Annotated in this window: 56 protein-coding genes and 1 pseudogene (1 of these 57 cut by a window edge); 25 read left to right on the top strand and 32 right to left on the bottom strand. The window is 69.6% G+C overall.

What is annotated here, in order from left to right; translation table 11 throughout:
* Positions 1–686 (bottom strand): hypothetical protein (locus AB0L53_RS54990; RefSeq protein WP_364013690.1); only part of this gene is annotated, 686 nt, incomplete at its 3' end.
* A gap of 554 nt (positions 687–1,240) precedes the next feature.
* Between AB0L53_RS54990 and AB0L53_RS54995 the strand changes: the two genes are divergently transcribed.
* Entirely contained in the window at positions 1,241–1,603 is a 363-nt protein-coding gene (locus tag AB0L53_RS54995) for a hypothetical protein (protein ID WP_364013693.1), read from the top strand.
* Between the two features lie 5 nt (positions 1,604–1,608).
* On the top strand, positions 1,609–6,546 hold the full coding sequence (locus AB0L53_RS55000) for a hypothetical protein (protein ID WP_364013696.1): 4,938 nt from the start codon (positions 1,609–1,611) through the stop codon (positions 6,544–6,546).
* 154 nt (positions 6,547–6,700) lie between these two features.
* On the opposite strand, the gene AB0L53_RS55005 is transcribed toward AB0L53_RS55000, so the two are convergent.
* Together AB0L53_RS55005 and AB0L53_RS55010 are read right to left on the bottom strand one after the other, a co-directional pair.
* Positions 6,701–7,885: an MFS transporter gene (locus tag AB0L53_RS55005; protein WP_364013699.1), complete on the bottom strand. Its 1,185-nt coding sequence runs from the start codon at positions 7,883–7,885 to the stop codon at positions 6,701–6,703.
* A gap of 56 nt (positions 7,886–7,941) precedes the next feature.
* Positions 7,942–8,913, bottom strand: coding sequence for a DUF5937 family protein (locus tag AB0L53_RS55010; protein WP_364013702.1), 972 nt, complete (start codon positions 8,911–8,913; stop codon positions 7,942–7,944).
* A gap of 288 nt (positions 8,914–9,201) precedes the next feature.
* Between AB0L53_RS55010 and AB0L53_RS55015 the strand changes: the two genes are divergently transcribed.
* The 6 genes from AB0L53_RS55015 to AB0L53_RS55040 are packed head-to-tail and all read left to right on the top strand — an operon-like array spanning position 9,202 to position 17,144.
* Complete coding sequence (locus AB0L53_RS55015; RefSeq protein WP_364013704.1) at positions 9,202–10,143, top strand: sugar ABC transporter permease; 942 nt, start codon at positions 9,202–9,204, stop codon at positions 10,141–10,143.
* Entirely contained in the window at positions 10,143–10,964 is an 822-nt protein-coding gene (locus AB0L53_RS55020) for a carbohydrate ABC transporter permease (RefSeq protein WP_364013707.1), read from the top strand. The genes AB0L53_RS55015 and AB0L53_RS55020 overlap by 1 nt, the downstream gene beginning before the upstream one ends.
* Positions 10,961–13,684: a family 78 glycoside hydrolase catalytic domain gene (locus tag AB0L53_RS55025; RefSeq protein WP_364013710.1), complete on the top strand. Its 2,724-nt coding sequence runs from the start codon at positions 10,961–10,963 to the stop codon at positions 13,682–13,684. Before AB0L53_RS55020 ends, AB0L53_RS55025 begins: the two co-directional genes overlap by 4 nt.
* 31 nt (positions 13,685–13,715) lie before the next feature.
* Complete coding sequence (locus AB0L53_RS55030; protein ID WP_364013713.1) at positions 13,716–14,969, top strand: extracellular solute-binding protein; 1,254 nt, start codon at positions 13,716–13,718, stop codon at positions 14,967–14,969.
* 53 nt (positions 14,970–15,022) lie between these two features.
* Entirely contained in the window at positions 15,023–15,898 is an 876-nt protein-coding gene (locus AB0L53_RS55035) for a dihydrodipicolinate synthase family protein (protein ID WP_364013715.1), read from the top strand.
* A gap of 40 nt (positions 15,899–15,938) precedes the next feature.
* Entirely contained in the window at positions 15,939–17,144 is a 1,206-nt protein-coding gene (locus AB0L53_RS55040; protein ID WP_364013718.1) for a sialidase family protein, read from the top strand.
* Between the two features lie 45 nt (positions 17,145–17,189).
* On the opposite strand, the gene AB0L53_RS55045 is transcribed toward AB0L53_RS55040, so the two are convergent.
* From AB0L53_RS55045 to trpB, 5 genes are all read right to left on the bottom strand, one after another.
* Complete coding sequence (locus tag AB0L53_RS55045) at positions 17,190–17,501, bottom strand: type II toxin-antitoxin system PemK/MazF family toxin (protein WP_357955136.1); 312 nt, start codon at positions 17,499–17,501, stop codon at positions 17,190–17,192.
* Complete coding sequence (locus tag AB0L53_RS55050) at positions 17,498–17,749, bottom strand: hypothetical protein (protein WP_358548269.1); 252 nt, start codon at positions 17,747–17,749, stop codon at positions 17,498–17,500. The genes AB0L53_RS55045 and AB0L53_RS55050 overlap by 4 nt, the downstream gene beginning before the upstream one ends.
* A gap of 81 nt (positions 17,750–17,830) precedes the next feature.
* Positions 17,831–18,586 (bottom strand): GntR family transcriptional regulator, encoded by a 756-nt coding sequence (locus tag AB0L53_RS55055; protein ID WP_364013722.1) that lies wholly within the window; start codon positions 18,584–18,586, stop codon positions 17,831–17,833.
* Positions 18,587–18,595: 9 nt separating this feature from the next.
* Positions 18,596–19,390 (bottom strand): tryptophan synthase subunit alpha, encoded by a 795-nt coding sequence (gene trpA, locus AB0L53_RS55060; protein ID WP_364013725.1) that lies wholly within the window; start codon positions 19,388–19,390, stop codon positions 18,596–18,598.
* Entirely contained in the window at positions 19,387–20,592 is a 1,206-nt protein-coding gene (gene trpB / locus AB0L53_RS55065) for a tryptophan synthase subunit beta (protein WP_364013728.1), read from the bottom strand. Before trpB ends, trpA begins: the two co-directional genes overlap by 4 nt.
* A 124-nt stretch (positions 20,593–20,716) precedes the next feature.
* Here trpB and AB0L53_RS55070 point away from each other — a divergent pair, with 124 nt between their 5' ends.
* Positions 20,717–21,049 (top strand): helix-turn-helix transcriptional regulator, encoded by a 333-nt coding sequence (locus AB0L53_RS55070; RefSeq protein WP_364013732.1) that lies wholly within the window; start codon positions 20,717–20,719, stop codon positions 21,047–21,049.
* Entirely contained in the window at positions 21,046–21,993 is a 948-nt protein-coding gene (locus AB0L53_RS55075) for a hypothetical protein (RefSeq protein WP_364013735.1), read from the top strand. Before AB0L53_RS55070 ends, AB0L53_RS55075 begins: the two co-directional genes overlap by 4 nt.
* Here AB0L53_RS55075 and AB0L53_RS55080 read toward each other — a convergent pair.
* Positions 21,941–22,639 (bottom strand): class I SAM-dependent methyltransferase, encoded by a 699-nt coding sequence (locus AB0L53_RS55080; RefSeq protein ID WP_364013738.1) that lies wholly within the window; start codon positions 22,637–22,639, stop codon positions 21,941–21,943. The genes AB0L53_RS55075 and AB0L53_RS55080 overlap by 53 nt on opposite strands.
* 45 nt (positions 22,640–22,684) lie before the next feature.
* Positions 22,685–23,254, bottom strand: a complete 570-nt coding sequence (locus tag AB0L53_RS55085; RefSeq protein WP_364013740.1) for a TetR-like C-terminal domain-containing protein — start codon at positions 23,252–23,254, stop codon at positions 22,685–22,687.
* A gap of 75 nt (positions 23,255–23,329) precedes the next feature.
* On the opposite strand from AB0L53_RS55085, the gene AB0L53_RS55090 reads away from it, so the two are divergent.
* Positions 23,330–23,833 (top strand): FBP domain-containing protein, encoded by a 504-nt coding sequence (locus tag AB0L53_RS55090; protein WP_364013743.1) that lies wholly within the window; start codon positions 23,330–23,332, stop codon positions 23,831–23,833.
* A 21-nt stretch (positions 23,834–23,854) separates the two neighbouring features.
* On the opposite strand, the gene AB0L53_RS55095 is transcribed toward AB0L53_RS55090, so the two are convergent.
* The 3 genes from AB0L53_RS55095 to AB0L53_RS55105 all read right to left on the bottom strand — a co-directional run bounded on the left by AB0L53_RS55095 (position 23,855) and on the right by AB0L53_RS55105 (position 25,806).
* The gene (locus tag AB0L53_RS55095; RefSeq protein ID WP_364013746.1) at positions 23,855–24,253 is read right to left on the bottom strand and encodes a DUF1048 domain-containing protein; all 399 of its coding nucleotides are present in this window, start codon (positions 24,251–24,253) and stop codon (positions 23,855–23,857) included.
* Entirely contained in the window at positions 24,250–24,585 is a 336-nt protein-coding gene (locus AB0L53_RS55100; RefSeq protein WP_364013749.1) for a PadR family transcriptional regulator, read from the bottom strand. Before AB0L53_RS55100 ends, AB0L53_RS55095 begins: the two co-directional genes overlap by 4 nt.
* 75 nt (positions 24,586–24,660) lie before the next feature.
* The gene (locus tag AB0L53_RS55105; RefSeq protein ID WP_364013752.1) at positions 24,661–25,806 is read right to left on the bottom strand and encodes an ROK family protein; all 1,146 of its coding nucleotides are present in this window, start codon (positions 25,804–25,806) and stop codon (positions 24,661–24,663) included.
* A gap of 97 nt (positions 25,807–25,903) precedes the next feature.
* On the opposite strand from AB0L53_RS55105, the gene AB0L53_RS55110 reads away from it, so the two are divergent.
* The 4 genes from AB0L53_RS55110 to AB0L53_RS55125 are packed head-to-tail and all read left to right on the top strand — an operon-like array spanning position 25,904 to position 30,234.
* A complete protein-coding gene (locus AB0L53_RS55110; protein WP_364013755.1) occupies positions 25,904–27,178 on the top strand; it encodes a sugar ABC transporter substrate-binding protein in 1,275 nt (424 codons plus the stop codon).
* An 8-nt stretch (positions 27,179–27,186) separates the two neighbouring features.
* Positions 27,187–28,113, top strand: a complete 927-nt coding sequence (locus AB0L53_RS55115; RefSeq protein WP_364013758.1) for a sugar ABC transporter permease — start codon at positions 27,187–27,189, stop codon at positions 28,111–28,113.
* Complete coding sequence (locus tag AB0L53_RS55120) at positions 28,106–28,945, top strand: carbohydrate ABC transporter permease (RefSeq protein ID WP_364013761.1); 840 nt, start codon at positions 28,106–28,108, stop codon at positions 28,943–28,945. Before AB0L53_RS55115 ends, AB0L53_RS55120 begins: the two co-directional genes overlap by 8 nt.
* 23 nt (positions 28,946–28,968) lie before the next feature.
* Complete coding sequence (locus tag AB0L53_RS55125) at positions 28,969–30,234, top strand: alpha-L-fucosidase (RefSeq protein WP_364013764.1); 1,266 nt, start codon at positions 28,969–28,971, stop codon at positions 30,232–30,234.
* A 63-nt stretch (positions 30,235–30,297) separates the two neighbouring features.
* On the opposite strand, the gene AB0L53_RS55130 is transcribed toward AB0L53_RS55125, so the two are convergent.
* A complete protein-coding gene (locus AB0L53_RS55130; protein ID WP_364013767.1) occupies positions 30,298–30,678 on the bottom strand; it encodes a hypothetical protein in 381 nt (126 codons plus the stop codon).
* On the opposite strand from AB0L53_RS55130, the gene AB0L53_RS55135 reads away from it, so the two are divergent.
* On the top strand, positions 30,641–30,871 hold the full coding sequence (locus AB0L53_RS55135; RefSeq protein ID WP_364013884.1) for an SDR family oxidoreductase: 231 nt from the start codon (positions 30,641–30,643) through the stop codon (positions 30,869–30,871). The two genes, AB0L53_RS55130 and AB0L53_RS55135, sit on opposite strands and share 38 nt — an antisense overlap.
* Before the next feature lie 99 nt (positions 30,872–30,970).
* Here the strand turns inward: AB0L53_RS55135 and AB0L53_RS55140 are convergent, their stop codons facing one another.
* The 4 genes from AB0L53_RS55140 to AB0L53_RS55155 form a co-directional block, all read right to left on the bottom strand.
* Complete coding sequence (locus AB0L53_RS55140) at positions 30,971–33,052, bottom strand: S8 family serine peptidase (protein ID WP_364013770.1); 2,082 nt, start codon at positions 33,050–33,052, stop codon at positions 30,971–30,973.
* 144 nt (positions 33,053–33,196) lie between these two features.
* Complete coding sequence (locus AB0L53_RS55145; RefSeq protein ID WP_364013773.1) at positions 33,197–34,828, bottom strand: phospholipase A2; 1,632 nt, start codon at positions 34,826–34,828, stop codon at positions 33,197–33,199.
* A gap of 318 nt (positions 34,829–35,146) precedes the next feature.
* The gene (locus tag AB0L53_RS55150) at positions 35,147–35,788 is read right to left on the bottom strand and encodes a hypothetical protein (RefSeq protein WP_364013775.1); all 642 of its coding nucleotides are present in this window, start codon (positions 35,786–35,788) and stop codon (positions 35,147–35,149) included.
* 47 nt (positions 35,789–35,835) lie between these two features.
* Positions 35,836–36,156, bottom strand: coding sequence for an LLM class flavin-dependent oxidoreductase (locus AB0L53_RS55155; protein ID WP_364013778.1), 321 nt, complete (start codon positions 36,154–36,156; stop codon positions 35,836–35,838).
* A gap of 111 nt (positions 36,157–36,267) precedes the next feature.
* Here AB0L53_RS55155 and AB0L53_RS55160 point away from each other — a divergent pair, with 111 nt between their 5' ends.
* On the top strand, positions 36,268–36,852 hold the full coding sequence (locus AB0L53_RS55160; protein ID WP_364013781.1) for a TetR family transcriptional regulator: 585 nt from the start codon (positions 36,268–36,270) through the stop codon (positions 36,850–36,852).
* Positions 36,853–37,014: 162 nt separating this feature from the next.
* Complete coding sequence (locus tag AB0L53_RS55165; protein WP_364013784.1) at positions 37,015–37,554, top strand: DUF1062 domain-containing protein; 540 nt, start codon at positions 37,015–37,017, stop codon at positions 37,552–37,554.
* 726 nt (positions 37,555–38,280) lie between these two features.
* Here AB0L53_RS55165 and AB0L53_RS55170 read toward each other — a convergent pair.
* Positions 38,281–39,168, bottom strand: coding sequence for a LysR family transcriptional regulator (locus tag AB0L53_RS55170; protein WP_364013787.1), 888 nt, complete (start codon positions 39,166–39,168; stop codon positions 38,281–38,283).
* Positions 39,169–39,297: 129 nt separating this feature from the next.
* On the opposite strand from AB0L53_RS55170, the gene AB0L53_RS55175 reads away from it, so the two are divergent.
* The gene (locus tag AB0L53_RS55175; protein ID WP_364013887.1) at positions 39,298–39,522 is read left to right on the top strand and encodes an alcohol dehydrogenase catalytic domain-containing protein; all 225 of its coding nucleotides are present in this window, start codon (positions 39,298–39,300) and stop codon (positions 39,520–39,522) included.
* Between the two features lie 60 nt (positions 39,523–39,582).
* Here the strand turns inward: AB0L53_RS55175 and AB0L53_RS55180 are convergent, their stop codons facing one another.
* The gene (locus AB0L53_RS55180) at positions 39,583–41,112 is read right to left on the bottom strand and encodes an FAD-dependent monooxygenase (protein WP_364013790.1); all 1,530 of its coding nucleotides are present in this window, start codon (positions 41,110–41,112) and stop codon (positions 39,583–39,585) included.
* Between the two features lie 70 nt (positions 41,113–41,182).
* On the opposite strand from AB0L53_RS55180, the gene AB0L53_RS55185 reads away from it, so the two are divergent.
* Positions 41,183–41,935 (top strand): TetR/AcrR family transcriptional regulator, encoded by a 753-nt coding sequence (locus tag AB0L53_RS55185; RefSeq protein WP_364013793.1) that lies wholly within the window; start codon positions 41,183–41,185, stop codon positions 41,933–41,935.
* Positions 41,936–42,017: 82 nt separating this feature from the next.
* Here AB0L53_RS55185 and AB0L53_RS55190 read toward each other — a convergent pair whose 3' ends face one another.
* Positions 42,018–42,593, bottom strand: coding sequence for a TetR/AcrR family transcriptional regulator (locus tag AB0L53_RS55190; RefSeq protein WP_364013796.1), 576 nt, complete (start codon positions 42,591–42,593; stop codon positions 42,018–42,020).
* A 63-nt stretch (positions 42,594–42,656) separates the two neighbouring features.
* Here AB0L53_RS55190 and AB0L53_RS55195 point away from each other — a divergent pair, with 63 nt between their 5' ends.
* Entirely contained in the window at positions 42,657–43,628 is a 972-nt protein-coding gene (locus AB0L53_RS55195) for an SDR family NAD(P)-dependent oxidoreductase (protein ID WP_364013799.1), read from the top strand.
* Between the two features lie 156 nt (positions 43,629–43,784).
* On the opposite strand, the gene AB0L53_RS55200 is transcribed toward AB0L53_RS55195, so the two are convergent.
* The 3 genes and pseudogenes from AB0L53_RS55200 to AB0L53_RS55210 form a co-directional block, all read right to left on the bottom strand.
* On the bottom strand, positions 43,785–45,056 hold the full coding sequence (locus AB0L53_RS55200) for an MFS transporter (protein ID WP_364013802.1): 1,272 nt from the start codon (positions 45,054–45,056) through the stop codon (positions 43,785–43,787).
* A gap of 158 nt (positions 45,057–45,214) precedes the next feature.
* Positions 45,215–45,349, bottom strand: a pseudogene (locus AB0L53_RS55205) (VOC family protein); the annotation flags it as partial.
* Positions 45,350–45,461: 112 nt separating this feature from the next.
* Positions 45,462–45,791, bottom strand: coding sequence for a DUF4253 domain-containing protein (locus AB0L53_RS55210; protein ID WP_364013805.1), 330 nt, complete (start codon positions 45,789–45,791; stop codon positions 45,462–45,464).
* Positions 45,792–46,109: 318 nt separating this feature from the next.
* Between AB0L53_RS55210 and AB0L53_RS55215 the strand changes: the two genes are divergently transcribed.
* Together AB0L53_RS55215 and AB0L53_RS55220 are read left to right on the top strand one after the other, a co-directional pair.
* Positions 46,110–46,835: an ABC transporter ATP-binding protein gene (locus tag AB0L53_RS55215; protein ID WP_364013808.1), complete on the top strand. Its 726-nt coding sequence runs from the start codon at positions 46,110–46,112 to the stop codon at positions 46,833–46,835.
* A complete protein-coding gene (locus AB0L53_RS55220; RefSeq protein WP_364013811.1) occupies positions 46,832–48,145 on the top strand; it encodes an ABC transporter permease in 1,314 nt (437 codons plus the stop codon). The genes AB0L53_RS55215 and AB0L53_RS55220 overlap by 4 nt, the downstream gene beginning before the upstream one ends.
* Before the next feature lie 28 nt (positions 48,146–48,173).
* Here AB0L53_RS55220 and AB0L53_RS55225 read toward each other — a convergent pair whose 3' ends face one another.
* The 4 genes from AB0L53_RS55225 to AB0L53_RS55240 are packed head-to-tail and all read right to left on the bottom strand — an operon-like array spanning position 48,174 to position 50,756.
* Positions 48,174–48,716, bottom strand: coding sequence for an SMI1/KNR4 family protein (locus AB0L53_RS55225; protein ID WP_364013814.1), 543 nt, complete (start codon positions 48,714–48,716; stop codon positions 48,174–48,176).
* Between the two features lie 43 nt (positions 48,717–48,759).
* A complete protein-coding gene (locus tag AB0L53_RS55230; RefSeq protein WP_364013817.1) occupies positions 48,760–49,584 on the bottom strand; it encodes a class I SAM-dependent methyltransferase in 825 nt (274 codons plus the stop codon).
* A gap of 9 nt (positions 49,585–49,593) precedes the next feature.
* The gene (locus AB0L53_RS55235; protein WP_364013820.1) at positions 49,594–49,917 is read right to left on the bottom strand and encodes a hypothetical protein; all 324 of its coding nucleotides are present in this window, start codon (positions 49,915–49,917) and stop codon (positions 49,594–49,596) included.
* Between the two features lie 8 nt (positions 49,918–49,925).
* Positions 49,926–50,756 (bottom strand): helix-turn-helix transcriptional regulator, encoded by an 831-nt coding sequence (locus AB0L53_RS55240; protein ID WP_364013823.1) that lies wholly within the window; start codon positions 50,754–50,756, stop codon positions 49,926–49,928.
* A gap of 153 nt (positions 50,757–50,909) precedes the next feature.
* Here AB0L53_RS55240 and AB0L53_RS55245 point away from each other — a divergent pair, with 153 nt between their 5' ends.
* Positions 50,910–51,656: an NAD(P)-binding domain-containing protein gene (locus AB0L53_RS55245; RefSeq protein ID WP_364013826.1), complete on the top strand. Its 747-nt coding sequence runs from the start codon at positions 50,910–50,912 to the stop codon at positions 51,654–51,656.
* Between the two features lie 21 nt (positions 51,657–51,677).
* Here AB0L53_RS55245 and AB0L53_RS55250 read toward each other — a convergent pair whose 3' ends face one another.
* The 4 genes from AB0L53_RS55250 to AB0L53_RS55265 all read right to left on the bottom strand — a co-directional run bounded on the left by AB0L53_RS55250 (position 51,678) and on the right by AB0L53_RS55265 (position 55,472).
* Positions 51,678–52,688 (bottom strand): hypothetical protein, encoded by a 1,011-nt coding sequence (locus AB0L53_RS55250; RefSeq protein ID WP_364013829.1) that lies wholly within the window; start codon positions 52,686–52,688, stop codon positions 51,678–51,680.
* On the bottom strand, positions 52,685–53,905 hold the full coding sequence (locus AB0L53_RS55255; protein ID WP_364013832.1) for a cytochrome P450: 1,221 nt from the start codon (positions 53,903–53,905) through the stop codon (positions 52,685–52,687). The genes AB0L53_RS55250 and AB0L53_RS55255 overlap by 4 nt, the downstream gene beginning before the upstream one ends.
* 22 nt (positions 53,906–53,927) lie before the next feature.
* On the bottom strand, positions 53,928–54,617 hold the full coding sequence (locus AB0L53_RS55260) for a helix-turn-helix domain-containing protein (protein WP_364013835.1): 690 nt from the start codon (positions 54,615–54,617) through the stop codon (positions 53,928–53,930).
* Positions 54,618–54,827: 210 nt separating this feature from the next.
* Positions 54,828–55,472 carry a helix-turn-helix domain-containing protein gene (locus AB0L53_RS55265; protein ID WP_364013838.1) on the bottom strand — a complete coding sequence of 215 codons (645 nt, stop codon included), beginning with the start codon at positions 55,470–55,472 and terminating at the stop codon, positions 54,828–54,830.
* Positions 55,473–55,591: 119 nt separating this feature from the next.
* Between AB0L53_RS55265 and AB0L53_RS55270 the strand changes: the two genes are divergently transcribed.
* Positions 55,592–56,227, top strand: partial view of an FG-GAP-like repeat-containing protein gene (locus AB0L53_RS55270; protein ID WP_364013841.1) — the 5' portion only. Its footprint extends 222 nt past the window's final position; the window shows 636 of its 858 coding nt (coding positions 1–636); the start codon lies at positions 55,592–55,594; the stop codon falls past the right edge of the window.

Raw genomic sequence — 56,227 nt, forward strand, 5'->3', positions numbered from 1 at the left:
GCTCCAATTCGATCAGCCGAACGTGTCCTGGGAGCTCGACGGCAACCAGTCCCAGGCCCGCGCCGCGCGAGCGGCCCTCCTCGAACAACTGACCCAACCACACCACTTCGTAGCCGGCGCCCACCTCGACTCACCCGGCATCGCCCGCGTAACCCCCTCCGGCGACGGTTACGCGCTGGAATACCTCGCACCACCGATCGGCTGATCGAGCCTGTCGGCTCCGGGCCGCGCTCGCGATGGAAGCCGGTCGACTCGGGGTCGTCCTCGATCAGGCGGCGCAACAGGGTGATGACTTGCGTGATGTCGTTCAGCGCATCGCCTTCACGGCCGTAGTAGAAGCTCACCATCGCGGCCCGCAGACGGAGGCTGCATGCGAGGCCGATTCGATCGGCTTTCGAATCGGCCTCCTCGACCAGCTCGCGATAGCGTCCGACGGCCTCGTCCACGGCCTCCAGCGCGTCCGACGGCTGCGGAACCTTCTCGAGGTAGGTGGCCTGCCAGGAGAGCGCACTGGCGAGCTCATTGCGGAACGACCGCGAGCCGGACTCGACCAGGGCACGGAAGACGCCGACGATCTCGGCCAGAACGTCCGCGGCCTCCTCGTCCTCGTCGCGCAGCGGGTGAAAGCGGGCCTGCTTGTACAGGGCGAGCCCCGTCACATGATCTTCGAAAGAGAAACACGGCATCGGAATGAATGGTTCCGGCGCGTTGGATGGCCACCGCCAAATGGACCTGCCCTGAGGTCGATCTCGTCGTACGGTGAGCACGAGCACGACGGTGGGCGCTCCTGCGCGGCGCGTGCCAGCCGGCCGGCAGGCCAAGGGGCCAGAGCGTGACGGGCCCGAGAAGCGCCGGGACACCGGCGGTTCATGATCGGACGCACTTTCCTCTGCAGGATCAGGCGCCCGCTACGTGGCCGCGCGGTGAGGTACCGACGCATCTTTGACGTGGGAGTTGCTTCGGCGTACTCAGTGCTGAACGCGCACGGGTAGATCGGACGGCATGAGCAGACACACACCATGGGACAAGGAAGCCGACCCGAGCGGCGGCACGACAGGCCCTGGAGGAGTTCGAAGCCCGCCAGACCGCCGCTGACGCGGCCGACCGCGCCCCTGCCGCAGAGGTCACCGGGCAGGCATTGTCCGCTGCCTGAGGTACCAGGCGCTGGACAACGGTGGCCGACCAGCAGTTGGTCCTCCTGGCATTGTGCCGGGGGCGTTCGGTGGATGATGATGCCGCTGTGAACGCGCGACGGACGGTGATCGTGGTGACGGCCGCTGTGGTGGTCGTCGTGGCGGTGGTGCTGGCGGTGCTGCGGTGGGACGACGCCAACAAGCTGGCGAGCGCGCTGTCAGCCCTGGCAGGGCTGGCAGCGGTCGGGGTCGGGGTGTGGGCGGCGCTGCCGGGCTCCGCCCAGGGGCGGATCCGGGCGTCCCGTACCGGCAAGGCGGTGGCCGGTCGCGGCGGCTGGGCCAACACGGGCGTGTCGATCAAAGGCGCCCCGTCAATCAAAAGCACTGCGGCCGGTGATGTGCGGGCCGATCACACGGGCGACGCGGACGCCTCCGGTGGCGACGCCAACACCGGCGTCCGCCTGGACTGAAGCAGGTGGACGAATCGAAGCTGTCGGCGATCCGGACTGGTCAAGCCTATGCGGCTCCCGGGGGCATCGCCGTCAGCGGCATCGTGACCGGGACGCTGCGGCTTCCGGCGCGTTCGGCCTATCGGTACCAGGTGGAGCAGATCTTCCAGTGGGAGCTGGTCGGGCGGCAGGAGGAGCTGGCGGAGCTGGCGCGCTTCTGCACGTCCCACGACGGCCCGGCCTACGTGTGGTGGCAGGGTCCGGCCTGGGCGGGCAAGTCCGCGCTGATGGCGTGGTTCGTGCTGCATCCGCCGCCGGGCGTGCGACTGGTGTCGTTCTTCGTCACCGCCCGCTACCACAGCCAGAGCGACGGGAACGCGTTCCAGCACGTGGTGCTGGAGCAGTTGGCCGAGGTGGCCGGGCAGCCGATGCCGGACCTGCTGACCGAGTCCACGCGGCAGGCGCACCTCGCGCGGCTGCTGGCCGAGGCCGGGCAGGCCTGCGCCGGGGCGGGGGAGCGGCTGGTGCTGGTGGTGGACGGCCTGGACGAGGACCGCGGCGTCACCGCGGGCCCGCACGCGCACAGCATCGCCGCGCTGCTGCCCGAACGCCCCCCGGAGGGTATGAGGGTGATCGTCGCAGGGCGGCCCGACCCGCCCGTCCCCGCCGACGTGCCCCGCCGCCATCCGCTGCGCGATCCGGCGATCGTGCGGAGGGTGAGCGTCTCGCCGCACGCGCAGATCATCCGCGCCGACGCCGAACGTGAGCTGGAGGCGCTCCTGGACAGCGGCGGCCCCGAGCACCACCTGCTGGGGCTGGTGGCGAGCGCGGGCGGCGGGCTGAGCAGCGCCGACCTTGCCGAGCTGACGGAGCTGCCGGAACGCGTGGTGGTCCGCCATCTCCGGGCGGTGTCGGGCCGTACGTTCCGCAGCCGCGGATCGCCGGAGGCGAAGGTGTACGTGCTCGCGCACGAGGAGCTGCACGAGGCCGCGATCGAGAGCCTCGGCGAGGCCGAGGTGGCCGCCTACCGCGAGCGGCTGCACGCCTGGGCGGATGCCTACCGGCGGCACGGCTGGCCCGGCGGCACGCCCGATTATCTGTTACGCGGCTACGCCGGGCTCCTGTACGCCCTCCGCGACGCCTCCCGCCTGGTCGACTGCGCGACCGACCCGGCGAGGCTGGAGCGGCTGTTCGACGTCGCCGGCGGCGACGCGGCGGCCTTCACCGAGCTGGGCCTGGCCCAGGAGCTGATCGGCGAGCAGGAGTCGCCGGATCTGGCCGCGATGCTGGACGTGGTCGCCGCCCGGGCCTCGCTCATGCGACGCAGCGAGAACATCCCGGCCGGGCTCCCGGCGGCCTGGGCGCGGCTGGGCAACCCGGATCGCGCGGAGTCGTTGTACCACTCGCTCGTCGACTCCAGGTTGAGCAAGTCGCTCGTCGACGGCAGTCCGAACAGGAACAGCCTTCTCGAGGCGTCGGCGGACCTGGTGGAGGTGCTGGTCGGCGAGGGTGATCTGGAGCGCGCCGACACGCTGGTACGTCCCGCTCCGCACGCCCCGCTGGAGACCCTGACCGGCCTGACCGGCGCCTGGCTGGGCCGCGGGCGGCCGGACCGGGCCGAGAAGCTGGCGCGCGCCCTGGCCACGGACGTGCCCGGCCTGCTGCCCGCCCTGGTGGAGCAGCTCGCTGACGCGGGCGACGTGGACGGCGCGGAGCGGCTCCTGGAGACGGTCGATCGCGGGCTTCGGCTGAACCCGCTGCTCGCCCTGATCCGGGCCAGGGCCGCCGCGGGCGAGCCGGAACGTGCTCGCCTGCTGGCCCGGCGGGCGGAGAAGGCGGCCGACCTGGATTCCGGGGTTCCGGAGCACATCGTGGCGGTGCGGGCGCAGACGCTGACCACTTTGGCCAAGGCCCTGGTCGCGGCGGGCGAGCCGGACCGGGCCCGGTGCCTGGCCGACGAGGTCGAGCGGACGGCCCTCGCACTCCCGCTGGCGTCGAAGGTCCTGTTGCTGATCGCGGTCGCGACGGTCTGGGCCGCCGTGAACGAGCCGGACCGGGCCCAACAGGCGATGGATCGAGCCGAGGCCACGGCACACGCCCAGACACGCGTACCCATTGACGTGCCCTTGATCGTGGAGCACGCACTGGCGTTCGTGGAGGCGGAGGAGCCGGAGCGGGCCCGGCCGCTGGTGCACGAGGCGGAACGAGAGCTCGGGAGCTCGGCCCAGCACTACCCGGGGCAGTATCTGGCCGTGGTCCAAGGGCTGGCGGGCCTGCGGGAATGGGAGCGCGCCGAGGCCCTGGCCCGTTCGCTGGATGATCCCGACGACCGCGACGAGGGGCTGTTCCTGCTGGCGGCGGCCTGCGCCGGGGCCGCTGAGCCGGAGCTGTCCGCCCGCTACGCCGCCGACGTCACCGACGCCGCCCGGCAGGAGGCGCTGCGGTCCCAGCTCGTGGAAGCCCTGGCCGAGGCCGGCGACATGGCGGCGGCCGAGCACGTCGCCTGGTCGCTCGAAACCGCCGCCGCCCGGGTGCTGATGGTGTTCTGGCTGGCGTGGGTGGGGGCCGAGTTCGACCCAGAAGGGGCCCGCGAGGCGGCGGACGACGCCGAGAGCGCGGCCGAGGCCGTCACCGAGCCGTACTCCAGGGCATTGGTGCAGGCGCAGCGCGCCCAAGCGTGGGCCGACCTCGGCGAGCGCGACCGCGCCGCGCACGCGGTGGGGGAGGCGGAGCGGCTGGCCGCCACGCTCACCGACCCCGGCGAGCGGGCGGAGGTGCTCGCCGACCTGGCCGAGACGCTGGTCCGGACAGGCGATCCGGTACGAGGTGAGGAGATCGCCGCCGCGATCGAGGACGATCACCTGCGCGCGATCGCGTTCGCCCGCCTGGTGGAGATCGGCGGGGGCCGGACCCCCGCCTCGGCCGACCGGTCGGAGTCCGCGGCCCGTTCCATCACCGGCCCGGACGACCGGGTGGAGTGGCTGATCCGGATGGCCGAGATCTGGACGGCGGCCGGCGATCGCGGGCAGGGCGACGACTACGCGGAACGGGCGGAGAACGCCATCGACGCGCTCCCTGACGTCAATGCCCAGGCCAAGGCGCTGGCCGACCTGGCCGCCATCAGGGCCCGCCTGGGCCAGGCGGAGGAGGCGCGCCGGGTGGCCGAGCGGGCCGAGGCCGTCACCGCCACGGACGAGGGGCTGGGTTTCGGGTGGTGGCCGCTGTCCTCGGCGGTGAGAGCCTGGCTGGCGGCCGGTGACCCGGACCGGGCGCAGGCCGTGACCGCGGCCATGACGGACAGCATCGCCTGGACGTCCGTCCAACCGGACGGAATCAGATGGGCGGACCCGCGCACGCTGCTGATCACGGAACTGCTGGCGCTCGGCCTGCTCGACCGTGCCGAGGCAGTCCTGCCCGATCCGTCCACCGGCCTGGCGGACAGGGCCCTGATCGTCGAGCTCGTCCGGGCCCGGCTGGCCGCCGGTGACCTGGACCGGGCCGAGGACCTTCTGCGATGGCTGGCCGGGAAGGCCACGGGTACCGGGACGATCGCAGAGAAGGCGCTGAACGGGCTCGCCGCGGGCGCGTACGCGATGGCGGTCGCCGAGGTGGCGCGGGCCAGGACCGCCGCCGGTGACGCCGAGGGCGCGCGGCGGCTGGCCGAGGAGGTCGACGCCGTCGTCTCCTCGCGCCACGCGGCGGGCGATCCGTCCTCGCCGGCGGTGAACGGGGCGGTGGCGCTATGGGTGGCCGCGGGCGATCCGGAACGCGGCCGGCGGCTGGCGCGGCTCGTGGAGTCGTCCATGGAGGAGCTCGACGCCGAGCACCGGCGGGCGGAGACGCTCCTCCGGCTCACGCTCGCGCTGGCCCGCGCGGACGCCTTCGAGCAGGCGGAGAAGGTCACGCGGACACTCCCCGGACCGTTGTGGCTAGGCAAGGCGTTGCTCCCGATCGCGCTGCGCCGAGCCGAACAAGGCGACCTGGCGGCGGCGCGCCGCCTGGCCGACGAGGGGGAGGAGCTGATCGCCGGGCGCCGCGCGCACGACGACTTGTCACCGGTGCTGACGCTGGCGGGGACCCTCGCCGTCATGGGCGAGGCGGACCGGGCATGGGCGGTCGCGCGCAGCCTGGCCCATCCGTTCGAACGGATGGAGGCGGCCGGCGAAGTGACGCTACGGCTCACGAACCGGGACGACCTCCAGCGCGCGCGAGCCCACATCGACGACCTGGCCGGCGACTTCCACCAGTTGATTCTCGCGGTGCTGGCGCAGGCGCAGGCCGAAGCCGGCGACCTCACCGCCGCCGCTGCCCTCGTCGACACCCTGACCGACCCGTACGCGAAGGCGATGGCGTCGTGCGCCCTGGCCCTGGCCCGGCAACGGGCGGGCCAGCCGAAGCGGGCGCGTCGCCTGGCGGCTGCGGCCGAGGCCCTTGCCCCGGCGATCGTGGAATGGGCGGACAGAGGCCTGGTTCTGCGGCAGGCGCAGGCCGTATGGATCGCCGTGGGCGACCTGGAGCGGGCCGAGGCCGTCGCGACGTCCGTCGCCGAGCCGTTCTCGCGCCTGTGCGCGCTGGTGGAGCTGGCCGAGGCCCACGTCGGCGCGGGTGACGCGGATGGCGCGCGCCGGCACGCCCGGCAGGCCGAGACGCTGCTCGGCGCGGTCGACGGGCTCAGGGCTCCGATCGCGCCGGGCTGGGTCGTGCGGGGCTGGGCAGTGGTCGGCGACCTGGAGCGGGCCGAGGCCGTGGCTGGCTCGATCGACGACGGTGACCACCGCGCCGCCGCGCTCGCCCTGATCGCCAGGCACGCCGACCCGCCGTACGCTCGCCGCCTGATCATGATGGCGCTGGCCTGCGCGCGGGACCACCGCAGGATGCTGTCCGACGTCGCCACGACGGACCTCGCCGCCCTGAGCCTCGACCGCCCCGACCGGCTCGCCCGCTGGGGCCTGCAGCCAAGCTGACCGTTCGACCGCTGGTCGAGCGTGCACCGGCTGGATGCCGCCCGCCTGTACCGGCTGGCCCGTGAGGACATCCCCAAGACCACGCAAGGCGATGGACGCCACCGCGCAGATCCGCTGGCTGCGCGCCGTCGAGGACTGGCCCCGCCCGAGCCCCCTACGGCCTTTCCCGCCGTGCGACCGCGGGCATCAGGGTGAAGGCGAACACCACGCACACGACGCCCGTCGCGGCGCAGGCCCACCACAGCATCCCGGCCTGGAACAGTACGGCGCCGACGGCCGGTCCGGCGAAGCGGGCGATGGCGGTGGTCCAGCCGTACAGGGCCTGGTAGGTGCCGTGGGCGCCGTCCGGGGTGAGGTCGGCGATCAGCGCCGCCTCGAAGCCCGCCATGCCGATCTCGCCGATCGACCACAGCACCACCGTGACCACGTAGTGCCAGGGCTGGCTGGCCATGCCGGTCAGGGCCAGGCCGAGGCCGACCACGGTCATGGAGACGCCGAGGACCGGCAGCCGGGGCAGGCGCGACAGCCAGGTGATGAACAGCGGCTGGAAGATCACGACGATCGCGCCGTTGACGGTGATGAGCAGCCCGTACAGCGACGCCGGGAGTCCGTCGGCGGCCAGGGCCAGGGGCAGCGCGTACGAGGCCTGTGCGTACAGGATCAGGCCGAGCAGAAGGAAGACCAGCGCGGCCAGCAGCACCCGGTCGCGGGCCGCGATCGCGTAGCCGTTGCGCGCGGGTCTGGCGGCGGCCTTGTCGTGGCCACGAGGGATGCCGATGGCCACGATCACGGCGAAGGCGACGCTGGTGGTCACGTCCAGGATGACCAGGAGCCAGAAGCCGTGGGCGAGCAGGAGCCCGGCGACGGCGCCGGCCGCGGCGGTGCCCACGTTGACCGCCCAGTGCATGAGCCCGAAGGCCTTCGCCCGCAGCTGCGGCGGTGTGGTCTCGGCGACCAGCGCCGAGGCGGCGGGCCGGTAGACGTCGCCCGCCAGCCCCATGGCCAGGGCCGCGGTCATCAGCCAGGCCAGGCTGCCGGCGGCCGCGATGAGGATCAGGCAGGCCGCGGTGGCGAGCAGTCCGCCGATGAGGGTGACGCGGCGGCCGAACCGGTCGGCCAGGTAGCCGCCCAGCGGCTGCCCGCCCAGGCCGCCCAGCCCGTACGCGGAGATGACGGCGGCGATCTGCGCGGCCGCGTACCCCCGCCCCGTCAAGTAGAACACGAGGAACGGCAGCACGACCCCGCCGAACCTGTTGACCAGCTGGCCGGAGAACAGCAGCCAGAACACCTTGGGCAGCCCCTGGAACACGGGGGTGGGGGCGGGAGCCGTGATCGTCATGAGTGCATGGTGCGGGCGGCCCTCGGTGCGGGGCGACACATTCGGCGTGCGCCGAATCAGTCGTCCAGCAGGGCCTGGGCGCGCGGGGTACGGACGTAGAGCATGGCCCGGCCCACGCGGTGCTTGGTGACCAGGCCCGCGGACAGCAGCAGAGTGAGCTGCTCGGAGACGTTGGCGGGGGACAGGCCGGTGCGCCGGGACAGGTCCGTGGTGGAGGCGGGAGCGTCGAGCTCGGCCAGCAGCAGCGCGCGGGAGCGGCCGATGACGGCCGCCAGGGCGTCGGGGGCGGGCGCGGTGCCGCGTTCCCACAACGTGGCGACGGCGCGTACGGGATAGGTGATGACCGCCTGGCCGGGGGAGTCGGTGCGGTACAGCAGTCTGGGCCAGACGAAGACGGACGGGGCCAGGAGCAGGCCCTCACCGTTCAGCGTCCGGGACAGCTCCTTCGGGCGGTCGTCCAGGTAGAGGGTGCGATCTTCCCAGCGGATGGCCGCGTGCATGTCCGCGAACACGCCGGCGGGACCGCGTTCGGCGTACTGCCGGGCGCGGTAGAGCAGGTCGCCTTCGAGGAGGTTGCGCATGCGCGGCCAGTGCGGTGCCATGGCGAGCTGCCAGAAGGCTTCGATGGCGTGCGCCAGCCGTTCCAGGCCTGGAGCCGGATCCTGGTACAGCTCCATGGCGCAGCCGGTCAGCGAGCCGGGGATCTCGGCGGCCATGCGGTCGAGGTCCGTGCGGATGATCTCGTGCGGGCTGGCGCGCAGGACCGCCAGTTCGCCGGCCAGGTCCGGGGTCGGGCTGGTGGGGACGGGACACAGGAAGTCGGGGATGTAACCGGCGCCGGTGATGAGGTCGAGCAGCGGGGCCAGATCGCCGCCGATCAGGGGGCCTACCTGCTTGAACCACGGCAGATGCAGGGGCCGCCCCGCGGGGGTGCGCAGCGCTTGGATGCCGGCGGAGACCTCCCTGAGCGGGGAGTACGCGAACCTGATGGAGGTCAGGTCGTAGGCGGAGAACGCCACCGTGAGCATGCCAGGGACCCCTTGGATTCGGCTACGGCCGAAGGTATCGCAGGAGTCCGGCGCAGCGCCTCCGGTCTTGACGCGCGCTCTTTGTTAACGGTTAACTGACCACCGTTAACAGTGAACGGAAGGTTTCGGAGTGCTCACGTCGAAGAGGCCCACAACGCGCGCCCACCTGCGGGGCGCGCGTGACCGGATGGGGCACGCGGTCCTGGCGATGATCGAAACCGAAGCGGTGCCGACCGTCGCAGTCCTGCCCGGGAAAATCGCCATCGGCCGGACGGAGGGGACCGCCTCATGAGCGGCGTCAGCACCGATACGCGCCCGGTCACCCAAGCGCCGCGAACGGACGGCGGTGGACGGCGCGGGCCGGCGGCGCCGTCGCGGAAGCTGCTGTGGTTCGCGCTGCCCGCGCTCGCCTGCTACGGGTTCGCCGTCGTGGTGCCGACCCTGCGCGGCGGGGCGCTCGCCTTCACCGACTGGGACGGGCTCTCCCCGGACTACAACTTTGTCGGCTTCGACAACTTCGCGCGCATCTTCTCCTCGGACAGTTCGCTCGAAGCGCTGACCATGACGCTCATCTTCGCGTTCGCGATCACGGTGCTGCAGAACGGCGTCGGGCTGCTGCTCGCGGTCGGTCTGCACACGGGCCTGAAGACGCGCAACGTGCTGCGCGTGGTCTTCTTCGCCCCGGTCGTGATCACGCCGGTCGTGGTCGCGTACCTGTGGAAGTTCATGCTCACGCCCGACGGCGCGGTCAACGGCCTGCTGGAGGCGGTCGGGCTGGGCGCGCTGCGGCAGAGCTGGCTCGGCGACCCGACGTGGGCGGCGGTGTCGGTGGTCATGATCGTGGTGTGGCAGCACGCCGGCTACTCGATGGTGATCTACCTGGCGGGCCTGCAGTCGATCTCGCCTGAGGTGATCGAGGCGGCGGCGGTGGACGGCGCGGGCGCGTGGCGCCGCTTCTGGTCGGTGACCTGGCCGCTGCTGGCCACCGCGACCACGATCAACGTGATGCTGACCCTGATCGGCGGATTCAAGATGTTCACCGAGGTGTACGTGCTCACGGGCGGCGGACCGGGTGGGGCGACGGAGACGCTCTCCACGCTGCTCTACAAGTCGGCCTTCCAGTTCGACCAGTTCGGGTACGGCATCGCGCTCGCCCTCGTGCTGGCCGTCATCGTCGCGGTGTTCTCGGTCGCGCAGTACCGGTTGTCCAACCGGCAGGCGGTGAGCTGATGTTCCGCTACACCAAGGGCGTGTTCGCGCGCGAGGTCGTCATGCTCCTGGCCGCCCTCGTGTTCGTGTTGCCGGTCTACATCCTGGTCAACCTGTCCCTGCGGCCGGCCGGCGACGCCTCCTCGCCGCTGCGGCCGGTGACGGCACCGACCTTCGACAACTACCTCGCCGCCTGGGAGCAGGCGGGCCTGGCGGGCGCGCTGGTCAACAGCGCGATCGTGACGGGCGTCAGCGTGGTGCTGATCGTGGTCATCTCCTCGATGGCGGCCTACCCGCTGGCGCGGATCACCTCGAAACTGTCGTCCACGGTCTTCTGGCTGGTGCTGGCCGGCATGCTGATCCCGTTCCAGGTGGCGCTCATCCCGCTCTACCAGACCATGCGCGACGTCGGGCTGCTCGGCTCGCTGTGGGCGCTGGTGATCCTCTATGCCGGCATGCAGGTGCCGTTCTCGATCTTCCTCTACACCGGGTTCCTGCGCGCGATCCCGAGGGAGTACGAGGAGGCGGCCTCGATCGACGGCGCGGGCGCGCTGCGTACCTTCCGCAGCGTCATCTTCCCGCTGCTGCGCCCGGTCACCGGCACCGTCGTCATCCTGAACGCGATCACCGTGTGGAACGACTTCCTGGTCCCGCTGCTGTATCTGAGCGGGACGCCGCAGCAGACGGTGACGGTCGCGCTGTACGCCTTCGTCGGGCAGTACGTGTCGAACTGGCCGATCGTGTTCGCCGGCCTGGTGATCAGCATCCTGCCGGTGCTGGTCGTCTACTTCCTGCTGCAACGCAGGATCATCAGCGGTTTCGCGGGAGGGCTGAAGGGATGACCGGGTTGCGACCTTACGAGCTGCGGACCGGCGGGCAGCACGAGCCTCTGGGCGTCGTCGCCGCGCCCTCGTTCTCCTGGCGGCTGGAGTCGGACCGGCGTGGCGCGCGCCAGCGCTCCTACCGTGTCCGGGTGCGGCACCTGCCGGCGACCGGCGGCGCGGTGCTGGTGTGGGACTCCGGCGTGGTGGAGTCGGACAGCACTGTCGGCGCCCGCTACGGCGGCGGGCCGCTGGTGACGTCGTCGGCCTACGAATGGGAGGTCGAGGTCGAGGACGAGACGGGCGCGCGGGCGGTGGCGCGGGCCCGGTTCGGCACCGGGGTGGTGCACGCGGGGGAGTGGCGGGCCGCGTGGATCGGCCGCAACCCGATCTACCGCCAGGTGGCCTCGCCGCCACAGGACACCGACATCAGCTACACGGTGAACAAGCTGCAGCCGGTGCGCCGCTTCGTCCACGGCTTCGACCTGACCGAGGTGCCGGCGTCGGCCCGGGTGCACGCGTCGGCGAAGGGCGTGTACCGGCTCTACGTCAACGGCCGGCGGGTCGGGCGGGACGAGCTGGTGCCGGGCTGGACCGAGTACCGGGAGCGGATCACGTACCAGACCTGGGATGTGACCGCCCTGCTGCGGCCCGGCCGCAACACGGTCGCGGCGCTGCTGGGCGACGGCTGGTACGTGGGCTTCATCGGCACTGACCGGCGCCACCAGGCTCAGCACTACGGCACCGAGCCCGCGCTGCTGGTGCAGCTTGACGTGGACGGGGCGGACGGGTCGCGCCGGTCGATCGTCAGCGGCGAGGGGTGGAAGGAGTCGCCGAGCGACATCCTCTACGCCGACCTGCTGATGGGCCAGTACGAGGACTCGCGCCGCGCCGAACCGGGCTGGGAGCTGCCGGGGCACGACACCTCGGCCTGGTCGGCGGCGGTGGTGACCTCCCGCGACACCTCCACGCTGGTCCCGGAGGCCGACCCGGCGGTGCGGGTGACGGGCCGGGTGCCCGCGGTCGCGGTGACGCCGCGGGGCGGCGGGCGATTCGTGGTCGACTTCGGGCAGAACGTAGTCGGCCGCGTCGCCCTCACCCTGACGGGCCAGCCCGCCGGCACCCGGGTCCAGCTCACCCACGCCGAGGTGCTCGACGAGCACGGCGACCTCTACACGGCGAACCTGCGCACCGCCGAACCCGTCGACGTCTTCTGGACCGACGGCTCGCCGGCGCAGGTGTTCGAGCCCCGCTTCACCCTGCACGGCTTCCGCTACGCGGAGATCTCCGGCCTGACCGGGGACCTCGTCCCCGAGCAGGTCGAGGCGGTCGTGCTGCATAACGGCTTCGCGCTGACCGGCGCGTTCGAGAGCTCCAGCGCGGACCTGAACGCGCTGGCCTCGAACATCACCTGGAGCCTGCGGGGCAACTTCGTGTCGATCCCGACCGACTGCCCGCAGCGCGACGAGCGGCTCGGCTGGCTGGCCGACGCGCAGGTGTTCACGCCGACCGCGCTGCTGCTGGCCGACGTCGCCCCGCTGCTGCGCCGCTGGCTGCGGGACGTGCGCCTCGGCCAGTCCGCGGACGGCGCGTTCCCCGACCTCTCGCCCCGCCTCATCCATCTGCGGGAAGGCGCGCCGGCCTGGGGCGACGGCGGGGTGACGATCCCCTGGCACCTCTACCGCGCGACCGGCGACGCCGACGTGCTGCGGGAGTCCGTGGACGCGATGGTCGCCTGGGTACGGCACATCGAACGGCACAATCCCGGGCTGATCTGGCGCGAGCGTGTCGGCAACAACTACGGGGACTGGCTGCAGGTCGGCGCGGAGACCCCGAAGGACGTGCTGGCCACCGCCTACTTCGCGCACAGCGCCGAGCTGACCGCGCGCAGCCTCGCCGCGCTCGGGCGCGACGCCGAGGCGCGGGAACTGGCCGGCCTCGCCGAGCGCGTCCGCGCGGCCTACCGGGCGGAGTTCGTCGGCCCCGACGGCCGGGTGCACGGCGACACCCAGGGCGCCTACCTGCTCACCCTCGCCTTCGACCTGTGCGCGGCGGAGCAGCGCGATGCCGTCGCCGGGCGGCTCGTGGCGGCGATCGAACGCCGCGGCGTCTCCCTCACCTCGGGTTTCATCACGGTCGGGCTGCTGTGCCCGGTGCTGACCGCGATCGGCCGCTCGGATCTGGCGTACGCGCTGATCAACGACGACCGCTACCCGTCGTGGCTGTTCTCCGTGCGCAACGGGGCGACGACGATCTGGGAGCGCTGGGACGGCTGGACGCCGGAGGGCGGTTTCCAGTCACCGCGGATGAACAGCTTCAACCACTACTCCCTCGGCGCGGTCGGCGAGTGGTTGTTCACCGGCGTACTCGGCATCGGGCAGGCGCCCGGCTCGGCCGGGTACGCCGACATCCGGCTCGCGCCGCAGCTCCACACCTCCCTCGACTGGGCGCGCGGCGCGATCGACACCCCTCGCGGGCGCGTCGCCAGCTCCTGGCGCCGCGACGAGGCGGGGTGGTGCGAATGGTCGGTCCTGATACCGCCGGGAGCGGCCGCCGAGGCCGTGCTCCCGGCGCCCTCGGCGGCGACGATCACGGAAGCTGGCGAGGACGTCACCCGTTCGGAAGGGATCACCCTTCAGGCGGAGCGGCAGGGGTGCACCCGGCTGCGCTTGGCGTCGGGAAGCTACACCTTCCGCTTCCCGGCCGGAGCCGCGACGCCTGTTGTGACGCCGATCCACTGATTCCCTTCGACCCCCCTGGAGTACGACCAGCATGTTCAACCGGAAGATCGCCGCTCTCGCCGCGGCGGCGCTGGCCCTGACCGCCTGCGGGTCGCAGCCGCAGGCGCCGAGCAATGAGAAGACCAAGGCGCTCACCATCGCCACGACGTCGAACAACCAGGCGCCGATGCAGGCGGTGGTCGAGGCGTACAAGAAGAAGACCGGCCTCGACATCAACGTGACCGTGGCCGACACCGCGCAGTACCAGACGACGCTGCGTACCCAGCTGTCGTCGGGGACGGCGCCCGACGTGTTCACGGTGTGGCCGGGCAGCGGCAATCCCGGCGCCATCTCCATCCTGCGGAAGGCCGGCTACCTGGCCGACCTGTCGGACCGGCCGTGGGCCGCCAAGATCGAGCCCGGCACCGCCGAGACGATGCGGATCGGCGGCAAGACCTACGGGCTGCCGTCCAAGCTCGACGCGATCGGCGCGATCTACAACGTCGCCACTCTCAAGGAGACCGGGCTGAAGACTCCGGCGACCTACACCGAGTTGCTCAAGTTCTGCGCGGACGTCAAGGCCAAGGGCAAGGTCGCCTTCGCGCTGGGCATCCAGACCGACTGGGTGACGCAGCTCATTCCGTACGCGCTGGTCGCCTCGACCGTCTACGCCGCCGACCCGTCGTTCAACGACAAGATGGCGAAGCAGCAGGCGCGTTTCGCCGGCTCCGGCTGGGAGGCCGCCTTCACCAAATACCTGGAGATGAACAAGGCGGGCTGCTTCAACGCCGATCCGCTCGGCACCGACGTGACCGCGTCCTACAACCTGGTCAACACCGGGAAGGCCGTCGGCGTGGTGCAGGTGCTCGCCTCGTATTCGCAGATCACCTCGACCGCCCCGAAGGACGCGGAGTTCGGGTTCTTCCCCCTGCCCGGCGGTGACAGCGGCACCAACCCGGTCCCGCGGGGCATCGGCGTGAGCTTCGCGGTCAACGACAAGGCCAAGAACAGGGTGAACGGCCTCGGCTTCGTCGACTGGCTGGCCACGCCGGAGGCCATCAAGGTCTGGTTCGACACCGCGCCCGGCATCCCCGCGATCCAGGGGGCCGAGGTCGAGGCGGCGCCGGCGGTGCGGGCGGCGATCGACATCATCGCCGCCGGTCACACCGCGCCCTTCCCGGACTCCGGCTGGCCCAACGCGCAGGTGCAGGCCGCCCAGTTCGCCGGGATCCAGCAGCTCTTCTCCGGACAGGCGGACGCCAAGCAGGTGCTGGCCTCGATGGACGAGGCGTACGGCGCCGGGTGATCCGCTCATCTGCCCCCGAATCCCTCAATCTCCCCATCTCCCGCGAAAGATCCATGACTGAAACCTCGTCACATGACATCATCGCCGCCGTACCCGTGTCGTTCGCCGAGGACGGCGCACTCGACCTGGCCGGGACCCGTGAGATCCTCGCGTACGTCGCGGGCTCCGGGGTCCAGGGGGCGCTCGTGCTCGGCACGACCGGCGAGTTCCCGGCCCTGTCGATAGAGGAGCGCAACGCCGTCGCGGCGCTCGCCGTGGAGGTGCTGCCCGGCATCCGCGTGATCGTGCACGTCGGGGCCGCCAGCCGGTACGAGGTGTCGCGACTCATCGCGGGCGCGCGGGCGGCCGGCGCCCACGAGATCGCCGTGCTCACCCCGTTCTACCTGCCGACGCCGCCCGAAGAGGTCTACGCGTTCTTCCGGGACGTCAGCGCGGAGGCCGGCGGGCTGGACGTGTTCGTCTACCTCTTCGAGGCGCGCACCGGCGTGGCGGTGGACGAGGAACTGCTGGTGCGGCTCGCGGGCCTGCCGAACGTCGTGGGGGTCAAGGTCAGCGGGGAATCGCTCGACACGATCGCCTCGTACCGGGCCCGCCTGCCCGAAGGGTTCCTCATCTACACCGGCAGCGACGCTGACTACGCGGCGTCGGCCGCCGCGGGCGCCGACGGGATCGTGTCCGGGGTGGCGTCGGCGTTCGCCAAGCCGTTCGTCGCGATGCGGGCCGCGCTGGAGCGCGCGGACGCCGGCGCCGTGGCGCGCCTGCAGGGCGACGTGGACGAGGTGGTGGACGCGATCCGCAGCGAGCCGACGCGGATGCTCGCCGTGCACCGCCTCGCCGGGCGGCCGGTCGGCCGCTCCCGCATGCCGATCCCGGAACCCGACCAGGAGGCCCTGCGGCGGCTCGCCCGCGACCTCCCGCTCCACCACTGACCACCTTGATCGCTTCGCATCCAGCCAAATGGAGAATGCCATGACGCGTACGCGTTCACACCCCCCTGTCCGCACCGCCGCCCTCGCCCTGGCGGCCCTCCTCGCCCTGTCCGCCGCCCCGGCGCACGCCGTCGTGGCGGACGGCGCGCCGCTGAAGGTGCCCGACGGGCTCATCGACACCTCCAACACCGCCACGCTCGGCCTGGCCCGCGCCGAGCACGCCGAGACCATCACGGTCTTCGCGCCCGGCGCCGAAGACCGGAAGTACAACCACGGCGTCGTGCTCATGCCGTTCAAGGGACGGCTGTACGCCCAGTGGCAGAGCTCCGCCGTGGACGAGGACGCGCCCGACACGATCGTCACCTACGCCACCAGCAAAGACGGGAAGAGGTGGTCGAAGCAGATCCCGCTCACCGCGCCGCGCACCGACGGCTACACCTCCAGCGGCGGCTGGTGGACCAACGGGCGGACCCTCGTCGCCTACCTCAACGTCTGGCCACGCGGCCTGACCCCGCGCGGCGGCTACACCGAGTACGTGACCAGCAGGGACGGCCGGCACTGGAGCAGCCCCCGCCGGGTGACCGGCGCCGACGGGCAGCCGGTGAACGGCATCATCGAGCAGGACGTCAAGGCACTGCCGGGCGGGCGGGTGCTGACCGCGTTCCACATGCAGCCCGGCCTGTTCGTCAAGCCGTACTACACCGACGACCCGCTCGGCGTCTCCGGCTGGAAGCAGGGCGACTTCACCAACCAGCCGAACACCCCGGAGATGAGCCGCGAGCTGGAGCCGAGCTGGTACCGGCGCCCGGACGGCTCGATCGTGATGGTCTTCCGCGACCAGGGCGGCGGAACCCTGCGCAAGCTCGCCGCGGTGAGCACCGACGACGGCGAGACCTGGTCGGCGTCGGTGGAGACCAACGTGCCCGACTCGCGCACCAAGCAGAGCGCGGGGAACCTGCCGGACGGCACCGCCTACCTGGTGGGCAACCCGACCGGCACCCGCAACAGGTACCCGCTGACGGTGCTGACCAGCGCCGACGGGGTGACCTTCGACAAGGCCTACAACCTGCGCACCGCCGAGGACCTGCAGCCGCGCCGCTTCGAGGGCCTGTACAAGAACGCCGGATACAGCTACCCGAAGAGCATCGTGTGGAAGGGCTCTCTGTACGCGGCGTACGGCACCAACAAGGAGGATGTGCAGCTCAGCCGGGTCCCTGTCGCCGACCTCGCGCGGCGGGTGAGGTAGGCCGGCCTCCGCCGCGGTCCGCGACGCGCTGGCGGCGTCGGCGGGTCATCCCGTGACGGAGAAGATCGTGCCCAGCATGCTGCGCGCGGCGGCGAGCTGGGCCTCGGGCAGGTCGCCCACCTTGCTCTTGAGCCGGGTGGCCGCCACGGTGCTGATGCGGTCGATCATGGCGGCTCGGTCGTCGCCCACGTCGACGACGAAGGCGGTCAGGGCGTGCGCCAGGTCGGCGGCCTCGACGTGGGCGGTGAGCACGTTGTCGTTGTAGAGCGTGTGGTAGAAGTCGCCGGTCACTACGAGCCGGACTTCCTCACGGTCGCCGAGCTGGACGGTCCACAGCTCGCCGAATCGGTGGCTCACGCGGCCTCGCCGCGGCGCTCATCGGCGGCCCGCGCGGTGTCGTCGGCGACGATCCGCTCGTCGGCTTCCTGGTGGGCGCTTTCGCCGTAGACCTTGGCGCGGGCGGCCGCGCTGTGGGTGGCGGCGATCTCGCGAAGGGCTCCGCGCTCCAAGACGGTGGAAACACTGAGCCCGTTCGCTTCAGCGTGCTTGCGTACCGCCTCCAGGACCCACGGGGCGATGCTGACGGATGTTCTCTCCTTGGCCATGATCCGTATGCTACGGCCGATGCGTCGAGAGTGCTACCCGTCGTAATACTCGGGCTCATACTCTCGCTGTCGCGCCGCCCCCTAGCTGGTGGCGCGCCAGGTGAGGGACAGGCCGGTCGCGGCGCGTTCGGTGCGGATCTCCATCATGGTGCCCAGGATGGTGGCATGGTCGGACACGACGGGAACGGCATCGGGCGTATAGGCGATCCGGGTGCTGACGAGCACGGCACTGCCCTCAGGCTCGTGCAGGCGGCGCGCGGCGGCGGGGTCGAGCAGGCCGGGCCGGACCACCTCGGACGCCCGGGCCACCGCCACTCCCGCCTCGCCGAGCGCCGTGTAGAGGGAGACGGCGGTGAAGTCGCGGTCGCGGATCTGGTCGGCCGCCGGCCGGCGTACCCAGGACACCTGGTGTACGGCGGGACGGCCGGCGAACTCGCGGACCCGCTCCAGCCGCAGGGCGGTATCGCCGGGAGGCAGCCGCAGCTCCGCCGCGATCCGGGCGGGGGCCCGGCGCATCGCCCGCCCGGCCACCACGGTGCGTACGTCGTGGCCTTGTTCCCGCAGATCGTCGGCCAGGCTGCGGAGCGAGCCGAGCTGGTACGCCAGATGGGCCGGGGCCACGAACGTGCCCTTGCCGGGCCGCTGCACGATCAGCCTCTCGTCGCTGAGCTCCCGCAACGCCTGGCGCAGCGTCATGAGGGTCACCCCGTAGGAGGTGCTCAGCTCCCGTTGCGGGGGCAGGGCCTCACCGGGGGCGTAGTGTCCCGACCGGATCTTCGCGGCGAGGTCGGCGGCGATGGCGCGGTATCTCGCCTCATGCCCGGCGTCGGGGGTCATCCTGGTGCGTCACTCCTGGTCGAGGGCCCGGCGCAGGGTCGCGAGGAAGGCCAGCAGGTCGTCCGGCCCCGCTCCGTCGAGCACCCGCCGCATGACCGCGGCGCCGACTACCACGCCGTCGGCGTACCGGCCCGCCTCCCGCGCCTGGTCAGGCGTGGAAATGCCAAATCCTAGCAAGACCGGCCGGTCGGTGCCGCGTTTGATCCGCGCGGTGAGCTCCGCCGCCGAGGCGGCGAGGTCGGCCCGCTCGCCGGTGGTGCCCATCACCGACACCGCGTAGACGAATCCGCGACTGCGGCGCGAGATCTCCGCCAGCCTCGGCTGCGGCGTCGACGGCGACGCCAGCAGGGCCAGCTCGATCCCGGCGGCGGCCACGTCCGTCAGCTCGTCCGCCTCGTGCACCGGCAGGTCGGGCACGATCAGGCCGCCGACGCCGGCCCGGCGCAACGCGGCGCAGAACGCCTCGGGCCCGTCATGCAGCACCAGGTTGTAGTAGGTGCTGGCGACCAGCGGCACGCCCAGGTCCCGGACCTCGGCCAGGTCGGCGAGGATCCGGCGGGTGCTCGCCCCCCGGGCCAGCGCCGCGTTGCTCGCCTGCTGGATGGTGACGCCGTCGAGCGTGGGGTCGGAGAACGGCAGGCCGACCTCGATCGCGTCCGCACCGGCTGCGGCGAACGCTTTCAGGTATCGCGTCCAGCCGGGCGTGATGCCCCCGGTGATGTACGGCATGAGCAGACCGCGACCGGTGTCCCGGCGGGCACGCAGATGGCGTTCGACCTCGCCCGGGGCCAGGATGTGCGTCACAGCAGCTCCTTCAGGGTAGAGATGTCCTTGTCGCCCCGGCCGGACAGCGTCATCAGGACCGTCGATCCGGCGGCCAGTTCGCCCTCACCCGCCGCGCGGATCACCCAGGCGAGGGCGTGCGCCGATTCGAGCGCCGGGACGATGCCCTCGGTGCGCGCCAGCCGTACCGCCGCGCCGACCGCCTCCTCGTCGGCCACCGTGACGTACCGGGCCCGGCCCAGCTCGCGCAGATGGGCGTGCTCCGGGCCGACCCCCGGGTAGTCGAGGCCGGGGGCGATGGAGTGCGCCTCGACGATCTGCCCGTCGTCGTCCTGCAGGAACAGCGAGCGGCAGCCGTGCAGGACGCCGAGCCTGCCGCGGGCCGCACCGGCGCCGCCCTCCGCCTCGACACCGACGAAGCGCGCCGAGGTGTCGGCGAAGCCGGCGAACGTACCGGCCGCGTTGGAGCCGCCGCCGACGCACGCGACCACGTGGTCCGGCACGCCGGTCCGCAGTTCGGCGGCGCACTGCGCGCGGGACTCGTCGCCGATGACCCGCTGGAACTCCCTGACCATCCACGGGTACGGATCCGGCCCGATGACCGAACCGACGCAGTAGTGGGAGTCGCCGGTGACGCCCACCCAGTGCCGCATGGCCTCGCTGGTCGCGTCCTTGAGCGTGCGGCTGCCCGTGGTGACCGGGATCACCTCGGCGCCCAGCATGCGCATCCGGAAGACGTTCAACGCCTGCCGCTCGATGTCGCGCTCGCCCATGAAGACCGTGGCCTCGAGCCCGAGCAGTGCGGCGGCGGTCGCGGTGGCCACCCCGTGCTGGCCCGCTCCCGTCTCGGCGATCAGCCTGCGCCGTCCCATCCGGGTGGCGAGCAGGGCCTGGCCCAGCACATTGTTGATCTTGTGCGATCCGGTGTGGGTGAGGTCCTCGCGCTTGAGGTACAGCCGCACGCCCAGCTCCTGCGACAGCCGCCGGGCCGGTGTGAGCGGGGTCGGCCGTCCGGCGTGCAAGGCGAGCAGTTCCGCCAGGTCGCCGCGGAAGCCCGGATCCGCCCGCGCCTCCCGGAACGCCTCGTCCACCTCGCGGCACGCCTCCACCAGGGACTCCGGCGCGTACCGCCCGCCGTACTCGCCGAACCGGCCCCGCGCCCGGGGCTCGCCCATCGTCCCGCCCACCGGGACGGGCTCCCGCCATGGCGACATCTCTCGCATCCCACGCTCACCTCGTTCTATAACTCTTCATAGAGTTCTATAACAGTGAGTGTGGCATGGAGGGCGTGGGACGCGCCACCCCCGCACTGTCCTCATAGAAAGATCATCGGCATATAATGATCGAATGAGATCGATGCAGGAACCCACTTTCCTGATCCTTACCGCGCTCGCCGCCGGCCCCCAACATGGGTACGGCCTCATCACCGACGTCGAACAGATCTCCGAGGGCCGGGTGCGGTTGCGCGCCGGAACCCTCTACGCCGCCTTCGAACGCCTGCAGGAAGAGGGCCTCATCGCCGAGGATCGCGAGGAGATCGTGGACGGCCGGGTCCGGCGCTACTACAGGCTGACCGATGACGGGGCGACCCGGCTGGCCGCGGAGGCCGAGCGGATGCGCCATCACGCGCGAGCGGCGTCCACCCGGCTGCGCGCCGCCGGGCTCGGAGGAATGGCGTGACCTCCCTCGAAGCCCGATACCGGCGGCTCCTGGCCTGCTATCCCCATGATCACCGCACCCGGCACGAGGAGGACATGATCGGCGTACTTCTGGCCGGATCACGGCCCGGACAGACCCGCCCGCACCTCGCCGACACGGCCGATCTGCTGGCAGGCGCGGTTCGGATGCACTGCCGGCGGGCCTTCGGTACGGTGTCAGCGCCTGCCTGGCGGGACGCCGTGGCCGTGGGCATGGCGCTGTGGCCGCTGCTCATCCTGACCGACACGCTGGCCCGCCAGATCATGTTTCTGGCACCGAGCATCGGGGTCGGCCTGCTTCACCATTGGACACAAGAACCGGGGTCGATCCTGTTCTGGGCTCGACCGGTCATCGTCTTCGCCCTGCCCGTGCTCGCGGTCGCGCTCCGCCGCCGGGGGGTCGCCGCACTGGGCGCGCTGGCTTTCCTCCTGTACGCCGACACATCGCTCTTGACCCGGCCCCTGGCATTACCGAACGTCGCCCTGCCCCTGCTGGCGCAAGTGGTGGCGGTCGCCGTCGCCTTCACCGGTCCGGCCCGCAGGGGCGCGTCGCTCATCCCCTGGCGCACGGTCATGCTCTGGACGCCGTTCGGCCTGGTCGGGTTGGCCGCCAGCAAGCTGGGCGGGGGTCTGCTCGGCCATGAGATCGCACTCTGGAAACCGGTGCCGTGGCTCATCATCATGGCGGCGGCAGCGGGATACGCGGCGAGGTCCGTGCTGGGACGGCGCGCGTCGCTGCTGCTGTTCCTGCCCGTAGCGGCGCTGGGCGACCTCGGGAAGCTCCCTTCCCTGCCCACCCCTCTCGCCCTCGCGCAGATCGGCTGCGTGCTCGGCGCTTTCGCGATGGGGACGATGCTCCGGGACTCCAAGAATCCTAGGAAGGCCGGCGGCGGCCGACGAACACATACTCCCGGCTGTCCTCGGTGAACGGCTCGCGGGCGAACCCGCCGTAGAGCGCCTCCAGCTCAAGACCGGCGACATCCAGAAGCCCGAGCCACTCGTTCTTCGTCGCCCACCAGAAGGAGCTCTTCGCGCCGTCGTCGAGGACAAGGTCGACGCGGTTGTCTCCAACCGCGTAACGGACCGTGTGCGGTACGGGCTTCTCCTGCCGCGTGCCGTCGAGCTGGACCGCGATCCGATGGTCGAAGGCGATGGCGTTCCAGGCGAACCGCCCCTCCGGCCGGAGCGAGGCGGCGACCCGCTCAAAGGTACGGCGACGGTCGGCCCAGGTCGGCAGGTGCTGGAGTGATCGGAACGGGCAGTAGATCAGCGCCGCGGGCTCGTCCAGGGCGAAGTCGCGCATGTCGCACTCGCGCAGGTCGAGTTCCACACCGGCCTCGGCCGCACGGGTACGGGCTTGCGCGAGCATCGCCGGTGAGACGTCGATCCCGACGACCCGCCGGCCGGTCTCCCGCGCCACCGGGATCGCGACCCGCCCGTCCCCGATCGCCAGCTCGACCACCGGCCCGTCCGCCTCGCGTGCGAGATCAACGTAAAAGGCCACGTCGGCCGTCATGTGACCCGACCATTCCTGGTACCGCTTCGCGAATGCTTCGTCCCAGGTCGTCGCCATCGCTCCATGATCGCACCCGCGTCCTGAAGCAGCCAGCGAATAAGCTCACGCCGGCGGCCAGTTGCGGAGAACGGCGTCGAGGGCGTCCAGCGCTCTGAACCACGAAGCGTCCACGTCACGAGGGTGGCGGCGGAACCCGCCCGCCGTCTCCAGGCTCACATACCCGTGGAACGTGCTGTGCAGCATGCGTACCGCGTCCGTCTGGTCGGGCTCCGACAGCGCGTATCCGCGCAGTATCGCGCGCGTCATGTCCGCGTGCGGACGCCCCGCGCTGGTGTCCACTCTGTCCGAGTCGAGCTCGATCTGCATCGCGGCGTACCTGCCCGGATGCTCTTTCGCGTAGCTCCTGTAGGCGTTCGCGAAGGCCACCAGCGCGTCCTTGCCCGCGCGGCCGGCCAGGGCGGCGGCGGCTCGGTCGGCGAGCTCCGCCAGGGCCAGCAACGCCACCCTCGCCCTAAGGTCCTGCACGTCCTTGACGTGTGAGTACAGGGCCGCGGGCTTGACGTCGAAACCGCGTGCGAGCGCCGAGACGGTCACGTTCTGAAAGCCGATCTCGTCGGCCAGGTCCGCCGCCGCCCGGGTCAGGCGTTCGGCGGTCAATCCCGCGCGTGCCATGTGCCGCCCCTCTCCGCTAACTTACAGGCTTTAAGTATTTGCATAATACCTGTAAGGAAGCTAGCCTCCCCGCCCATGAGACCAATCACCGAGCGCGACATCCGTACATCATTCGTGAACTGTTCCAAAGGAGAGACCAAGCGGCTGAACGTCCCCAAAGACCTCGCGGACCATCCCTGGGAAGACCTCGACTTCCTCGGGTGGCGAGATCCGGGTGCGCCCGAACGCGCCTACCTGGTCGCCGACCGCGACGGCCCTCTCGTTGGCATCGCGCTGCGGGTGACATCCGGCGCGTCGCGCGGCTTCACCTCGCGCAGCATGTGCTCGCTGTGCCTGACCACGCACACCAACGGCGGCGTAGCGCTGATGACCGCGCGCCGAACCGGCGAAGCCGGCCGCCAGGGCAACTCGGTCGGGCACTACCTGTGCACCGACCTGGCCTGCTCCCTCTACACACGTGGGAAGAAGGAGGCGGCGGGGGGCGAGACCGTCGATGAGTCCCTCAGTCTGGGGGAGAAGGTCGCCCGTACCCGGGCGAACCTGTACTCCTTCCTGGACAAGGTGGTCGGCCAGGGATAACGGCCTGATGTTCAGTCGACATCAGACGGCGGCGTCTTCGCCGGCCGCGCGATCGATGGCGGTGGTCAGCCGTTCCCGCTCCCGGCTGATCCACTGACCCTCCGGGTAGTTGCGGAGGAACGTCTCGGCGAACTCCACCGGGTCTTCGCCGACGACTTCGCGGAGCGGGGTTCCGTCCGCCGCGCTCTGCTCGAACAGATCAACGAGATCGTCCAGCATTGCCAGCAGGCTGTCCGCCTTGCCCGGCCCGAAGTGCTCCATGTACCGCTGCAGCGCGTCGATCGCCGTGCGATAGTTCGCGGGAAGCCGCTCCGCGCGCGCCTTGTACTGCCAGTAGCGCTTCTTGTCCTCGATCGGTCCGGTGACCATCTCCAGGTAGCGCAGGTAGCGCCGCTTCGGCTCGTTCGGCTCTGTGGTCATGTCTGCTTTCCTCCTTCGCGGAGCTGTTCGAGCCGTTCCGTGAGGAAGCTCCAGGTCCTCCAGAACTCTTCGAGGTAGGCCCGTCCCTGGGCGTTGAGGGAGTACACCTTGCGCGGCGGACCCTTCTCGGACGGGACCTTCTCCACGTCGACGAGGCCGCGCTGCTCGATCCTGACCAGCAGCGCGTAGATGGTGCCCTCGGCGATGTCGGAGAAGCCCTGCTCCCGCAGCCACGCCGTGATCTCGTAGCCGTACGCGGACCGGCCGGACAGGATCGCCAGGACGATGCCCTCCAGCGTCCCCTTGAGCATCTCCGTCGCCTGCTTGCCCATGGAACACCTCTTCAACTACTCAGCAATGCTGACTACTAGTACATAGTAACGCTTAATAGCAATGACGCAAGCTCGTCAGATGAAGAGCGTTTCCGGAGCGGCGAGCGCCAGGCCGGCGGCGCCGAGCGCGTGCTGGGCGTCGCTCCACGGACGGACGATCACTTGGACGCGGTGGGCCGCGGTGACCTGACTGGTCCGCATCACCACGGAGAACCCGGGCTCCAGGCCCGGCCAGAGAACGTGGTTCTCGCCGATGATCGCGATGGTGGGCGTGCCGAGCAGGTTGACGACGCCGGCGACGGCCCGCCCGAGCATGGCGCCGACCTTGGCGAGCACCCGGGCCAGCGACCGCTCACCGGAGACCCACCGTGAGCGGAGCTCCTCGATGGTGGTGGACGCCTCGGCCAGGCCCTCGCGACGGGCGGCGCGCAGGATCCCGTCGTCACTGGTGAAGGTCTCCAGGCAGCCCCGCGCGCCACAGGCGCAACGCGGGCCGGTGGCGGCGACGGGCGTGTGGCCGAACTCGCCGGACAGCCCGCCCGGGGCGCGGTGCACCCGTCGCCGTAGAACCGCGCCGACCCCCACCCCGTCGCCGATGCCGAGCACCAGGAAGTCGTCGTGCTCAAGTCCCGCCCGATACAGGAGCTCGGCGGTGGTGCTGGCCGTGAGGTCGTTGTCGACGAGCACCGGGATCGGCAGCTCGGCGCGCAGCCGTTCGCCGAGGGGAAGGTTGCTCCACCCAAAGCGGGGACAGAACCGGATATAGCCCGCATCAACGGAAGCCGGCACGGCCACGCCCACGGCCTTGAGCCTGGGACCCATGACAGGGTCGGCCAATCGCCGGTCGATGACAGTGAGTAGTTGGGGGAGCGGGTCTGCGTGACAGTCGAAGGACGATACATCGGATGTGAGCAGTCGTCCATCCAGCCCCGCGACCACGGTAACGAGGTGGTCGGTCGCGACGCGTACACCGATGGTCGCGGCGGCCTCCGGCACGACCTGAAGGGGAATGCGCGGCCGGCCGACCACCCCGGCCTGTGGGCTGAGAGTCCGCAGATAACCGCAGGCCAGAAGGCGTCGCGTGTGTTCGTGAACGGTCGCGTCGCCGAGCTTGAGCCGGGCCGCGATCTGACGGCGGTCCAGGGCGCCAGCAGTGCCGAGAAGCGCCAGGATCTCGACGCGGGTCAGATCGCCACGACCGGCTGTTCGGCGAGCAGTCATCGGATATTTCCTATCACGAGCTCATTGACATTACGGATTGCTACGCCCTAGTTTCGGATCAATTAACTCGGCCCCGAGCTTATTGAGTGGAGCTGCGATGGGCAGGCAGATGTATAGCGGTCGGAGATCGCTGGCGGTCGCAACAGCGGTGGTCATCGCGGGGGGACTAACGGCCGGTTGCGGAGGCGACGGCCAGGAATCGGCGGGAGGCAACAAGGCGAGCAACGGCGCGGTCACGCTCACCTGGGGGATGTGGGCGTCCGGAACCGAGGACCGAAACGCCTGGCAGAAAGTGGCCGACCAGGTCACCCAGAAGTACCCGAACATCAAGATCACGCTCGAGACCTCGCCCTTCAAGGATTACTTCACCAAGCTCGGCACCCGCCTCGCCGGTGGTAGCGCTCCGTGCGTCGTCTCCATGCAGAGCCTGCGCACGGGCGGCTACGTCAGCGGCATGCGTCCCTTGGACGACCTGATCAAGAAGAACGGCCTGGACACCGCCGACTTCGATACTTCGATCATGGCCGGGCTGGCCTCGGGCGGCAAGCAGTACGCGCTGCCGTACGATGTCGGCTCGCTGATCATCACCTACAACAAGGACATGTTCAAGGCGGCCGGCGTGCCGGAGCCGAAGGTCGGCTGGAGCGTGGCGGACTTCGAGGCGGCGGCCAAGAAGCTGACCACCGGCGGCAAGTACGGCTTCGTGGGCTACCCCTCGGCCCTGGGGATGTTCTCGATGATCCTGGCCAAGACGGGCAACGCGGAGCCGATGGACGAGTCCGGCAAGCTCACCCTCACCACTGAGCAGATGAAGACCGGCTTCCAGTGGTACGCGGACCTGACCGCCAAGCAGGGAGTCTCGCCCAAGATACCCGGCGTGGACAACAACTTCACCGAGACCCAGTTCCTCAACGGCAACGCGGCGATGTCGGTGAACGGGCCCTGGTCCGTTCTGGAGCTCAAGGCGAAGGCCAAGTTCGGTGTGGGCCTGGCCACCATCCCCGCCGGCCCGGACGGGACCAAGAGCTACACGGCCGGGTCCGGCTTCGGCATCTCCCAGTCCTGCCCGTACCCCGACGAGGCGTTCAAGGCGGTCAGCACGATGACCAGCGCCGAGGTGCTCGGGCAGCTCGGCTCGGTCGGGCGCGCCTACCCGGCGCGCAAGTCCGTACAGAACAAGTGGTACGAGAACGCTTTCGAGGGCTCCAAGCCGGTCCTCGACGCCGCCAACGCCTCCGCGAAGCCGTTCCGGACGACCAAGAACTGGGACCCGGTGGAGAAGCTGCTGGCCCAGTACGGCATCCAGGCCTTCAACGGCCAGACCACGGCGGCGGACGCACTCGACCAGGTGCAGCAGCAGTCACCGGCCTAAGGAGCGAAGTGTCCGACGACGCCATAGCCCGCCCCGCGGCGGTCGCGGGCAGACGGCGCCCCCGTCTGCGCCGCGACGGAAGGGCCGCGGCCTTCTTCGCGGCGCCCAGCATGATCGGGTTGACGCTGTTCACCCTCTTCCCGATCGTGCTGTCTCTGGTGATGGCCTTCTTCCAGTGGCCCGCGGTGGGCGAGCGAACCTTCACCGGACTGGAGAACTTCACCACGCTGTTCACCGACCCCGTCTTCCGGCGGGCGCTGTTGAACACACTGCTGTTCGTGGTGCTCTATTTGCCGCTCAACCTCATCGTGTCGGTGGGGCTGGCGGTGTGGATGGGCCCGCGCATCAAGGGCCGCAAGGCGCTGCGGGTGGTGTTCTTCCTGCCCGTGGTCACGCCGATGGTGGCCAACGCGATCGTCTGGCGGATGATCTACCAGCCGAACGGGCTGATCGACGGCTCGCTGTACGCCGCCACCGGCACGCACGCGCCGAACTTCCTCGGTGAGCCGGGCTGGGCCATGTTCGCCGTCGTCGCGATGAGCGTGTGGCAGGGGTTCGGCTACAACATGCTGGTCTTCTCGGCCGCGCTGGACGCCATCCCGCGGCACCTGCTGGAGGCGGCGCAGATCGACGGGGCGGGACCGTGGCGGCAGTTCTTCCGCATCATGCTGCCGATGATCTCCCCAGCGCTGTTCTTCGCCTCGACCATGACGCTCATCACCTCCTTCCAGGTCTTCACCCAGCCGTTCCTGATGACCGGCGGAGGGCCGGGCATGGACACCGAGACCCTCATGATGTTCGTCTTCGACAAGGGATTCTCGATCTACCAGTACGGACTCGCGTCCGCCGGAGCCTGGATCCTGTTCGTGCTGATCCTGGGCGTGACCGCGGTGCAGTTCGCCGGCCAGCGCAGATGGGTGACCTACGATGTCTGATCACGCCGTACGCCGGGTCAGGCTGGTCATCTCACACGTCGCGCTCTACCTGGTGGCCGCCGCGTTCCTGACGCCGCTGGTGTATATGCTGGCCACCTCGCTCAAGCCCGCCGACGAGGTGTTCCAGTCGCCACCGAGCCTGTTCGGCTCGCTGATCCGGTGGGAGAACTACAGCGAGACGTTCGAGTTTCTGCCGTTCGGGAAGTTCGTCCTCAACGGGCTCGCCGTCGCCATCTGCGGCACGGTCGTGGTGCTCGTGGCGTCGGCCATGTCGGCGTACGCCTTCTCGCGGCTGCGCTGGCGCGGTCGTGACGGCTTCTTCCTGGTCTTCCTGGCCACGCTGATGATCCCCCAGGAAGTGCTGGTCGTGCCGATGTTCATGCTGATGAAATGGTTCGGCTGGGTGGACTCCTTCCAGGCGCTGATCTTTCCCTGGGCCTTCACCGCCTTCGGGACGTTCATGCTGCGCCAGTTCTTCCTGACCGTCCCCGAAGAGATCTCCGAGGGCGCCCGCATCGACGGCGCGGGATCGGTGCGCATCTTCACCAGCATCATGCTGCCGCTGATCAGACCCGCGCTCGCGGTGCTGGCGGTCTTCACGTTCATCAATTACTGGAACAGCTTCATGTGGCCGCTGATCATCATCAACACGGTGGACGAGAAGGCCACCGTCCCGCTGGGCCTGTCGCTCTTCGTCGGCCAGCAGGGCACCCAGTGGAACCTGATCATGGCGGCCTCGGTGATCTCCATGGCGCCGACCGCGGCACTCCTGATCCTCCTGCAGAAACATCTCATACGCGGGATCGCCACGAGCGGTCTCGGCGGCCGATGAAAACTCTTTTCGAAAGGAACGTAGTGGACCACGCCTGGTTCTCCGAATCCCGCTTCGGCATGTTCGTGCACTGGGGGCTGTACTCCCTGGCCGCCCGCCACGAGTGGGTGAAGAACCGCGAGCAGATGACCGACGAGCACTACCAGCGCTACTTCGACCACTTCGACCCCGATCTGTACGACCCCGCGGAGTGGGCACGGCTGGCCAAGGAAGCCGGCATGCGCTACGTCGTCCTCACCACCAAGCACCACGATGGCTTCTGTCTGTGGGACTCCGCGCAGACCGACTACAAGGTGACGCGCACTCCCTGGGGCAAGGACCTGATCGCGCCGTACGTGGAGGCCCTGCGCGCCGAAGGGCTGAAGGTCGGCTTCTACCACTCGCTGATCGACTGGCACCACCCCGAGTTCCCCGTCGACTCCCTTCACCCGCAGCGCGAGGACGAGGAGTTCAAGGCCGCCGCCAAGGGCCGCGACATCTCCAAGTACGCCGACTACCTGCACGCCCAGGTACGCGAACTGCTCACCGACTACGGCCAGATCGACTACCTGTTCTTCGACTTCTCCTACGCCGGCAGAACGGGCTACTGGGGCGGCAAGGGCGCCGACGACTGGCGCTCACCCGAGTTGATGGACATGGTGCGCGAGCTCCAGCCGGGGATCATCGTCAACGACCGGCTCGGCATCCCCGGCGACTTCGTCACCCCCGAGCAGTACCAGCCCGCCGCCCCGATGACCATCGACGGCCAAGAGGTGCCGTGGGAGGCTTGCCAGACCCTCAACGGCAGCTGGGGATACGACCGGGACAACCTTGACTACAAGACCCCTGACCTGCTCGTACGCATGCTGATCGACAGCGTCGCCAAGGGCGGCAACCTGCTGCTCAACGTCGGCCCGGACGGACGCGGCCAGATCGACCCGCGGGCCCGCCAGAGCCTCGCCGACATCGGCGACTGGATGCGGCTGAACTCCCGCTCCATCTACGGCGCCGGCCCCAGCGGCTTCACCGCGCCTCCCGACTGCCGCTACACCCAGCGCGGTAACCGGCTCTACCTGCACGTGTTCGGCTGGCCGTTCCGCCACCTGCACCTGCCAGGGCTCGGCGGGCGCGTGAAGTACGCCCAGTTCCTGCACGACGCCTCGGAGATCCGTACGCGCGTGATCGACCCCAGCCAGACGGCCCAGAACACGGCGATCGGCGCCCTGACCCCCGACACCTTGACCCTCGACCTGCCGGTCCAGCGCCCCGACGTCGTTGTACCGGTCATCGAGCTGTTCCTCAACGACTAACCGAAGCACATACCGAGAGTTGATCGCGGCCAGGAGCGTGTTCACGTTCCTGGCCGCTGTGGGTTAGCCGCGCGCTGCGGCCAGACACTCGTCGTACAGGTCCATGATGTCGCTCTTGCCATCATTGGCGACCCACGACATTGATGCGGCATCCAGGCACGCGAACGCCGTCGCGATCACCGCGCGGACCCTCAGAGCCGTACTGTCGACAGCGGCGTCCATACGCGCCTCGATGAGCGGCAGCAGATCCTCCTGGAACCGCAGTCGCTTTTCCAGCCAACCGGCACGCAGCGACGCGGTGTTGTGCAGAAGACGGAACCGCTCCAGGGCCTGTTCGCGGCTGTCATGCAAGGCCAGTACGGCCGCGACCCCTGCGCGCAGAACCTCCCAACTCGCCCCCCGCCGCATCCGCGTCAACGCCGTCAGCCCGGGAATGATCAACACCCCCGTCTACAGCAGGATGGGCATCTCCCAGGAAATGATCGACTCCTGGGCTCGGGATGTCCCGCTCGGCCGCGCCGGCGCTCCCGCCGACATCGCCGAAGCCGTGGCCTTCCTCGCCTCGGACGCCGCCGGCTACATCACCGGCGACAACCTCATCGTCTCTGGAGGCATGGGCGTTCACGCCAGCGCCTGACGAGCGGTCCCGCACTCCGCAGGAAGGTGCACGAGCGTCGAGCACGGCAGGACCGGCTGCCCGCGACAGGGAGCGCGAGCAGCCGGTCCGCGGATGCCTCTACAGGGTCAGGGTCCATCCGTTGATGAAGCCCTTGTCACCCTTGGCCAAATCCTCCGCGCGGAGTTTCCAGGTGCCGTTGGCCGCTGAGGCGCTGGCGTTCACCCAGTAACTCTCGTCGATGTTGTCGGTGCCGTCCTTGGCATCGGCGGCGCGCAACGGGTACACCTTGCCGTCCGGCGCGACCAGGTCGAGCTTCAGGTCCCCGCGCCAGGTGTGGTCGATCTCGACGTGGACCCGGGAGCGGGTGGGGGCGTTGCCGTTGATCCAGGCCAGGACGATGCTGGATTCGGCGACGCCGGGATCGGGGATGGCGGTGTCGTCCCAGTTGCCGAAGCAGGGCAGCCGGATCGACCAGCCGTCGATGAAGCCGGTGTCGAGGTATTCGACGTCCTGCACGCGCAGTTTCCAGGTGCCGCTGGCCGGCGACGCGCTGGCGTTGACCTGGTAGGTCTCGTGCAGGATGTCGGCGCTGTCGTTGGGGTCGTTGGCCTGCAGCGGGTAGACCTTGCCGTCCGGCGCGAGCAGGTCGATCTTCAGCTCGCCACGCCAGGTGTGGTGGATGTCGACGTACACCTCGGTGGTGGCGGGCGCGCTGCCGAGCAGGCCGGCGACCGCGATGGAGGACGTCACGGTGCCGTGGTCGGGGATCGCGGTGTCCTTCATGTTCTCGTAGTACGGGACGGGCCAGGCGCCGGCGTCAGGAGCCTTTCCGAGTACAGCGGCGTCGACCTGGATGCGGGGGGTGGTCACGCCGTTGTAGGCGATGGCTTTGCCGGTGGTCTTCAAGGCGGTTTCGAGCTGGGCCAGCGGGGCGTCGGGCATGGCCTGGCGCAGCACGGCCAGGGCGCCGGTGACGTGCGGGGCGGCCATCGAGGTGCCGTTCAAGGAGGCCCACTTGTTGCCGGGCACCGAGGAGATGATCGACACACCGGGGGCGAAGAGGTCCAGCAGCGCGCCGCGGTTGCTGAAGGCGGCCACACCGTCCTGGTCGGTGGTGGCGCCGACGGTGATCGCCGAGGACACGCAGGCCGGAGCGGCCACGGCGGTGCCGAAGCCGTCGTTGCCGGCCGCGACCACGGTGGCCACGCCGGCGGTGCGCAGGCTGTCGATGATCGTCTTGCGCGGGTCACCGTCGCAGGCGGCGGTGTACTGGCCGCCGCCCAGGCTGAGGTTGGCGGCCACCAGCGGCACTCCCTCGTCCTTCAGTTCCAGCACTTTCTCCAGGCCGGCGAGCTGAGCGCTGGTGAAGCTGAGCACACACGGGGCGGCGCCCGCCCCGCAGAGGTCTTCGGAGGTGAACTTGCTGAACACCTGGATCGCGACGAGCTCAGCGCCGGGCGCGACTCCGGCCGGCGGGGCGCCGGTCACACCCTCGCCGTTGCCGACCGCGATGCCGGCCACGTGGGTGCCGTGGTCGCAGTCCAGCGCGGCGTCGGCGCAGGGGCCCTGGTCGGCATCGGCGGCGCCGGGCCCTTCCTGCTCGGCGGTGCCATCGGGACACAGGCTGGTGGAGGAGTAGTCGGCGTCGATGGGGGAGAAGCAGGCCTCTTCCAGCACCCGGTCTTTGAGGAAGGGGTGGTTGACCGCGACGCCGGTGTCCAGCACGGCCACCACGCTGCCGGCGCCCGTCTTGCCCGCGGCCCTGGTCTTGTCGGCGCCGATCAGCGGGACGCTCTCGGCCAGCACCGGCCGCACCGGCTTGTCCTCGGTCACGCTCACCACACTGGGCAGCTTGGCCAGCCGGTCCAGCCCGGCCTGGTCGACGTGCAGGGTGATCACGGGGAAGCGGGTCAGTTGCTGGACGACCTGGCCGCTGGAGGCCGCGTCCGGCAGGTCGGCGCGGGTCTTGCTGACGACGTTCACTCGGATCTTGCCCGCGGCCGCCACCCGCGCGCTGAGCTGGGGTTCGACATAGGGGGCCGCCGAAGTGCCCTGCTGAGCGGTCGAAGTGGTCTGCTGTGTGGCCGAAGCGGACGCTGCGGGAGTCGTGGGCGGGACCTCTGCCGCGTTGGCCGGCCCGGTCGCGAGCGCCGTGGTCGCCAGCGCCGCGATGACACAGGATAAGACTCGCAATTTCATGACGTACCGCGCCTTACATGAAGGAGGTGCAGGGAGACGACGCCGGCATGAGGGGTGGCCGGACGGCGGCCGAGGCCGCCGTCCGGCGGAGGAAAGTCCCCCGAAAGGTCAGAGCTCAGGTGTCACGTCGAGCTCGGGCGGTTGTCAGGGATTGCCGTACCTCTTGACGAACTGGTAGTACGTCCAGGCCCATGCCCGGCAGTCGGGCCGGAACAGGATGAAGTAGCCGCCGCACACCTTGTCGCGCATGGTGATGTAGAACCGGTTGTCCACGTCAGCCTTTGAATGGGCGTTGGAGAGGTAGTAGCGGTAATGCTTCCTCTTGTTGGCTATCAGGCCGTACCCGTAGTCGTGGGAGTCACAGGCCGGCCGGAAGTCGAAGTTGTGAGGCTTGTCCGGAGAGCTTGTGCAGTGGTCGTAGTAGATGCCCCTGACCTTGAAGCCGCTGGCGGTGCGCTTCCAGTCGGGCTTGCGCCACTTGCCGCCGTGCCAGGCCCAGGCTGAGCAGCCCGACTTGGTGTACCACATCCAGGTCGCGGCCGTGCTGCACTTCGCCGGGTAGGACTGCGGGGGGTCCACGCCGTCCGGCAGGAAGTCGCCGGCCGGCGGCTCGGTGGCGTTGGGGTCGTCGAGCCCGGCCGCGCCCGTGGTCGTCCCGCCGTTGGCCGGCATGTCGGTGCCGGTGGCGGTCACCTGGGGAGCCGCGACGCCCGCCGGGAAGGACAGCTGCCAGCCGCCGTTGGTGACGGATTCGATCGACGACAGACGTCCCAGCGGGTCGTAGGAATAGGTCCCCTGGACTGCGCCGACGCTGGGGTCGGTCACGGTGCGCAGCAGGCCGTTCGGGTCGTAGGAGTAGCTGGCCTCGGTCTGCGGTGTCTCGGTTCCGTAGGTGACCGAGACGTTCTTGAGCCGGCCCGCGAAGTCACCGTTGGAGGTGCTGGTGGCCGTGGTGGCCGTGGCGTAGGTGAACTTGGTGACGGACGCGGGGTCCGACACGCCGGCCGGCTCCTTGACGGTGCTGACGCGGCCCTGGGTGTCGTAGGTGATCGTGGACTTGCCGAAAGCGGTGTTGCCCACGTCGGTCACCCGCCAGGGGTCGGCGCTCGGCGCGCCGGCCGGCCGGGCCCAGGTGTAGGTGGGCTGGAGGTCGGTGGCGCTGACGGGGGTGCCGTCGGCGTTGGTGAAGCCGTCGTCGCCCGCCTCCTGGGCGCCCACTTCCGACACGAGCGTCTCGATCGTCGTGGTGCGCATCGCACCGACGACCGCGTCCCACTTGGTGGTTTCGGTGATCTTGGATCCGTTGGCGGCCTGGTAGATCTGGATGCCGCCGCCGTCGGGGGTGGAGACGCTGCTCTTCAGCGGGTAGCTGGTCGACGTCCCGTCGTCGAGTTCCGTGACGACGAGGGTGCCGTTCTGGTTCTCGAGCTTCCGGTTGATCTGACCACCGGCGAACTCGGCCTGCCAGCTCGGCCCGAAGACACCCAACTCGGGGCGGGTCGCCGGGGCCGACTGCGGCCGGGCCAGATCGCCACCGGCCAGCGCCACACCGTGCCTACGGCTGATCGCGCCCGCGGACACGTCCAGCTCGGTCAGCTTGAAGGTCTGGTTGTCGGCGGAGTACTGGCCGGGGCCGATCTCCTGAACGTCGGCCGGTGGCGGGTCGGCGAGCAGGGCGGCGGAGGCCGTCGAGGTCTGCGTGGCGGCGGAGACCTCGGGGGCGAGGAAGGGGATAAGCATCGCCGTGACGGCGACGGGGAGCGCTAATCGGCGCAAGTCGTGCCTCCAGGAAAACCGAAAAGAGATTTGATCACCTGGAGGATAAGCATGGATAAATCGCTTTGACAAGAGATTGACAATTCCACAGACCGATGCTAAATCCCCAGTGGGGCCATGTCTCGGCTGCGATTTATTTATGCGTTCATGCAGGTGGGGGAGCCGTATAGCGAAATTATGGCGAATTTATGGCGATCGTGTGGGGTCTCTGGATAATAATGAACCCGCGGCAGGCTACGGAGGCATATTAAGCCATTAAGTAAAGTGCGCGCCGCCTTACGGACGAGTCGGCGGACGCTCTTGTCGGCAATGGCGGGGTCACGAGCGGGCGGCCTGGGCGAACGCCCGCAATTCGCCGGGAATGTCGGGTCCGGCCGGGACGTACACGACCTCGGTGACCCCGGCGGCACCTGCTTCGTCGAACCGGGCGGCGATCGAGGCGGCGTCACCGGTCCAGCCCGGCTCCAGGATCGCCGACCCAGCGGCGACCACGACGTCGCGATCACGTTCGGTCAGCCGGGAGAGATGGCCTTGGTGGACGACGAGATGCCGTTCGCGCTCAAGGCGTTCGGCTTCGAGCGAGGTCCGCCATGCCTTTCCGCCTGGCATGGCATCGACCGCGGTGCCCGCTTTCTGCCACACGGCGTGCACAATGCTGGCATAACCGGGACCGGCGGCCTCGATGACGCGCGGGCTGGTGTGGTCCTCGCCCGGGCGCAGGACGGTGCCGAACCTCAGTACCGCGCACCGCTCCCATCCGTGATCGCCGTCCACCGGGACGCTGGTCATCACGACGCCGAGCGCGGCGAGTTCCCGGGCCGCGGCGAAACCCTTCGGCCCGGAGGCGGCCACCCACAGGGGCACGTCGATCGGACGTGCGGGTGCGAAGCCGGGCAGGTGCGTCATCTGGCAGGGCCGGCCGTCGACCTCGACGACCTCACCGTCGAGAAGTGCCCGCACCTGGCGGATATAGCGGACGGTGTCGGTCCAGGGGACAGGCTGGTGCCCTAGCGCGTGCCGCGCGGTGTAGCCGGTCCCGGCGCCAGCTCGTGGACCGAGCCGATGGCCGAGGCGGTCACCATCGGATGGCGCAGGCCCGGAACGGCGACCCCGGTGGCGAGTCCGATCCGGTCGGTCCCGGACGCGATGCGCGCCAGCGCCACCCAAACGTCGCTGTGCAGCGCCGGTGAGTCGAACAGCCAGACGCGCCGGTAACCGAGCCGTTCGGCGAGCCTGGCCGTGTCGACGACGCCGGCGGCCGGCGCGAGCGCGCAGGAGTAGCGGGGACGGGTCCTCATGAGGCGCGGAACGGGGAACGGCGTGGTCATGGCGGCCCTCTCCCTGCTGGTCGTTCGGGACGCGCGCCCATATTCAGGACGCGCGTCCCGAACTTTAGGACGCATGTCCTGAAAGCGCAATGTGCCGGTACGCTCCTCTCCATGGGATCGTCCGCGCAAAGCCGGGAGCGGCAGTGGTCGCCGAATCAGCGCGCCAGGCAGGAGCAGATCATCGAGGCGGCCATGGAAATCCTGGCTCGTGACGGCCTGGCGGCGTGCACGGCGCGCGCGGTGGCCGAGACGGGCCCACTGACGAAAAGCGCCATCCACTACTACTTCGATGACATGGACGAGATCATCGACGCCGCGATGGCGCGTCACATGAGCGGCTGCCTCGATCGCATCGCTGAGGCGTCGAGCCGATACGACAGTCCTCTCGACCGCTTCTGGGCCGCCGTTCAGGCCTATCTCGAGATCTTCGCGCAGCGGCCGAACGCCGCGTTCCTGTGGTTCAGCTACTGGGTGGACGTGGGCCAGAAGGGCCGCCTGGAACCGATCGACCACATGCACCAGGCCATGATCGGCGTCCTGCGCGACCTGCTGGCCGCCATCCCGGCCGACGACGCGCCCGCGCGAGCCCACGCGTTGTTCTCCTACCTGCTGGGCACCCTCATGCAGCAGGCCGTACGACCATTGCCCTTCGCCGAACTGAGACCCCAGATCGCCACTATCTGCGGCCTCGACTAAGTTGGGCTCTCACCCCTACGTGAGGACTTCGCGCGCATGACGCCGCCTGCTCTTTAGACCTGACACTTTCCCGCGCATCGGTCGCCGACGGACGCCGTCGGCTCTGTTTTTCGTGCTCTTCGTCAGGTCTTCAGAGAGATCATGTCTTCACATCCTCATATCGTGCTGCCCTGGGCCGTACGGCGCACCCGCCTGCCGCTGCTCGCCCTCCGGTGCGTGGCCTGCCCTTCCGGCCGCGCCACCATCGGCAACGGCAAGTTCCGCGTCAATGCCAACGGCAAACTTCTCGACGTTTGGCTCCTGGTCAACTGCGTTTCCTGTGACCGGACCAGCAAGCTCACCGTCCACGATCGCGTCCCGGTCCGCTCACTGCCCGCCGACCTTCTGGCCGGTTACTCGGACAACTCACCGTCCCTCGCCGCCGGCACCCTTCTCGACCCGTTGATCGCCCGGCGCAACCGGTTCGTCCTCGATTGGGACGGGTGCTGGGAACTCCACGCACCTCCCGTTCCCGAGGATCCGTGGCCCCTTCAGATCACGGTCACCTTCGACGATCCCGTGCCGGTCCGTCCCGGACGGCTCATCGCTCATGGACTGGGCATCAGCCGTAATGAGATCGCTCGCCGGGTCAAGATCGATATCCCGCTGAACCGCAGGACGAAACTGGATTTCTCCTTCGTCCTGGTGTGGTCGGTCCAGTAGGTCAAAGCGCCGGTGCGACGCTCCCCGCCAAGGCAGAACATGGCTGTGCCGTGTTCTGCCTTGGCCAGATCGACGTTCTTGGCGAGCTGGTGGAGGTGGCGGCCGGTGTCGCGGTGCTGGTGTGAGGCTGCGACCCGTTCTGCTGCGACGTTTGTGCCATGATCCCGACGATGGCGACAACGACCACGTCGACACCAGGCACCTCATGCCGGGTGGTCTGGTCGGTCATGTCAGGCAGGTCGGGCACGGAGGTGAGCTTTCAATCGTTCGTGGTCGGGCGTCTGTGGTGGGGAGTGCCGACGGCTCAACCGGCGGCGGTCGGACGGTGTCAGAGGCCCCATCCACACACGACCAGGTATCCATCAACCGTGGTGATGAGATCAGAGGTGGGGTCGTCGGGCAGGGCGTGGCCGAGGTCGCGGTTGCGCACCTCGCCGATCCGTCGCCGCCGTCCATGGTTCCTGGTCAGGCTCGGGGAGTGGTGATGGCGGCCGCGTGATCGGAGGCCACCACCGTTGATGGCGGCAGCCTCAGGCAGTCTCGTAGATGCGCACGTCCAGAGCCGCGTTCAGGTAGGGCTGCAGGGCAGTGACGACGTCCAGGGTGATCTGAAGGTAGGCCATGGGTCTCCTCGTTTCGGCTTCGAGTGCGCATGGCCACAGCGTGGCCATGCGCCGAAGCTATGTCCGAGACCGAGCGGCCGGTAGCCCGGCGATACGAATACGGCTATAGGCGGCGGTTATCGCTGAGCACGGCGACGAGTCGGCTCAGATCGGCCGCGTAGCGGGATGTGGGGTCCCACACGGCCTCGTAGAACAACTCGACCGGCCGGCCGTCGTCGATCAGCGGGCGGGCGGTGAGGCCGGCGTCCGACAGCTTGGACTCGGGCAGGATCGCCGTGCCCAGGCCGAGGCCGACCCACTGCTCAAGGACCTGGTAGCCGCCGGCCTCGCCCGGATAGGTGCGCAGCGGCAGGTCATGCTCCTGGAACAGCTGCGTGGTGAACCGGGTCAGGCCACACTCGTCGGGCACCAGGATGAACTGTGCATCGGCGGTGTCGCTCAGCTCTACCTCCGACGACACCTGCGCGTGGGCGTCGATCACGACGACCGGCTCGGAGTGGATGATGCGATGCTCGAAGCGGGGCAGCGGGTTCACCGACGGGATCAGGATGATGTCGAGTTCGCCCTCGGCGAGCGCGTCGTGCAGGTCGGCCATGTTCGCCTCCCGCAGCACCAGATCCCCCGGGACCGGCAGCCGGCGGACGGCGCCGAAGGCCCGGGCGACCAGGTCCGGGCTGATCAGCGGGGACACGCCCAGGTGGATACGGTGCGCCTCCGGGTCGGCCATCCGCCGCGCCTCGGCGGTGATCGCGTCCAGCGCCGACAGAGCGGCGTCGACCAACGGGATCAGGCGTACCGCCTCGGCGGTCAAGGTCACACCCCGGGGGGATCGCTCGAACAATCGCACCCCCAGACGCTCCTCCAGACGGGCGACCGCGTTCGACAACGCCGGCTGCGTGATCCCGTGAGCGCGCGCGGCCGCCGAGAACGACCGGGCGTGCGCCACCGATCGTGCATACCGCAACGCCTCCAGGTTCAACCGCTCAGCCATAACCGGAGGCTACCACCCGGTTCACCCCGGACAGCTGCTCGCGCCAACCAGGCCGGCCATACCGTTCGTGAATGCCAGGAGCGCGTTGGTACGCGCTCCGATGAAGCGTTGTCGACCATGTTCCGCTGCATGGCGGTCACCGAACCCGGCGGCCCTCTTCGCCCCGTCGAGGCGACCGGCGCACCCGCCGTCGGCTGGGAGCCGGGCGACTGGGTCGCGGTCGGCTGGTCCGGCGGCAGCTGCCGCGCGTGCCGCACCGGCGACCAGGTGCATTGCAGGCAACGCCGAATCCCGGGCCTGTCCCATCCGGGAGGCTGGGCCGAGACGGTAGAACCCAACCATTCGTGTCGCTGAACGGCGTTTGGTCAGCAGACGACACAAGTCCTGACATGACGCACAGGGTCAAAGAGGGTTTCAGGCTGGGCTGAACCAGCGGGCGAGGGCCGCTTTCAGGCTGTCGGGGTCCGCGCCCGCCCAGGCGACGTAGCCGTCGGGACGGATGAGCAGCGCGGGTGCTGGGGCGTCGTCGGCGGTCGCGGTCACGCGGCGCACTCGGTCGTACCAGGGCTCCGCGGTGGCGGCGAGGTCGTTTCCGCCGGTGAGGTCGAGAAGCAGGGGACGGGCGTCGCGCAGGAGCTCGGCGAGGCGCCGTTCGCGTCCGTCGTCGGTGGTCAGGTCAAGGGGTGGTACGAACCAGCCGGTGGGCGCGGCGGGGTGTTCATCGCCCATGTCGTAGCGGACATCGGCGCCCGCCATCGTGGCGGCGACCATGCGCAGGTTCTCGGTGCGGTCGAGGAGTTCCGCGAAGAGCCGGCGTAGTGCGGTGACGTCGCCTCCGGGCGCCAGCAGGGCGGACGCGGCCTGGGTATGCATGAGCACGCGCTCGCCGGTCGCGTGGCGTTCGGTTTCGTAGCTGTCCAGCAGGTCTTCCGAAGCCCGTCCCCGCACTGCCGCGGCGACTTTCCAGGCCAGGTTGGCGGCGTCTTGCAGCGCCGCGTTCAGGGTCGGCCCGTGGCTGACATGTGCGGCGTCGCCGGCGATGAAGACTCGGCCGTCGCGGTAGCGATCGGCTTGCCGGGAGTTTCGATGGCACACGCGGCGAAGCAAGGTGGGCGCGCCCTCGGGCGGCGGAGTCAGGGGCAGGCGCACTCCGATGACCCGTTCGATGCTGTCCTCCATCTCGGCCAGGGTCATCGGCGCACCCGGCCCCGGGAAGTCGCCTGCCGGGTGCTGTTCCCATTCGGCCGTGTTGATCAGCGGCCGCTCCGGGTCGTGCGGCAAGAGGTTGAAAACGCCCCGGCCGGTACGGTGGAACATCGCCGGGAGCTCGCCGAGGCCGTCGATCACGACACGTCCACCCGGCGCGAAACGGAAGTGGTCGCTCGGCCCGATGAGGGCCGACCGGTCGACGACGTGGTCGGTGGTGCCGAGGAAGCCGATTCCTGACAGTTTCCGGATCAGGCTGCCGCCGCCGTCGCAGCCGACGAGGTATCGGGCCGTGAGGGTCGTCTCGGTGCCGTCCGGACCGCGTGCCACGACGTCGACCTGGTCATCGGTCTGGCTGAAGGACAGTACGTCCCACCCTCGTCGGACCTCCGCGCCGAGTTCGGCCGCGCGCTCGTTGAGCACCCGTTCAAGATCACGCTGGTTGATCGGCAGGAGGTACATCGGGTTCTCCTTACCGAGCGTGTGCAGCGGCAGCGGCATCCCGGCGAAGAAGAACCCAGGCGCGGGCTCCGGCACTCCTCGACCCCCGCAGCGCTCGAAGAGGCCACGGTTGTCCATCAGCCGTACGACCTGGCCGGCGAGGCCGTGTGCCTTGTCTGACAGGTCTGGTTCCGGCCGTCGTTCCAGCACCAAGGGCTGGACTCCCGCGAGGCGGAGCTCGCAGGCCAGGAACAGGCCGGCGGGTCCACCGCCGACGATGGTGACGTCGTACGTCACTGATATCCGCCTTAAGGTACGCAACTGTATCTAACGGGGACACCGTAAGTGACCGCGATAAGATACGCAAGTGAATCTCAAGCGCGGGCGGATCACGGAGGAGCGCGAGACGATCGAGGTGATCGAGGTGATCGGGGTGGTCGAGGTGGTCGGGGCACAGGCGGCGGGACGTCGTGCTGGCGGCGGCGCGGCCCGTGGCGCCGGCGGATCCCGTCGGCGCGGCGCCGAACTCGAGGACGCGATCCTCGACGCCGCGTGGGACGTGCTGGTCGAGCACGGATATCACGGCTTCACCTACGAGGCGGTCGCCGCCCGCGCCGGCACGAGTCGCCCTGTGCTCTACCGGCGCTGGCCGGAGCGCGAGGACCTGCTGCTGGCCACACTCACCAAGTTCTGGCAGCTGATCGCGGTGCCCGACACCGGCAACCTCCGCGACGACGCGATCGGCTTCCTGCGCAACGCCGACGCTGACCGAGCGGGCATGATCACATTGATGAGCGTGCAGCTGGCCGGCTACTTCCGCGACACCGGCACCAGCCTCACTGAGCTGCGCGACACCCTTCTCCCGCCGGGCCAGGCGACCGCCTTCGAGATGATCGTCGCCCGCGCGGTCGAGCGCGGCGAACTGCCCGTCCTGCCGCGTTCGTCCCGCTTGGTGAACCTGCCGCTGGACCTGTTGCGCCACGACATGTTCATGACGATGCGCGCGGTGCCGGAGGAGTCGATCGTCGAGATCGTGGACGAGATATGGCTGCCACTGCTGGGGACGCCTGGGGCCGCGCCATCGGCCAGTGCTGTAGCCCGGCGGCGGCCACGGCCATAGCGAAGAGGACAGCCGCTACGTCCGGCGCCGCCGGACCTCCCATCGCGCCATCACCGCCTCCACGCGGCTTTGGCAAGCGTCTTCAGCGCAGCAGGAGATCGATGGCTATCTCCAGTCGTTCGAGGTAAACCTCCCGTGATGCGATCTGATGCTTGAGGCCGATCGATGCGCTGATCATCGTCTGCGCGACAGGGGATGCCGCCTCTCGTCCCGACTTCATGGCGATCGCGTCTGTGATCAGTTCCTCGAAACGTCGCCGCGGGGTCTCGATGATCTCTCCGAGGAGGTCGGGATTGTCCTCGATGACCACCGCGACATCGCTCGTCAGCGGGCCGATGTAACGACCCGCCCACTGATCGAATGCTTCGACGAGACGCTCCAGAAGGGGTCGGCCGGTGTCGGCCAGGACGTGCTCGACCGCTGTGATGTCGCGATCCAAGGCCTGGGCAACCGCGGCACGGAACAGAGTCTCCTTCGCGGAAAAGAGGAAATAGAGCCCGGGCCGGGAGATGCGCGCCGCCCGCGCCACCTCCTCCATCGAGGTCTTCCGGTAACCGAATCGCGCGAACGTGACCATGGCGGAGTCCAGAACCATGGACCGACGGTTGGTGTCGGCGACTGTCGACGGCGGCGGGTGACCAACCTCGGGACTGCTCATGAAGCGAGCATACGAGCTAGAAGCTAACTATACAAATCTTGTCCAGTCTGTATAGTCGCGGCCATGACCACTGCCAAACTCATCTCCACGTCCTTTACCTCGTCCAGCACCGCCGCCGAGGTGCTACGGAGCGTCGATCTGACCGGAGTCCGCGCGATCGTGACCGGAGGTTCCTCTGGAATCGGGACCGAGACGGCTCGTGTGTTGACCTCTGCCGGAGCGGAAGTGACGCTCGCTGTTCGAGACACGACCGCGGGTGACGCTGTCGCCGAGACGATCGCGAAGTCGACCGGAGGGATCCGGCCCCGAGTCGTCCGGCTCGATCTCACCGATAGGACCACCGTCACGCGATTCGTCGACGCGTGGAACGGCCCGCTTCACCTGCTGATCAACAACGCGGGCGTGGTCACCGGTGGCCTCGAACGGACGCCTGAGGGCTGGGAACTGCAATTCGCGACGAACCATCTCGGCCACTTCGCCCTGGCCTGCGGCCTTCACGACGCCCTGGCCCTGGGAGCGACCGACCGCGACGGAGCACGGATCGTCTCGGTCAGTTCGACAGCGCACATGCGTTCCGGCATCGACTTCGACGACCTCCACTTCGAGCGTCGCGCCTACGACCCGCAGATCGCCTACGCCCAATCGAAGACGGCGAACTCTCTATTCGCCGTCGAGGCGACCCGCCTTTGGGCATCCGACGGCATCATCGCCAATACGGTGAACCCCGGCGGTGTCGCAACGGGACTGCAGCGGAACTTCACCGCGCAGCAGAAGGCGTCGCTCGACGCGGCCGAGGCCGCCGGAGTCTTCACCTACAAAACGGTCGAGCAGGGAGCCGCCACCAGCATCGTCGCGGCCGTCGCCCCGGAGTTCGCTCACTCCGGAGGCCACTACCTCGACGATGCACAGGAGGCCTACACCGTGCCGGACGACGCCGACCTCGCACAGCACCCCCACGGTGTCAAGGAATGGGCGCTCGATCCCACCGCCGCCAAGCGCCTCTGGACGGTCTCGACCGACCTGCTCCGCGTCTGACTTCTCGACGCCACAGCAAGCGATAGGAGTCGCCAGCGGGGCCTCGAAGTAGGCGGTCAGCAGGCGTACGACCCTGTTCCTTCCAGCGGAGAGCGGGAAATCCGGCTGGAGATGACACAACCCGAGATCTCGTACCGTCGCTGGTGACAGGTCCGTTTACCGCACCCGATCGCGCGTGGAATGCGCGATCGACCCGGGTGCGCGTCTGAGCACAGCCAGTGCCGCGATCGGGAGCAGCAGCAGTGTCAGCCCACCGGACAACACCAGCCCTCCAGTGCTCCCGGCCAGCTCGATCAGTGGTCCGCCGACGATCAGGCCGAGCGGGGCGGCCACCGTGGAGCCGGTCGTCCAGAGCGTGACGACCTGCTGTTGTTCGTCGGGCTCGAGCCCCGATTGCAGGAAGCTGTACGCGACAGGCGTGAACGGCGCCCACACCAGGCCGCCCAGACCAAAAACGATCAGCGCGAGAGCGAGATCGCCGACGAACGCCAGAGCGATCGGGCACATCGCCCACAGGCCGATGATGGCGATCAGCACATGACGCTGTGGAAGGTTGCGCAACTGATTGACGAGAGCGGCGCCGACGAATGCGCCAATGCCCAGCGCACCCCACATGAGACCCAGAGCGGACGCGTCGGCGTCCAGCGTCCCGCGTACGTACAGGGGAAGCGCCACCTCGATCGGCATGTAGAAGAAATTGAAGAAGAACTCGACCACCAGCAGCCGCGCGGCGACCGGTCGGCGACGCAGGATCCGCCAGCCCGATTCGCGGACTCCTGCGCGACCAGGCGCGTCACGATCTTTGGTGGCTCGGGGAACGGATACCAGGACGGCAGCCAGCAGGATCAGCGCACCACACGCGTCGAAGAAGAGCGCGACGCCCGCGCCGGTGGACGCCACGATCACTCCGCCCAGCACCGGGCCGACGATATAGAGCGCGAACGTGGAATTCAGCCCGAGTAAGCCGTTGACCGCGAACCGCCCGCTCTCGCCCGCGATGGACGTCGCCAGCAGACGTCGGCTGCTTGAGCCGGCCATCCGGAACGTCGCGCCGAAGAGGAGACCAACGATCAGCACGGGCAGCGAAAGTTGTTCGGTGACGGCCAAGACGCCGAGGATGGCGAAGGTCAGCGACCGTAAGACACAGTCGGCGATCAGGAGGGTTCGCGGCGGCACCCTCACCCGCCCCAGTCCGATGGCCAGGGCGAGGATGGTGGACAGGAGGAACGGCGCGGCCTCCACCAGCCCGATGGCGATCGCCTTGGGCACACTGCCGTGGATGGACAGCGTCTGTACGGGCATGGCCACGATGATCATGCCCGTACCTGCGTTGGCCAGGAGGTCGCCCAGCAGGAGCCCGGCCATCTGGCGGTCGCGCAGCACCGCGCGGTAGGACCGGTTGGCCTCGGGGGTCGCTCCGGCGGGCATGTGGGCTGGTCTCCTCCTCAGAGTCTGAGAGCCGTCTCGAACGTCCGGTCAGTGCCGGGTCGATGGTCTCACCGTTCCGGTCGGCTCAGCGAACTGCCGTCGCCGGTCGTGAGCCAGCCCGGCCCTGTCGAGGCTCAGCGCGACTCCTGGATGCGGATGCCGACCGTGATCCAGCGCTTCCCGTCGTATCCGATGTCATCGCGCACCTCGAAGCCGAGGATGTCGCGGTAGAAGGCCAGGGAGAGGTCGGGGTCGTCGTGCGGCAGGAAGCTCGCGTGAATGGTGATACCCATAGCGGTCAGGCTAGGCGCGGCTCGGTTACCCGCGCTTCTCGATTCCTGACCGGTCCGTTCACCTGTTTCGCCATCGCTTGCCTCTGGAGCTTGAGGGTCACTGGCCGAGATGTCAGTCCCACCAGAAGGACCAATCGTCGGAGCCGACCAGTGCTTCGGCATCGTCCTCGAAGTCTCCGCAGCCCTGCCAGATGGTGTCCGGGGCGAACGCCTCATGCTCGGCTGCCACCTGGTGGGCGTGCTCGAGCGTGGTCGGTGGTGCGGCCACGGACAGCTCAAGTGTGCTGTAACCCACGGTCACCACACGAGCCCCGAACCGCTCTTCCCACGAACGGACCACGGCCGAGATCTCCTCCGTTTCGTTGGTGTGGTTGTACGGCCCGGTCCATCCGCACAGCGTCAGCGTGTCCGCGCCGCGCGTGGCTGGGACCAGGCCGAGCAACCAGGGGCGGGCCGCGCCGAGGGACTCCGCGAGCAGTGCGGCAGCCGTGTCAGAATCCCGGCCCGGTACGCCCGGCGGTGCCAGTCCGGGCCAAGTGCCGAGCGGGCCGTCGGTCCAGAATCCGACCAGTACGTTCTCGGCGGTGAGCGCGTCGATGGCACCGATCGGCGCGGCATTGAGTTAGCGGCATGCTCCGACGTTCTTGAGCGGTTCATGACAAAACGACGCACCCTCAGGAGGCGTGCAGCGAGCCTCAGGGACCGATCAGGGAGATACCTGATGGGCGTTGATCGACGCGCTGCGGCACGCTTGCTGATCATGAGCGATCACGTGGTTCTCCTTGAGGGAGTTACCAGGACATATGGGAAAGGTGCTGCCGAGGTGGCCGCGCTGCGGCAGGTCAGCGCCGGGTTCCCCCGCGGCAGTTTCACCGCGGTGATGGGCCCGTCGGGGTCGGGGAAGAGCACGCTGCTGCAGTGCGCGGCAGGGCTGGACCGGCCGGACTCGGGCGCGGTCCTGATCGCCGGGCAGGACATCACCCGCCTGGCGGAGAAGGAGCTGGCGGTGCTCCGCCGCGACCGGATCGGCGTCATTTTCCAGGCCTTCAACCTGGTGCCCTCACTGACTGCCTGGCAGAACGTGATCCTGCCCCGCCGCCTGGCCAGGCGGCGGCCCGATCCGTCACGCGTGCGCGAGTTGCTGCACCGGGTCGGCCTGGCCGGCCGGGAGGGGCATCGCCCGGCGCAGTTGTCCGGTGGCCAGCAGCAGCGGGTGGCGATCGCCCGCGCCCTGCTCGGCAGGCCGGAGGTGCTGTTCGCCGACGAGCCGACGGGAGCGCTGGACCGCCGCACCGGGCACGAGGTGCTGGCACTGCTGCGGGAGGCGGTCGACGAATTCGGCCAGACGGTGGTGATGGTCACCCATGATCCGGAGGCGGCGGCCCGGGCGGACCGCGTGCTGTTCCTGACCGACGGGCTGATCGTCGACGTCCTGGACAGGCCCTCGGCGGACCAGATCGGCATGCGGTTGAGTGGTCGCCGGTGACACTCGTCCTCGCCTGGAACAACGTCCGGGTCAATCGAATGGGCCTCGCCGCTTCGTTCACAGCGGTCCTCCTGGCCGTGATGCTGGTGGGTGGCAGCGGGCTGGTGGTCGTCGGCGCGGGCGGAAGCGACGATCTGAACGGCGTCATGGGCTTGCTGGTGCTGTCGGCCGTGGTGTCGGGGTTCGTGTCGATCTTCGTGGTCGCGGGCATGCTGAGCCTGCACGTGCTGAGTCAGCGCAGGACCTGGGCGCTGCTGCGCTCGGTCGGCATGACGCCGCGGCAGGTGGGCCGGCTGGTCACGGCGGAGGCGCTGGTGGTGGCCGTGCTGGCGAGCGCGGCGGGCTGCGCGCTGGCCGTGCCGTACGCCACGCTGATGGCGGCGTTCATGCGGATGACCGGATTGGCGCCCGAGGGCGTCCCGGTGGAGGTCACGACGGGGCCGTTCATCCTGGCGGTGGTCGTCGGGCTGGCGGTGACGCTGCTGGCGGCCCGGTCCGCGGTACGCAAAGCGGTGGGTGTGGGCCCGCTGGAGGTGCTGCGGGAGAACGCGGCGCAGCAGCGACTGCTGCCCTGGCCCAGAGCGGTGGCCGGAGGGGTGGCGCTGGCCGGGGGCACCGTACTGCTGTTTCTGGTGCCGCTGGTCAAGGCGAAGGCCGCGGTGCCCACCGGGCTGGGGGCGACCATGGTGCTCTGCGTGGGCGCGTCCGCGCTGGGCCCGGTGGCGCTGCGCGGGATGGGCTGGCTGCTCGGGGGCGTGGTGGCCTGGCTCGACCCGGGAGCCGGGATGCTGGCCAGGTCCTCGCTGGTCACCCAGCCTCGCCGAGCGATGTCGGCCGCGTCCCCGGTGATGCTGACCGTGGCGCTGGCGTGCACCTTCCTGTTCGCCGTGGCGACCTCCGACGCGGCGGCGGGTGTCACCCGTACCGGTGCGTCGGCGTGGGCGGCCCCGATGCTGGTGGGGTCGGCGGTGGTCTACACCGTGATCTCGGTGCTCAACGCGACGGCCATGACGATGGCCGAGCGGACCGAGGAGATCCGGCTGCTGCGCAGCGTGGGGATCAAGCCTCGGCAACTGGCCAGGGCGGTGTGCTGGGAGACGCTGATCGTGACGTGCGCCGGGACGCTGCTCGGAACGGGCATCGCCGCCGCCTCGCTCACCGCGCTCGGCAAGGCCGCGACCGGCGAGGCGTGGTTCGCCTACTCCCTGCCGCAGTACGCCGGGCTGGTGCTGGTCTGCGCCGTGAGCGGCCTGGCCGGAGGACTGGCATCCACGCGGCGAGCACGGCACGGGTCGCTGCTGTCCCTTTGACGGCGTGCTAAGGCCAAGTGGGTCTCACTCAGCGACACATCGCGTCGATGAGATCCGTGAACTGCGGGAACTCGGCTCGTGCGGCAGCGACGATCTGCGTGGGGGTACGGCGGCGGCCGGCTGCGTGTCGCTCGGCGATCGCATGGAAGGCCTCATTCGGCTGGGTGGGGGAGCCGGGGTCCGTGAAGGCCTCGGCAGGCCCCAGCCCGGCGGCGAACAGCCAGAGGAGGTCGCCGAGATCCCGGGCGATCACACCTGACTCACCCTCCGAACCGATATAGACAACGGGCTGCTCGGTGATCGCCGCATCGGGCCGTACCAGCCAGAAGCCGGTGTAGTCCCCCGACCCGGTCGTACCGAAGAAGCGGAACTCGCCGCCGTCGACCTCTTGGTTGCCGGTCCACAGGCGGAACCACCACGCCGTCCGGTCAGGCTCCTCGAAGTGATCGTATGGCTCGAAGTCGCAGCCGCGGGTCTCGTCGGTCTCCTCGTCCCACTCCCACTCGAAGCCGACCTCAGCCACCTCGGCCAGGGCTGTGGGCAACGCGAGACCTTCAGGTGTGTCCGTCACCCGGAAAGGTTAAACGATCAATCGGGTCCGGTGTCCGGCGCGGTCAGAAACCGAAGCGGAACATCCGGTAGAAGTCTCTGGACGCGGGGATCATGTTCATGAGCCGGTACGTGACGCGGTAAACGCGCACGGGAATCTTCGCGTACAGCGAGGGGAAGGGGACGTCCTCGAGATACCTGAATCGCGGATTCCACCGCTCGATCTCCCGGCGGTCCCGAATCGCCGACGAGTAGGACGGATATCCCTTGCGGGCCAGCCTCTTCGACATCCGTTGTGTCAGGCGAACGACCCATGGGGCGAATCCATCGAACAGTAATTCGCCGCTGCTGAAACGGTCGGCGCACTGTTGGAGTAGCCGCTTGTTCTCGTTTTCGGTGAGGTACATCGGCAGCCCTTCGGCGATGATCAGCACCGGATACTCCGGGGGAATCTCATCCAGCCACCTCGTTTCGGTGACCGAGGAACCGACGGTGCGGTACCCGTCCGGCTCCGGATAGAGCTTGCGGCGCAGGTCGATGACATCGGGAAGGTCGACGTCGAACCAGCGGACACCGACCGGCAGGTCGAGCCGGAACGCCCGGCTGTCGAGGCCGCAGCCCAGGTGCAGCACGACGGCGTCCGGATGCCGGCGGAGGAGATCGGCGGTCCAATCGTCGAGTTGCTTGGCGCGCAATGCCAACATGAACCGGTTGGCCGCCCCGCCGCGTACCATCAATTTGCTGAAGTCGTAGTCGATACGATCCACGACGCCGGCCGCGACGTGATCCCGGAGAATCGAATCCTTCGAACGACTTTCCCAGGCCCGGAGATACAGGGTGGCGAGCATCGTCTGCTCCACGCCGGTGAAGTCGATCTTCTCCTTCATCATCTTTTTTCCTCAACGTCTTCTCCTTTTCGCCGCGCGGTAGTCCTCCCACCGCCGCATGAATTCGTCGTGTACCTCGGTGGCGGAGAACTCGCAGAAGTCGCGGAGCTCTTCGAGATGGTCCCGTTGTTCCGGGCGGCCCTCCCCGATCACCGACAGCCCGAACTCGGCCGCCTCCGCACCGGCCCCCATGCGATCAAGCTGGACCTGCAGCACGCGGGTGAAACCGCCGGGTGTGAGCCGGTAACGGTGCTCGCGGGTCGAGGAGGGCAGCCGCTCCACCAGGCCGCCTTCCTGCATGGGCCGGATGACGGTGCTGATCGACGGCTTGCTCACCCCGGGGCCTACAGGCTCTCGAGTTCTTTCAGTGCCTGCGCAGATGCCGAGCCCGGCTCGGCGGCGTACAGGTCCAGCCCGCAGCACGACGGCTCGTCGGGCAGCGTGATGAGCTCGCGGTGCAGGGTCAGTTCGCCCACGACCGGGTGGTGCAGCACGTACGTCCGGGACCGCAGCCGCGCGACCGGATGCTCGGCCCACATCCGCGCGAAGTCCGCGCTCAGTTCCCGCATGTCGCCGATGTGCGCCGCGAGTCCGGCGTCCCCGCGATGGCGCCCGAGCAGAACGCGCAGATGCGCCACGTGCTCGCGCGCGGCCCGCTCCCAACCGGTGCGGTGCAGCAGGCGCGCGGAGGGCTCGGTGAACAGCAAGTGCGAGAACGTGCGGCGGTTCTCGGGCAACGCGGGGAAGTCCCCGAACACCACCACGGCGAGTTGGTTCCAGCCGACGATCTGGGTGTGCCGGCCGATCACCAGCGCCGGCGTCGTCACGAACGACGCCAACAGGTGACGAAAGCCAAGAGGCACCTCCGGCGGGTCTCCGGCGCCCGCGCACGGCTGCGGACGCCGTGCTACCCGGTGCAGGTAGGTCAGTTCGTCGGTGTCCAGGCGCAGCGCCGCGCCGACGGCGCCCAAGATCTCGTCCGAGACGCTGTCGCCCTTGCCCTGTTCCAGACGCGTGTAGTGGGCGATGCTCACGCCCGCCAGCCGGGCCAGCTCCTCACGCCTCAGGCCCGCGACCCGGCGCGCTCGGCCGTAGTCGCGCAGCCCGACGTCCTCCGGGCGCAGACGGGCACGGCGCGACTTGAGGAACTCGCTCAGCTCGATCCGGTCGTCCACGCGACAACCCTACGTCCGGGCGTGCGGCGGGTGATCACGCCGTGAGTACGCAGGACACGGGCCTGGCCGGGCGGTCGCGGCGGCTCCACGCTGTCAGGCGAGCCACCCGGGAGCTCCTGTCCCGGAATCCACCCGAATGAATGGAGACAAGTCGTGCCCCGAACGCTCGGACTCATCGGCAGCGGAATGATCGGTTCTTCCGTTGCCCGCCTGGCCATCGCGGCCGGCCTCGAGGTTGTCCTCAGCAATTCGCGAGGGCCCGAGACCCTCGCCGAGCTCGTCGCCGAGCTGGGCGAGGGTGCTCGAGCGGCCACACCGGCAGAAGCGGCACGCGCCGCGGATCTGGTGGTGGCGGCCATCCCGCTGAACGCCTACGGGCGGCTCCCCGCCGAAGCGCTGGCCGGCAAGACGGTGCTGGACACGGCGAACTACTACCCCGAGCGGGACGGCCACCTGGCCGAGCTGGACGCGGGCGAACTGACCTCCAGCGCGCTGATCCAGCGCCACCTCGCGGACTCCCAGGTGGTCAAGGTGTTCAACACCATCACTCCACACCAGTTGTTCTCCCTCGCCCGGCCGACGGGAGCGCCGGACCGCAGCGCCCTGCCCATCGCCGGCGACGACGCGGCGGCCAAGGCAGAGACCATCCGGCTGTTGGACGTCCTCGGTTATGACGGGGTGGACATCGGCCCACTTGCCGACAGCTGGCGCAGCGAACCGAACACGCCGGTATACATCCACCCCTATCTCGGCGAAACGCCCGCCATGAACGTTGAGGCCTTCCTCCGCTGGACCCTCCAGACACCCGGCGTCGCCGTTCCCGCGGCGCAGGTCGGCAAGCTCGTCGAGATCGCGGTTCGCCAACCGGCCGGTGCGGCCAGGCTCCCGAGCGACGACTGAGTCAGCCGTCCTTCCGGCTGGTCACGTGGAGACCCGGCGAGCCGCGATCACCAGCAGGACGAGCGCGCCGACCGTCAAGATGGCGTTGCTGGTCAGGTCGACCGCCTGGCTCACGGGCTCGGTCGTGACCGGCTCCCATGGGAACGAGTGCCACGCGTACGTGAGCATGGCCCCCGCCGCGAGCGCCAGCCGGTGCGCGTCCGACCAGCCGGAGCGATGCGACCAGCGGGCCACCACCGCACCGACCGTGGCGAACAGCGCCAGGTAGATGAGCACGCTGCCCCACGTCGGAAGAGGGATCGCCAGCCATGGCGACAGGCCGGTGGGGTCAACCGCGTAGAGGAGGACGAAGATGGCCCCGGCCACCAGGGCGAAGGCGAACACCGCCCACGGGCCGGGCGCCTTCCCCTCGGCCGTGGGGGCGCTGGGGCGCAGGCGCAGGCCGAGCACGACGAGCGCGGTGACCACCACGGCCGCCCCGATGTACTGGAGTGGGCCGGTGAGCAGGCCTTTGCCGGCGGCGGTGGTGGCGGTGCCGAGCACGGAGTAGAGCGCGAAGATCACGGCCACGGTCCAGAAACCGCGCTTCTTCAGCCAGGGCGTGGTGCGGCGGGAGCCGGCCAGCGTCTCCATGATCGCGATCGGGACGCTGATGCTCCAGATGGTGTGCACGCCCGCCATGAACATGATCCACGGCAGCGCCGTCCCCAGCGCGGGCATGTAGCCGTAGTCGAGAATGCGGGTGTCGGCCCAGTTCTCGTCCCAGAGCGTCTGGGTGAGGAACGCCTCCTCGAACATCCCGTACGCCAGCCCGAACGCCAGCATGGCCGGCCAGCCGCGCCCGGTCCGCCGGACCGCCTCGCGGATGAACAGGGCGCCGGCTCCGTACAGGGGGATCATGGAGAGGAGCACGGCGACGTTGGTGATCGGGAAGTTCCCCATCAGGAACTCCGCGACCAGCGGCGCCAGGAGCAACAGCCCGATGGTGGGCGCCGCGCGTACGAGTCGCGGGTTCCGCTGAATTGTCGTCACAGGTACATCCGGACGGGGAGCTTGGCCAGGCGCCAGGACATCGGCATGTACTCCCGCTCCGGCTCACCGGCCAGGGCCAGGTCGGGGAAACGGCGGAACAGCGCGTTGAACGCGATCTCCGCCTCGCCGCGCGCCAGCGCCGCGCCCAGGCAGTAGTGCAGCCCGTGGCCGAAGCCCACGTGCGTCTCACGCCGGGAGTCCTGCTCACGGGTCACGTCGAGCCGTAACGGGTCGTCGAAGCGGCGCGGGTCGTAGTTGGCGCTGACCAAGATGGGGATGACGCCTTCACCCTTCTTGATCGTCTGCCCGTCGATCTCGATGTCCTCGGCCGCGTACCGCATCTGGGTGCCGTGGACGGGCCCGCACCAGCGCATCAGCTCGTGTACGGCACGCGGCCACAGCCCCGGGTCCTTCTTCACCAGCTCGAGCTGGTCGGGGTGGGAGAGCAGGGCCAGGGTGCCGTTGCCGATCAGGTGAGTGGTCGTCTCGTGACCGGCCAGGATGAGGGTGACGAGCATGGTGACCAGTTCGCGGTCGCTCAGCCGGTCGCCGTCCTCGTCGTGGGCACGGATCAACGCCGACAGCAGGTCGTCGCCCGGTTCCGCGCGCCGCCGTTCGATCAGGTCCTGGGCCAGCTCGACCATCCCCCACAGCGGTGCGTTCGCCGCGCCGGGAGTGAGGGTCATCAGGGCCTGCCCCTGGTCACGCCAGGCGGAACGGTCCTCCTCGGGTACGCCGACCAGCTCGCAGATCACCGTGATGGGCAGCGGGTAGGCGAAGTTCTCGATCAGTTCGGTCTCGTTGTCCAACTGGTCGAGCAGCGCCTCGGTGAGCTCGGCCATGCGGGGGCGCAGGTCGATGACCCGGCGGGCGGTGAACTCGCGGGAGACCAGGCGGCGCAGCCGGAGGTGGTCGGCGCCGTCCACGTCCAGGATGCTGTCGAGGATGTACGGGGCCAGCTCCGGGTCGATGCCCCTGGCCGCGATCATCTGCTCGCGGATGTTGCCCACATCCATCCCGGGCACGCTCGCCGGGCTGTTGACGAACCGGGTGTCGCTGAGCACGTTCTTCACGGCCTCGTAGCGGGTGATCAGCCACATCGGGGTGACCGCTCCGGAGAAAGAGCCCTTGACCATCGGCCCCTCCTCCCGGATTCGAGCGAAGCCGCCGAAAGGGTCCTGCATGAGTGCCGGATCTATCAGGTTGACGACATTCACGATGCCTCCACTCAGGTGAAGCTCAGGTGAGTTTCTGTCGGCCGATCTCCTCGACCAGCAGTTCGCGCATGTTCCGGTAGAGCTCGAGCACTTGCGGTACGGCGCCGCGCACACGCGCGGCCGCGTCGGGGGTTTCGAAGGTCGACCTGACGGTGTACGCGATCAGGTCGCCCCTGGCCGCCAGCGAGATCTCGTCGTCCGTCCGGTACGGATCGATCATCAGGAACCCGCTGAGGATCGCGGTGTAGGCGTGCAGGAGCGCCTCGGGCGCCAGGTCGTCGCGGACGACACCGTGCTCGCGCATGACCTCGAAGTAATCGGCGATCGTCCGCACGCGCGCCTTCATGAGCGGGCCGACATGCTCGGCGCCGCTGCGGGCGAGCGCACCGAGCGTCTCGGGGTCCCCGGTGATGATCAGGTGGACGATCGGGTCCTCGTGCACCAACTGGTACGCCTGCCTGGCCAGCTCGCTCGGGAGCACGTGGGACGGGTCGGCTTGGAAGGCGGCCAGGAACCGGTCGAGCAGCCGCGCCTGCTCACGCAACAACACGGTGAGAAACAGCACCTCTTTGGTGTTGAAGTGCAGGTAGACCGTCCCCTTGCCGATGCCGGCCCGGCGCGCGACATCCTCGATCGTCACCCGCCGGTATCCCCACGAGACCAGCAGCTCCGCGGCGGTTTCCAGGATCCAGTCGGCCCGCTCGTCGCTCATCACATCTCCTCAATGACCCGTTGACCGGATTCTCGAATCGGGTCACACGGTCAAAGGTACACCTGGGGGTGGCTTGCCGCGAGGAGTGGGGTGGCCAGAAATCCAGGAAATGGCAGCAGGACGCCGATGAAGCAGGGCCAGAGCGCGCGGGCCGGGCCTCGCGAAATCGCGGGCCAGACGGCGTGGTCAGTTCGTCCCTGTGGGGACGTGCTAGCCGACGTGCGGGGGCGGTGGCGGAAGGGTGAGGGCGGCGCGGACCGCGGCTTTCAGCCGTTCCCGGCTGTCGGCGCTGATCTCGGGCTGACCATCTACGGACGGCTCGGTCAACGTCCGGCGGAACACAGCCGTCGGCAGATCGACCACGCACAGCGTCATCACCTCGACGCCCGCCCTGTCGGCGCGGTCCCACAGCGCCCTCGACAACCTAACCAGGAGCATGATCAGCCGCTTGTCCAGGGCGAACATCGCGTCAGCCAGTTCCTCCGGCACCTGGGGACCGAGCAACTGGTCGCGTCGCATCGTCATCAGCATCCGCGCCGCCGTGGGCCGCCGGTCGGCGAACACCGCGGGCGCGCTCGCCGCCGCCACCACTGCCTCGACCGCCGCCTCCCGGCCGTCCCCCCGCACCGCGTCGACGAGCTCGATCTGCAGATCCAGGAAGTCTTCCGCCGCCCTCAGCCACAGCCGCCCGAGCAGCACCGGCAGCGACCCGAACGCGTGGTAGATCGCCCCGTTCGACACCCCGGAGGCCGCCGCCAGCCCGCGCACCGTCAAACCATCTGGCCCGCCGTCGACCACCAGTCGCTCGGCGACATCCAGCAAGTGATCCAGATCATGAATCCGAGGACGAGGCACGCCCACCAGAATAACAGAGCAAGTGATCTGGAACTGTGTATCTTGGACACATTCTCGCGGGCAGAGCGAGTACGCCACCCGCGAGGTCGACCCCTCCTAGCCATACGAGGTCACATCGAATGTCCAAACCCGTAAACCGGGCGTTAGCCCGTGCCAGAACCCTGGCAGCGCTGGTCCTGCTCACCGTGCTGGGCTCGTTGCTCACCGCGCCCGCCGCGTCCGCCGCGGCGGACGCGCCCATGCTGCCCCTGTTCGTACGCAGGGCGAGCGACGGCCACCTGCTCGCCTATGAGCCCAAGAGCACCGGCGGCCTCGAGGCCGCCGTCGACCTCGGCGGCGGCTTCTCCGCGGCGACCGCGATCCTGCGCGCCACCACCTCCGAGAACGGCACCAGGAACGACCTGTTCTTCCGTCTGGGCGGCGAGCTCTACTACACCGCCGAGCGCGGCACCTCGACCATGCCGGTCGCCTCGAACATGGACCAGTACAACCTGATCATGACCCCGGGCAACATGGGCAGCAGCGCCTCGCCCGAGATCATCGCGCGGGACACGGCCGGCGCCCTGTGGCTCTACCCGGGCCGCTCCGACGGAGGCCTCTCGGGCCGCGTGCAGGCCGGGACCGCCGGCTGGAACGGCATGGACGCCCTGGCGGGCTACGGCGACTACACCGGCGACGGCAAGAACGACCTGCTGGCCAGGAACACCGCGGGCACCCTCTACATCTATCCGGGGACCGGCGGCATCACCGCCGAC

Source organism: Nonomuraea sp. NPDC052129, from assembly GCF_040680095.1.
Taxonomy (GTDB): domain Bacteria; phylum Actinomycetota; class Actinomycetes; order Streptosporangiales; family Streptosporangiaceae; genus Nonomuraea.

Bases quoted from the DNA above. Each gene is read 5' to 3' on its own strand.
- AB0L53_RS55230 (WP_364013817.1), bottom strand. From the start codon at position 49,584: ATGATGAAGGAGAAGATCGACTTCACCGGCGTGGAGCAGACGATGCTC.
- AB0L53_RS55010 (WP_364013702.1), bottom strand. From the start codon at position 8,913: ATGCTCACGGTGGCGTTCTCCGCCTACGACCTGACCTCCATCAGGTTC.
- trpB (WP_364013728.1), bottom strand. From the start codon at position 20,592: ATGCGAGAGATGTCGCCATGGCGGGAGCCCGTCCCGGTGGGCGGGACG.
- AB0L53_RS55195 (WP_364013799.1), top strand. From the start codon at position 42,657: ATGACCACTGCCAAACTCATCTCCACGTCCTTTACCTCGTCCAGCACC.
- AB0L53_RS55200 (WP_364013802.1), bottom strand. From the start codon at position 45,056: ATGCCCGCCGGAGCGACCCCCGAGGCCAACCGGTCCTACCGCGCGGTG.
- AB0L53_RS55040 (WP_364013718.1), top strand. From the start codon at position 15,939: ATGACGCGTACGCGTTCACACCCCCCTGTCCGCACCGCCGCCCTCGCC.
- AB0L53_RS55110 (WP_364013755.1), top strand. From the start codon at position 25,904: ATGGGCAGGCAGATGTATAGCGGTCGGAGATCGCTGGCGGTCGCAACA.
- AB0L53_RS55215 (WP_364013808.1), top strand. From the start codon at position 46,110: ATGAGCGATCACGTGGTTCTCCTTGAGGGAGTTACCAGGACATATGGG.
- AB0L53_RS55020 (WP_364013707.1), top strand. From the start codon at position 10,143: ATGTTCCGCTACACCAAGGGCGTGTTCGCGCGCGAGGTCGTCATGCTC.
- AB0L53_RS55155 (WP_364013778.1), bottom strand. From the start codon at position 36,156: ATGACCACGCCGTTCCCCGTTCCGCGCCTCATGAGGACCCGTCCCCGC.
- AB0L53_RS55170 (WP_364013787.1), bottom strand. From the start codon at position 39,168: ATGGCTGAGCGGTTGAACCTGGAGGCGTTGCGGTATGCACGATCGGTG.
- AB0L53_RS55175 (WP_364013887.1), top strand. From the start codon at position 39,298: ATGGCGGTCACCGAACCCGGCGGCCCTCTTCGCCCCGTCGAGGCGACC.
- AB0L53_RS55120 (WP_364013761.1), top strand. From the start codon at position 28,106: ATGTCTGATCACGCCGTACGCCGGGTCAGGCTGGTCATCTCACACGTC.
- AB0L53_RS55190 (WP_364013796.1), bottom strand. From the start codon at position 42,593: ATGAGCAGTCCCGAGGTTGGTCACCCGCCGCCGTCGACAGTCGCCGAC.
- AB0L53_RS55070 (WP_364013732.1), top strand. From the start codon at position 20,717: ATGAGATCGATGCAGGAACCCACTTTCCTGATCCTTACCGCGCTCGCC.
- AB0L53_RS55140 (WP_364013770.1), bottom strand. From the start codon at position 33,052: ATGAAATTGCGAGTCTTATCCTGTGTCATCGCGGCGCTGGCGACCACG.
- AB0L53_RS55025 (WP_364013710.1), top strand. From the start codon at position 10,961: ATGACCGGGTTGCGACCTTACGAGCTGCGGACCGGCGGGCAGCACGAG.
- AB0L53_RS55105 (WP_364013752.1), bottom strand. From the start codon at position 25,806: ATGACTGCTCGCCGAACAGCCGGTCGTGGCGATCTGACCCGCGTCGAG.
- AB0L53_RS55100 (WP_364013749.1), bottom strand. From the start codon at position 24,585: ATGGGCAAGCAGGCGACGGAGATGCTCAAGGGGACGCTGGAGGGCATC.
- AB0L53_RS55095 (WP_364013746.1), bottom strand. From the start codon at position 24,253: ATGACCACAGAGCCGAACGAGCCGAAGCGGCGCTACCTGCGCTACCTG.
- AB0L53_RS55080 (WP_364013738.1), bottom strand. From the start codon at position 22,639: ATGGCGACGACCTGGGACGAAGCATTCGCGAAGCGGTACCAGGAATGG.
- AB0L53_RS55050 (WP_358548269.1), bottom strand. From the start codon at position 17,749: ATGGCCAAGGAGAGAACATCCGTCAGCATCGCCCCGTGGGTCCTGGAG.
- AB0L53_RS55015 (WP_364013704.1), top strand. From the start codon at position 9,202: ATGAGCGGCGTCAGCACCGATACGCGCCCGGTCACCCAAGCGCCGCGA.
- AB0L53_RS55085 (WP_364013740.1), bottom strand. From the start codon at position 23,254: ATGGCACGCGCGGGATTGACCGCCGAACGCCTGACCCGGGCGGCGGCG.
- AB0L53_RS55055 (WP_364013722.1), bottom strand. From the start codon at position 18,586: ATGACCCCCGACGCCGGGCATGAGGCGAGATACCGCGCCATCGCCGCC.
- AB0L53_RS55160 (WP_364013781.1), top strand. From the start codon at position 36,268: ATGGGATCGTCCGCGCAAAGCCGGGAGCGGCAGTGGTCGCCGAATCAG.
- AB0L53_RS55090 (WP_364013743.1), top strand. From the start codon at position 23,330: ATGAGACCAATCACCGAGCGCGACATCCGTACATCATTCGTGAACTGT.
- AB0L53_RS55035 (WP_364013715.1), top strand. From the start codon at position 15,023: ATGACTGAAACCTCGTCACATGACATCATCGCCGCCGTACCCGTGTCG.
- AB0L53_RS55260 (WP_364013835.1), bottom strand. From the start codon at position 54,617: ATGAGCGACGAGCGGGCCGACTGGATCCTGGAAACCGCCGCGGAGCTG.
- AB0L53_RS55030 (WP_364013713.1), top strand. From the start codon at position 13,716: ATGTTCAACCGGAAGATCGCCGCTCTCGCCGCGGCGGCGCTGGCCCTG.
- AB0L53_RS55005 (WP_364013699.1), bottom strand. From the start codon at position 7,885: ATGACGATCACGGCTCCCGCCCCCACCCCCGTGTTCCAGGGGCTGCCC.